The sequence below is a fragment of the Vibrio sp. Vb0667 genome (assembly GCF_033391095.1).
Window position 1 is genome coordinate 1 of record NZ_JAWPOL010000014.1, and the last position, 57,671, is coordinate 57,671.

Annotated in this window: 48 protein-coding genes (1 of these 48 running past the window's edge); 25 read left to right on the forward strand and 23 right to left on the reverse strand. The window is 44.2% G+C overall.

All coding sequences use genetic code 11. From position 1 onward, the window contains the following. Window positions 1-214: 214 nt before the first annotated feature. The gene (gene purT, locus R8269_RS14035; protein WP_318222569.1) at window positions 215-1,390 is read left to right on the forward strand and encodes a formate-dependent phosphoribosylglycinamide formyltransferase; all 1,176 of its coding nucleotides are present in this window, start codon (window positions 215-217) and stop codon (window positions 1,388-1,390) included. Between the two features lie 72 nt (window positions 1,391-1,462). On the opposite strand, the gene R8269_RS14040 is transcribed toward purT, so the two are convergent. Beyond that, window positions 1,463-2,113, reverse strand: a complete 651-nt coding sequence (locus tag R8269_RS14040) for a thiopurine S-methyltransferase (RefSeq protein ID WP_021707633.1) — start codon at window positions 2,111-2,113, stop codon at window positions 1,463-1,465. Window positions 2,114-2,428: 315 nt separating this feature from the next. On the opposite strand from R8269_RS14040, the gene R8269_RS14045 reads away from it, so the two are divergent. Continuing rightward, window positions 2,429-3,208, forward strand: coding sequence for a phosphoribosylglycinamide formyltransferase (locus R8269_RS14045; protein WP_025766820.1), 780 nt, complete (start codon window positions 2,429-2,431; stop codon window positions 3,206-3,208). Window positions 3,209-3,329: 121 nt separating this feature from the next. Here the strand turns inward: R8269_RS14045 and ihfA are convergent, their stop codons facing one another. Beyond that, on the reverse strand, window positions 3,330-3,626 hold the full coding sequence (gene ihfA, locus R8269_RS14050; RefSeq protein WP_005377899.1) for an integration host factor subunit alpha: 297 nt from the start codon (window positions 3,624-3,626) through the stop codon (window positions 3,330-3,332). A 534-nt stretch (window positions 3,627-4,160) separates the two neighbouring features. Between ihfA and R8269_RS14055 the strand changes: the two genes are divergently transcribed. Further along, complete coding sequence (locus tag R8269_RS14055; RefSeq protein WP_206969854.1) at window positions 4,161-5,042, forward strand: AEC family transporter; 882 nt, start codon at window positions 4,161-4,163, stop codon at window positions 5,040-5,042. Between the two features lie 213 nt (window positions 5,043-5,255). Here R8269_RS14055 and pheT read toward each other — a convergent pair whose 3' ends face one another. The 6 genes from pheT to R8269_RS14085 form a co-directional block, all read right to left on the reverse strand. Then, window positions 5,256-7,661: a phenylalanine--tRNA ligase subunit beta gene (gene pheT / locus R8269_RS14060; protein WP_149191888.1), complete on the reverse strand. Its 2,406-nt coding sequence runs from the start codon at window positions 7,659-7,661 to the stop codon at window positions 5,256-5,258. 18 nt (window positions 7,662-7,679) lie between these two features. Beyond that, the gene (pheS, locus tag R8269_RS14065) at window positions 7,680-8,663 is read right to left on the reverse strand and encodes a phenylalanine--tRNA ligase subunit alpha (protein WP_005385470.1); all 984 of its coding nucleotides are present in this window, start codon (window positions 8,661-8,663) and stop codon (window positions 7,680-7,682) included. Window positions 8,664-8,854: 191 nt separating this feature from the next. After that, window positions 8,855-10,030, reverse strand: a complete 1,176-nt coding sequence (locus tag R8269_RS14070; protein WP_005377906.1) for a hypothetical protein — start codon at window positions 10,028-10,030, stop codon at window positions 8,855-8,857. A 10-nt stretch (window positions 10,031-10,040) separates the two neighbouring features. After that, window positions 10,041-10,832, reverse strand: coding sequence for an outer membrane lipoprotein-sorting protein (locus tag R8269_RS14075; protein ID WP_215810612.1), 792 nt, complete (start codon window positions 10,830-10,832; stop codon window positions 10,041-10,043). Between the two features lie 18 nt (window positions 10,833-10,850). Further along, entirely contained in the window at window positions 10,851-13,229 is a 2,379-nt protein-coding gene (locus R8269_RS14080) for an efflux RND transporter permease subunit (protein ID WP_005377910.1), read from the reverse strand. A gap of 249 nt (window positions 13,230-13,478) precedes the next feature. Then, on the reverse strand, window positions 13,479-14,267 hold the full coding sequence (locus R8269_RS14085; RefSeq protein WP_005377913.1) for a TetR/AcrR family transcriptional regulator: 789 nt from the start codon (window positions 14,265-14,267) through the stop codon (window positions 13,479-13,481). Window positions 14,268-14,537: 270 nt separating this feature from the next. Here R8269_RS14085 and R8269_RS14090 point away from each other — a divergent pair, with 270 nt between their 5' ends. Next, complete coding sequence (locus R8269_RS14090; protein ID WP_005377915.1) at window positions 14,538-14,723, forward strand: hypothetical protein; 186 nt, start codon at window positions 14,538-14,540, stop codon at window positions 14,721-14,723. Here the strand turns inward: R8269_RS14090 and R8269_RS14095 are convergent. From R8269_RS14095 to thrS, 6 genes are all read right to left on the reverse strand, one after another. Further along, on the reverse strand, window positions 14,716-15,525 hold the full coding sequence (locus R8269_RS14095; protein WP_005377917.1) for a helix-turn-helix domain-containing protein: 810 nt from the start codon (window positions 15,523-15,525) through the stop codon (window positions 14,716-14,718). The two genes, R8269_RS14090 and R8269_RS14095, sit on opposite strands and share 8 nt — an antisense overlap. A gap of 366 nt (window positions 15,526-15,891) precedes the next feature. Beyond that, the gene (locus R8269_RS14100; protein WP_005377919.1) at window positions 15,892-16,209 is read right to left on the reverse strand and encodes a heavy metal-binding domain-containing protein; all 318 of its coding nucleotides are present in this window, start codon (window positions 16,207-16,209) and stop codon (window positions 15,892-15,894) included. Between the two features lie 189 nt (window positions 16,210-16,398). Then, the gene (gene rplT / locus R8269_RS14105) at window positions 16,399-16,752 is read right to left on the reverse strand and encodes a 50S ribosomal protein L20 (RefSeq protein WP_004727974.1); all 354 of its coding nucleotides are present in this window, start codon (window positions 16,750-16,752) and stop codon (window positions 16,399-16,401) included. A 40-nt stretch (window positions 16,753-16,792) separates the two neighbouring features. Continuing rightward, entirely contained in the window at window positions 16,793-16,987 is a 195-nt protein-coding gene (gene rpmI / locus R8269_RS14110) for a 50S ribosomal protein L35 (RefSeq protein ID WP_005377932.1), read from the reverse strand. Window positions 16,988-17,107: 120 nt separating this feature from the next. Continuing rightward, the gene (gene infC, locus R8269_RS14115) at window positions 17,108-17,659 is read right to left on the reverse strand and encodes a translation initiation factor IF-3 (protein WP_080276913.1); all 552 of its coding nucleotides are present in this window, start codon (window positions 17,657-17,659) and stop codon (window positions 17,108-17,110) included. 3 nt (window positions 17,660-17,662) lie between these two features. Further along, window positions 17,663-19,591 carry a threonine--tRNA ligase gene (gene thrS, locus R8269_RS14120; RefSeq protein ID WP_005395892.1) on the reverse strand — a complete coding sequence of 643 codons (1,929 nt, stop codon included), beginning with the start codon at window positions 19,589-19,591 and terminating at the stop codon, window positions 17,663-17,665. Window positions 19,592-19,980: 389 nt separating this feature from the next. Here thrS and R8269_RS14125 point away from each other — a divergent pair, with 389 nt between their 5' ends. Continuing rightward, on the forward strand, window positions 19,981-20,958 hold the full coding sequence (locus tag R8269_RS14125; RefSeq protein ID WP_005377942.1) for a DUF3187 family protein: 978 nt from the start codon (window positions 19,981-19,983) through the stop codon (window positions 20,956-20,958). A gap of 6 nt (window positions 20,959-20,964) precedes the next feature. Here R8269_RS14125 and R8269_RS14130 read toward each other — a convergent pair whose 3' ends face one another. After that, the gene (locus R8269_RS14130; RefSeq protein WP_213896030.1) at window positions 20,965-21,708 is read right to left on the reverse strand and encodes a sporulation protein; all 744 of its coding nucleotides are present in this window, start codon (window positions 21,706-21,708) and stop codon (window positions 20,965-20,967) included. Window positions 21,709-21,956: 248 nt separating this feature from the next. Between R8269_RS14130 and hutC the strand changes: the two genes are divergently transcribed. The 6 genes from hutC (at window position 21,957) to R8269_RS14160 (ending at window position 29,435) form a co-directional block, all read left to right on the forward strand. Then, entirely contained in the window at window positions 21,957-22,664 is a 708-nt protein-coding gene (gene hutC, locus R8269_RS14135; RefSeq protein WP_005385493.1) for a histidine utilization repressor, read from the forward strand. 129 nt (window positions 22,665-22,793) lie between these two features. Then, window positions 22,794-24,044 carry an imidazolonepropionase gene (gene hutI, locus R8269_RS14140; protein ID WP_158159626.1) on the forward strand — a complete coding sequence of 417 codons (1,251 nt, stop codon included), beginning with the start codon at window positions 22,794-22,796 and terminating at the stop codon, window positions 24,042-24,044. Between the two features lies 1 nt (window position 24,045). Further along, on the forward strand, window positions 24,046-25,056 hold the full coding sequence (hutG, locus tag R8269_RS14145) for a formimidoylglutamase (RefSeq protein WP_005377946.1): 1,011 nt from the start codon (window positions 24,046-24,048) through the stop codon (window positions 25,054-25,056). Window positions 25,057-25,129: 73 nt separating this feature from the next. Beyond that, a complete protein-coding gene (gene hutU / locus R8269_RS14150; RefSeq protein WP_054578031.1) occupies window positions 25,130-26,827 on the forward strand; it encodes a urocanate hydratase in 1,698 nt (565 codons plus the stop codon). An 11-nt stretch (window positions 26,828-26,838) separates the two neighbouring features. Continuing rightward, the gene (hutH, locus tag R8269_RS14155; protein WP_017821814.1) at window positions 26,839-28,374 is read left to right on the forward strand and encodes a histidine ammonia-lyase; all 1,536 of its coding nucleotides are present in this window, start codon (window positions 26,839-26,841) and stop codon (window positions 28,372-28,374) included. 335 nt (window positions 28,375-28,709) lie between these two features. After that, complete coding sequence (locus R8269_RS14160; RefSeq protein WP_017821813.1) at window positions 28,710-29,435, forward strand: DUF3581 domain-containing protein; 726 nt, start codon at window positions 28,710-28,712, stop codon at window positions 29,433-29,435. A gap of 110 nt (window positions 29,436-29,545) precedes the next feature. Here the strand turns inward: R8269_RS14160 and R8269_RS14165 are convergent, their stop codons facing one another. After that, window positions 29,546-30,007 carry a methyltransferase family protein gene (locus R8269_RS14165; protein WP_033905135.1) on the reverse strand — a complete coding sequence of 154 codons (462 nt, stop codon included), beginning with the start codon at window positions 30,005-30,007 and terminating at the stop codon, window positions 29,546-29,548. 73 nt (window positions 30,008-30,080) lie between these two features. After that, on the reverse strand, window positions 30,081-33,116 hold the full coding sequence (locus R8269_RS14170) for an FAD-binding and (Fe-S)-binding domain-containing protein (protein ID WP_213907085.1): 3,036 nt from the start codon (window positions 33,114-33,116) through the stop codon (window positions 30,081-30,083). Between the two features lie 263 nt (window positions 33,117-33,379). On the opposite strand from R8269_RS14170, the gene R8269_RS14175 reads away from it, so the two are divergent. The 7 genes from R8269_RS14175 to R8269_RS14205 all read left to right on the forward strand — a co-directional run bounded on the left by R8269_RS14175 (window position 33,380) and on the right by R8269_RS14205 (window position 39,364). Further along, entirely contained in the window at window positions 33,380-34,060 is a 681-nt protein-coding gene (locus tag R8269_RS14175) for a DUF3334 family protein (protein WP_005388843.1), read from the forward strand. Window positions 34,061-34,268: 208 nt separating this feature from the next. After that, entirely contained in the window at window positions 34,269-34,964 is a 696-nt protein-coding gene (locus R8269_RS14180; protein WP_005377954.1) for a DUF2786 domain-containing protein, read from the forward strand. 217 nt (window positions 34,965-35,181) lie between these two features. Then, on the forward strand, window positions 35,182-35,841 hold the full coding sequence (locus R8269_RS14185) for an OmpA family protein (RefSeq protein ID WP_005377956.1): 660 nt from the start codon (window positions 35,182-35,184) through the stop codon (window positions 35,839-35,841). Between the two features lie 76 nt (window positions 35,842-35,917). Continuing rightward, on the forward strand, window positions 35,918-36,892 hold the full coding sequence (locus R8269_RS14190; protein ID WP_005377958.1) for a hypothetical protein: 975 nt from the start codon (window positions 35,918-35,920) through the stop codon (window positions 36,890-36,892). A gap of 177 nt (window positions 36,893-37,069) precedes the next feature. Next, a complete protein-coding gene (locus tag R8269_RS14195; RefSeq protein WP_005377960.1) occupies window positions 37,070-37,252 on the forward strand; it encodes a hypothetical protein in 183 nt (60 codons plus the stop codon). 411 nt (window positions 37,253-37,663) lie between these two features. Beyond that, window positions 37,664-38,056, forward strand: a complete 393-nt coding sequence (locus R8269_RS14200; RefSeq protein WP_005377962.1) for a SulA-like leucine-rich domain-containing protein — start codon at window positions 37,664-37,666, stop codon at window positions 38,054-38,056. Between the two features lie 204 nt (window positions 38,057-38,260). Next, window positions 38,261-39,364: a phosphoribosylaminoimidazolesuccinocarboxamide synthase gene (locus R8269_RS14205; protein WP_258476554.1), complete on the forward strand. Its 1,104-nt coding sequence runs from the start codon at window positions 38,261-38,263 to the stop codon at window positions 39,362-39,364. Between the two features lie 78 nt (window positions 39,365-39,442). On the opposite strand, the gene R8269_RS14210 is transcribed toward R8269_RS14205, so the two are convergent. The 3 genes from R8269_RS14210 to R8269_RS14220 all read right to left on the reverse strand — a co-directional run bounded on the left by R8269_RS14210 (window position 39,443) and on the right by R8269_RS14220 (window position 44,467). Next, entirely contained in the window at window positions 39,443-41,116 is a 1,674-nt protein-coding gene (locus tag R8269_RS14210; RefSeq protein ID WP_258476555.1) for an alkaline phosphatase D family protein, read from the reverse strand. Between the two features lie 330 nt (window positions 41,117-41,446). Next, entirely contained in the window at window positions 41,447-41,824 is a 378-nt protein-coding gene (locus R8269_RS14215; protein ID WP_005377965.1) for a hypothetical protein, read from the reverse strand. Between the two features lie 288 nt (window positions 41,825-42,112). Further along, on the reverse strand, window positions 42,113-44,467 hold the full coding sequence (locus R8269_RS14220; RefSeq protein WP_258476556.1) for a helicase-related protein: 2,355 nt from the start codon (window positions 44,465-44,467) through the stop codon (window positions 42,113-42,115). Between the two features lie 213 nt (window positions 44,468-44,680). On the opposite strand from R8269_RS14220, the gene R8269_RS14225 reads away from it, so the two are divergent. The 3 genes from R8269_RS14225 to R8269_RS14235 all read left to right on the forward strand — a co-directional run bounded on the left by R8269_RS14225 (window position 44,681) and on the right by R8269_RS14235 (window position 48,848). Next, window positions 44,681-46,369, forward strand: a complete 1,689-nt coding sequence (locus R8269_RS14225; RefSeq protein WP_005377977.1) for an NAD-dependent malic enzyme — start codon at window positions 44,681-44,683, stop codon at window positions 46,367-46,369. A 154-nt stretch (window positions 46,370-46,523) separates the two neighbouring features. Then, window positions 46,524-47,258, forward strand: a complete 735-nt coding sequence (locus tag R8269_RS14230; RefSeq protein ID WP_205390822.1) for a vancomycin high temperature exclusion protein — start codon at window positions 46,524-46,526, stop codon at window positions 47,256-47,258. Between the two features lie 219 nt (window positions 47,259-47,477). Further along, window positions 47,478-48,848: an SLC13 family permease gene (locus tag R8269_RS14235; RefSeq protein ID WP_130546003.1), complete on the forward strand. Its 1,371-nt coding sequence runs from the start codon at window positions 47,478-47,480 to the stop codon at window positions 48,846-48,848. Between the two features lie 141 nt (window positions 48,849-48,989). Here R8269_RS14235 and R8269_RS14240 read toward each other — a convergent pair whose 3' ends face one another. Further along, on the reverse strand, window positions 48,990-50,327 hold the full coding sequence (locus R8269_RS14240) for a GGDEF domain-containing protein (RefSeq protein ID WP_205390821.1): 1,338 nt from the start codon (window positions 50,325-50,327) through the stop codon (window positions 48,990-48,992). Between the two features lie 336 nt (window positions 50,328-50,663). On the opposite strand from R8269_RS14240, the gene R8269_RS14245 reads away from it, so the two are divergent. Beyond that, complete coding sequence (locus R8269_RS14245) at window positions 50,664-51,488, forward strand: DUF2797 domain-containing protein (protein ID WP_005377984.1); 825 nt, start codon at window positions 50,664-50,666, stop codon at window positions 51,486-51,488. Between the two features lie 90 nt (window positions 51,489-51,578). Here the strand turns inward: R8269_RS14245 and R8269_RS14250 are convergent, their stop codons facing one another. Together R8269_RS14250 and R8269_RS14255 are read right to left on the reverse strand one after the other, a co-directional pair. Beyond that, window positions 51,579-52,814 (reverse strand): cysteine desulfurase-like protein, encoded by a 1,236-nt coding sequence (locus R8269_RS14250; RefSeq protein ID WP_085569570.1) that lies wholly within the window; start codon window positions 52,812-52,814, stop codon window positions 51,579-51,581. Next, window positions 52,798-53,454 carry a 2OG-Fe dioxygenase family protein gene (locus R8269_RS14255; protein WP_005377989.1) on the reverse strand — a complete coding sequence of 219 codons (657 nt, stop codon included), beginning with the start codon at window positions 53,452-53,454 and terminating at the stop codon, window positions 52,798-52,800. Before R8269_RS14255 ends, R8269_RS14250 begins: the two co-directional genes overlap by 17 nt. Window positions 53,455-53,813: 359 nt before the next feature. Between R8269_RS14255 and trxB the strand changes: the two genes are divergently transcribed. The 3 genes from trxB to cydC form a co-directional block, all read left to right on the forward strand. Next, a complete protein-coding gene (trxB, locus tag R8269_RS14260) occupies window positions 53,814-54,773 on the forward strand; it encodes a thioredoxin-disulfide reductase (RefSeq protein WP_258476557.1) in 960 nt (319 codons plus the stop codon). Window positions 54,774-54,876: 103 nt separating this feature from the next. Next, window positions 54,877-56,664 carry a heme ABC transporter permease/ATP-binding protein CydD gene (cydD, locus tag R8269_RS14265; protein WP_064353826.1) on the forward strand — a complete coding sequence of 596 codons (1,788 nt, stop codon included), beginning with the start codon at window positions 54,877-54,879 and terminating at the stop codon, window positions 56,662-56,664. Further along, window positions 56,657-57,671, forward strand: the 5' portion of a protein-coding gene (gene cydC, locus R8269_RS14270; RefSeq protein WP_318222570.1) for a heme ABC transporter ATP-binding protein/permease CydC. The gene runs 707 nt beyond the window's last position; 1,015 of the gene's 1,722 nt are visible here — the first part of the coding sequence; the start codon lies at window positions 56,657-56,659; its stop codon lies off the right edge, out of view. The genes cydD and cydC overlap by 8 nt, the downstream gene beginning before the upstream one ends.

A 57,671-nucleotide genomic window follows, 5' to 3' on the forward strand; every position in this document is an offset into this window, starting at 1 on the left:
TCTTTTAGTTGTTGATTTCATAACACTCTCCAATTTTGGGGGGTGGAAAGTGTCAACCTTATTTAGGACGGCACACAAATTCAACAAAAAGCTCTACAACATGTAGAGCTTTTTTATTACCTAAAAACCAAAAGCAAACGTTTGCTTTGTCATAAAACTTCAGTATGATCTCCTGCAATTTCTGTCTCATCACTCTATTTTGTAAGGGAACACTATGTTTGGCACTGCAACTAGCGCAAATGCTACCCGTGTATTACTTTTAGGCTCTGGCGAACTCGGTAAAGAAGTCGCCATTGAATGCCAGAGACTTGGTTTAGAAGTGATTGCTTGTGATCGCTATGCCAATGCTCCAGCGATGCAAGTTGCTCACCGTAGTTATGTTATCGACATGTTAGATGGGAACGCCTTAGAAGAAGTTATTACGAAGGAACAACCTACTTACGTCGTACCAGAAATTGAAGCCATCGCAACCGGCAAACTGGTAGAGCTTGAAGAAAAAGGACTGAATGTTGTTCCAACCGCTAAGGCAACCAGGCTAACAATGAATCGTGAAGGTATCCGACGTTTGACAGCAGAAGAACTGGAATTGACGACTTCACCTTATCGTTTTGCAGATAATTTTGAAGACTTCAAAGCCGCGGTTGAGCATGTGGGTATTCCGTGCGTGGTGAAGCCTGTGATGAGCTCTTCAGGTAAAGGGCAAAGTGTTATCAAGACCGAAGACGACGTTACAAAAGCATGGGATTACGCTCAGGAAGGCGGGCGTACGGGTGCAGGTCGCGTTATCGTGGAAGGTTTTATCGACTTCGATTACGAAATCACTTTATTGACCATCAGAGCCGTTGACGGTGTGCATTTCTGTGCTCCAATTGGTCATCGTCAGGAAGATGGCGACTACCGCGAATCATGGCAACCGCAAGCTATGTCAGAAAACGCAGTAAAAGCAGCTGAATACACGGCTGAGAAAGTGGTAAACGCGCTCGGTGGCTACGGCATCTTTGGTGTAGAGCTGTTTGTCAAAGGCGATAAAGTCATTTTCAATGAGGTCTCTCCTCGCCCTCACGATACGGGTATGGTTACAATGATTTCGCAGGAAATGTCTGAGTTTGCTCTCCACGTGCGCGCGTTTACCGGAATGCCAATTAATAATATTGTGCAATATGGCCCATCTGCGTCTGCTGTTATTCTTGGACAAGGGACTTCCACAAACATTCGCTTTGAAAACCTAAGCAAAGCTTTAGCTCAACCTCAAACACAAGTTCGTCTATTCGGTAAGCCAGAAATCGATGGTCGCCGCCGTTTAGGTGTTGTCCTTACGCGACGAAAAACCACCGAAGAAGCCGTTCAAGATGCTGTTGAAAGTGCTTCAAAAGTGAATATCATTTATTAAATACGAACCACTCATACAAAAATAGCGCAGCTCAAATTGCTGCGCTATTTCGTGTTCCAAACCGAAGAGAGCCTATTCACTCTCGATTAAGTACACTTCTTCAGAGAAGCGACTTAAGCCTTTTTTCGCAATTTTAGGATGATTCTCGTCAGCTTCATCTACGTTCAAACAAGTAACTTTGTAACCTGAAAATAACTGCTCAATCTCTTCGACCGGCACGCTAAATGGAGGCCCCGCCATCTCTTCTTGAGGATAGTTGAGTGTAACAAGCAAAATACGACCGCCTGGGTTCAAAAGTTGCTTGAGACGCTCTACATACTCCTCTCGCATATCTTGCGGTAAAGCAACCAACGCGGCGCGATCATAAATGATATCGGCTTGAGATACTGGTGCAGTGAAAAAGTCCCCAGTATAAATAGAGAGCTCATCAAATTGATAAAGCTCGTGCATGCCATTAAGAGGCGTTACCGTTGGCGTGTAAAAATGTTCAGCAAAAAAGGCACGCACAGCAATATGGCTTAGCTCAACACCTTCAACCGAATCATGCTTCATCGCTAGCCAAATCAAGTCTTCTGACTTTCCACATAAAGGAACTAACACTTTATCTTCACGCTTTGGATTAGTGTGTTTCCAATATACTGGTAATAGCGGGTTTACATCTTCCAAGTGAAATCCGATCTGATTGCTGGCCCATTTGTTATGCCAAAATTCTTGGTCTCTCATTTTACTTTCTACTTGTCGGCTGTTTTCATTTTGAGAGGTAAGACTAACGTTTTTTTTCAATTTGTCTATGCCGTTCATCTTTGGTTAATACTGCGGTGATAGGATGTAATCGGTCTCATAGGAGACGCGCCTTTATCTGATAATCAGAATAAAGAAAAGAGAAATGGTGATCTAACGCACGATTCTACTTCAAGATAAAACTGAAACCTTGGAATCTTTCGTAATGGCCCCATTTATAAGTTAGTACCTGATTTGCCGAACTTAGCGACCTTTATGTTCCCTATTTTCTAAGTACAAGCAAGTTAAGGAGAGTGAATGAGCTTATTTCTTCGTACTACAGCATTGATGCTTTTGGTACTAAGCCGTGCACCGGCATTTGCCGCACTTCCAATTACCCCTGCGCCTAGTGGCGAACAAAATCGTTCAACCAGCCAAAACGAAGTTTGTTCGAAACTTTTTAAACACAGCCTTAGCGGTTTATATGGCATTCAGTCAATCGACACCACACCAACTCAGCCATATTCTGACTTCGACATTCTTTACAGCAAAGCTCACCAAGCACAATTTGAGCTTGAAACTATCTGTAAGAGTACCGCACTTCTTAATGACGCTCAGCCATACTTCGCAGGCGTGAAATCCAAACAACGAGCAGAAGAAAAGATAGCTTTAGAGTTAGATGGGAAAGTTGAACGTATTACTGACCTAGCACGTGCAACGATTGTAGCTGAAGACGTCGCGAGCTTAGTCTCCATTTATGAAACGTTAGAGCGTGAAACAACGATTGTGAAAGTAAAAAATCGATTCAAAAAACCTGGCCCTTCAGGATATAGAGACTTGAACTTGCTCGTTCGTTTACCAAAAACAAACCTAGTAGCCGAAGTTCAACTGCACTTGAAAGCAATCGCAGATGTAAAAAGCGGTCCCGAACACGACCTATACGAAAAAATCCAGAAACTAGAACGTCAAGCGATGTTGGAAAAACGTGAGCTAAGCGAAATAGAGCTTGCCTCTATTCGCAACATGCGTACACAGTCTAAGAACTTGTACCAACAAGCATGGCAACCATACTTAACAACGCATCTAGAAGCGGCGTAACCGATATCATTAAGCGTCTCTCATAAACAGAAAAACCACCGCATTGCGGTGGTTTTCATTTGTATGCACACGAATTTTACGCAAAAAAAGACCACGCCTTAGCGTGATCCATTTATTCGGCTTACTGTACTTTCTTCAGGTTTTCTACACGAGCTTTTAACTTCTGACCCGGGCGAAAAGTCACTACACGTCGAGCAGTAATTGGAATATCTTCACCAGTTTTCGGGTTACGACCAGGTCGTTCATTCTTGTCACGAAGATCAAAGTTACCAAAACCTGACAGTTTTACCTGTTCGCCACTTTCCAGTGCCTTACGAATCTCTTCAAAGAACACTTCCACCGTTTCCTTGGCGTCCCGCTTACTAAATCCTAATTTATCAAACAGGTTTTCTGCCAGTTCGGCTTTTGTGAGCGCCATAAAACTTTCCTCAAAGCTATGTTAAACAATGCTACGTTAGTGTAGCGCCAGAGCAGTTTTACCCTACCAATTCAACAACATATCGGGGTTACATCAGGAAGTGTATGACAAGCTTATGATTTTCGCCAACTTTTTTCTTGGCGAACAAAAGGAATAGCACTACGTAAATTATTGTTAAACGCCAGAAATTTGATATTTTTGTTTTTGTTTCATCTTTATCAGGAAAAACACCCAGATTATAAAACTAAAATTAGTTTAAAAATCAACATTAAACACTATTTAATAAAAATATCAGATATTGGTTATTTAACAGACACTTGACATAGAACTTGTCGTAAATTCAGTGATTTGTATGTAACTCGATACGTAACAATTAGATTAAAAGGTATGACCACCTGTACTTTGCAACTGTGCTTAGAAAGCTTGATTAAACCCACGCTTCTCGCTGTTTAACGATGACGCCATATATAAAGATTGATAATGTGGAAGTTCGTGTATTTCCTCATTAGCTTCTTACACTGCTTCTAGGCGACCATGATTAATCAAATCATAAATATTCTTTTCCCTGTTTTTGCTCTTGTCGGAGTTGGCTATTTGGTCGATCGTTACATCAAGCCTGACTTTCGCCCAATAAACCGCATTAATATTGAGGTATTTACGCCAGCACTGGTATTTTCGTCACTCGTTAGCATGCCGCTCGATTCAAATCAGGGGCCGCTTCTTTTGGCGGCAATTGTCGCGGTTTTAATTCCCGCACTACTCATGATCCCGGTATGTCGATGGACGTCACTCTCGTTTAAAACCTGGGCGCCACCACATATGTTTCGCAATAGCGGAAATCTAGCTATTCCTTTGTTTACCTATACGTTTGGAGAAATTGCGCTGTCGTCAGCAGTGCTTTTATTTGTCGTGTCAGCATGCTTGCATATCAGCTTAGGCGTAATGCTGCTTAGTCATGGCAACCCTTTTAAGCAAATAGTCAAGATGCCAATCTTTTTAGCAGCGTCGTTGGCTCTGTTTCTCAACGTGTCAAATGTGGGTGCATGGGCGCCTTTATACGAAGCCACGGCTCTACTTGGGCAAGCGGCCGTACCCGTGATGCTTTTATCTCTGGGGGCACAAATGTGTCATTTAAGGTTGGACGGTTTAAAGATTGGTGTGTTGTGTACCGTGCAGTCACTGGCAACTGGTGCTGTCGCTTTTGCACTTATTTATTGGTTAATTCCCCTTCCAACGATGCAATTGCAAATGATGGTGCTCTTCACAATGCTGCCGCCAGCCGTCATGAATTACCTATTTGCGGAAAGGCTGAATATAGAACCCATGAAAGTGGCGTCAATGGTACTATTTGGCAACTTTTTCAGCATTCTTACGCTACCTCTTCTGCTTAGCTATACCCTCTCACTCGCTGCCTAACCGCCAATAAGCTATCGTTAGCGTGTATTAGCTGAAAAACAATATGTTCCTAATCTCGGGTAAGGGCCATCCCTAGTTTGGTCTAGTATTTTAAAGTAATGAGGGGTGGTGCGAGCAGTAAGGAACTTGAACAACGATAAGGTAATCCTAAAAATAAAAAACCCTGCCGAGCTGGCAGGGTTTTCATTTCTTAAGAAGATGCGTTACGCGAGATTAGTCACGTAGAGACGCACCAAACTTCTCAGAAACGTGAGCAACGATAGCGTCAACCGCACCCGCGATATCTGCATCTTCAAGCGTACGCTCAAGTGACTGTAGAGTCAGAGCGATTGCTAGGCTCTTCTTACCATCTTCAACGCCTTTACCTACGTAAACGTCGAACAGTTTCGCATCTTTAAGGAACTCGCCACCTTGCTCTAGACAAGCGTTAACGATGTCACCAGATGCAACAGCTTCATCCACTACTACCGCGATATCACGACGGTTTGAAGGGAATTTAGAAAGTGCTACCGCTTCTGGGATCACTTTGCTGTTAATTGCAGACCATTCGATTTCGAATACGATAGTACGACCATTTAGACCGAACTTACGCTCAAGCTCAGGGTGAACGGTACCGATCACGCCCACTTCTTTGCCATCTACGATGATTGCCGCAGATTGACCTGGGTGAAGTGCTGGGTTAGCTTTTTTGCTTTCAGGTGACAGTGCAGCGAAAGAGTACGCTTTTTCGTTCGCAGATAGCTCTAGAATCGCTTCTAGATCGCCCTTAAGGTCGAAGAAATCAACCGTGTTAGTTTCGATATCCCAATGTTCTTCACCGCGAGTACCAGCAATAACACCTGCAAGCATAGGCTCTTGGCGCATGCCGTTTTCTGCAGTTTCACATGGGATGAAACGTAGGCCGTATTCGAATAGACGAACGCGTGGCTGTTGACGCTTCTGGTTGTGAACAACCGTGTTCAGCAGACCTTGGATAAGACCAAGACGCATTGCTGACATGTCTGCAGAAATTGGGTTTGGAAGCACTAGAGGCTCAACACCAGGTACAACTAGCTTTTGTTGCTCAGGCTCAACGAAGCTGTATGTAATTGCTTCGTGGTAACCACGGTCAACAAGAAGATCACGAACGCGTTTCAGTGGAAGATCCGCTTCAACGTGGTTGTGCATCTTAAGTGCTGCTGCTGGGTGTTGGTTAGGAATGTTGTCATAACCGTAGATACGGCCAACTTCTTCAATCAGGTCTTGCTCGATAGCGATATCGAAACGCCATGTTGGCGCTACTGCCATCCAACCTTCTTCTGAAGCTTCAACAGTCAAACCTAGACGCTCTAGGATTTCTACTACGTCGCTATCTGCAATGTGGTGACCTAGCAGGTTGTCTAGCTTAGTACGACGTAGAGCAACTTTGTTTGGCTTAGGTAAGTCTGCTTCAGACTCTACTGCAACAACAGGTGCTACTTCACCGCCACAAATTTCAACAAGAAGCTGTGTTGCACGCTCCATTGCGCTTACTTGCAGTGCGTAATCTACACCACGCTCGAAACGCATTGAAGAGTCAGTGTGCAGACCGTAGCTGCGTGCGCGACCACGGATGTGGTCAGGTGCAAAGAATGCACACTCTAGTAGAACGTCTTTAGTCTCAGTTGTTACACCAGACTCTTCACCACCAAAGATACCTGCGATTGCAAGTGCTTTGTTGTGGTCAGCAACTACTAGTGTATCTGCGTTTAGTTCTGCTTCGTTGCCGTCAAGAAGCGTTAGCTTCTCACCTTGCTCTGCCATACGAACTACGATGCCACCTTCGATCTTCGCTAGATCGAATGCGTGCATTGGTTGGCCTTGCTCTAGAAGAACGTAGTTAGTGATGTCTACTACAGGGTCGATAGAGCGAATACCACAACGACGCAGTTTCTCTTGCATCCATAGTGGCGTTTCAGCTTGAACGTTTACGTTCTTAATAACACGACCTAGGTAACGAGGACACGCAGCTGGCGCTTTCACTTCGATAGACACTTTATCGTCGATTGAAGGAGCAACTGCTTCTACTGATGGCTCAGTCACGTCAGCACGGTTTAGTACGCCAACTTCACGAGCTAGACCACGAATGCTGAAACAGTCAGCGCGGTTTGCTGTTAGATCTACGTCTACTGTTACGTCGTCTAGACCTAGGAATTCACGGAAATCAGTACCGATTACTGCGTCTTCTGCTAGTTCCATGATGCCGTCTGACTCAACGTCGATACCTAGTTCGGTGAATGAACAAAGCATGCCGTGAGAAGGCTGGCCGCGTAGTTTCGCTTTTTTGATTTTGAAATCGCCTGGAAGAACAGCACCAACTGTTGCTACTGCTACTTTCAGACCTTGGCGACAGTTAGGTGCGCCACAAACAATGTCTAGAAGCTCTTCTTCACCCACGTCAACTTTAGTTACGCGCAGTTTGTCTGCATCTGGGTGTTGACCACATTCAACAACGTGACCGACTTTAACGCCAGTAAAAGAACCAGCAACAGGAAGAACGTCGTCTACCTCTAGACCGGCCATTGTAATTTGGTGAGTTAGCTCGTCAGTAGTAACCGCAGGGTTTACCCACTCACGAAGCCATGATTCGCTGAATTTCATGTTGATGAACCCTCTGGATTACTTGAACTGTTTTAGGAAACGAAGATCGTTCTCGAAGAACGCACGTAGGTCGTTCACGCCGTAACGAAGCATTGTTAGACGCTCAACACCCATACCGAATGCGAAACCAGAGTATTTTTCAGGATCGATACCTACGCTACGTAGCACGTTCGGGTGAACCATACCGCAGCCTAGTACTTCTAACCATTTACCGTTTTTGCCTTTCACGTCTACTTCAGCTGAAGGCTCAGTGAATGGGAAGTAAGATGGACGGAAACGTACTTCTACTTCTTCTTCGAAGAAGTTACATAGGAAATCGTGCAGGATGCCTTTCAGCTGAGCAAAGTTTACGTTCTCATCAACCAGCATGCCTTCCACTTGGTGGAACATTGGCGTGTGCGTTTGGTCGTAGTCGTTACGGTATACACGGCCTGGTGCGATGAAACGGAATGGTGGTTTACCATTTTCCATCGTACGGATCTGTACGCCTGACGTATGAGTACGAAGCATCAAGTCTGGGTTGAAGAAGAAAGTATCGTGGTCAGTACGCGCTGGGTGATCAGCTGCGATGTTTAGCGCATCGAAGTTGTGGAATGCATCTTCGATCTCTGGGCCAGCCTCGGTGTTAAAACCAAGTTCGCCAAAGAACTTCTCAATACGCTCTACAGTACGAGTTACTGGGTGTAAACCACCGTTTTCAATACGACGACCTGGTAGTGTTACGTCGATTGTTTCTGCTGCTAGTTTCGCTTCAAGCTCAGCACGTTGTAGTGCATCTTTACGAGCTGCGATAGCTTGCTGAACTACGCCTTTCGCTTTATTTATCTCTTGACCAGCTTCACGGCGTTCTTCTGGTGGTAGTTTGCCTAGGCTTTGAAGTTGAGCAGTTAGCTCACCTTTTTTACCCAGATACTGAACACGCACTTCATCAAGTGCGACTAGCGATTCGGCAGCTTCAATTGCAGTGCTCGCGCTAGCAATGATCTCTTCTAGATGTTGCATCGTTTCCTCATCTACCTGTAGGTAGTGTCCATAAGGGAGTGATTGGTTTTTTGATAGCTGTACATAGTAGCCAAACCGGGCACCAATGCCAAATTGAATTACGAAAAGAAGAGGTTATTGAATAAAAAGAGCACAAAAACGTCAAAAATGTCATCTTTAGTTAATCTGCCGTTTAGTTGTGCCCTTTTGTTTTAGAAATAGTATTGAATAGATAGCTCGATAAAATCGTCATCTCTAGCGAAGTAGAGCAAATCATTTGGTGTTTCATTTTTAAACAACCAAGCATCAATTTGCCACTTAACGTGATTCGATATTCGGCTCGATGCTTCTAACTTAGCATTGTAAACATCATCGTTATCTAAATCCTTCGTAATTCCCGTCAATACTTCCGTTCCGTCCTCATCATTGAGCGCCCAACGAATACCTGCAAACACATCATTTTGACCGATAGTTTGTGCGTTGTTCCCACGACTGTCATAGAGGTACTCACCAATAACCCCCACATCCCAAACCGTGTCAAATGCACCGACGAAGGTATACTCAAAGCCCGTCACAAGACCGACATGATTATCAGCACTATCTCGATAAATACTTTCCAGTTTCCATAACCAATCGCCAACGATTCCTTGCACATCCAGACCGACATGACTCATCAGAGCGTAGTAAGGCTTTAATTCTCCGTACTCAAAACGAAAGTAAGGATCCCGGTTTGTTCCATATAAATAGCTCAGGCCTACGTCCCAATCGCCAAGCATTTTCGAATATCGAAAAGCCACATCTACGTGCTTCTCTTCTCTGCTTGATTCATAGATAGCATCATCAGAGACAACGGGGTCGGTTCGCAAGCGGCCATCTGTACCCGCAAACGTTCGTTCCCTAAAGTAAGGTAACAACATTGCGTGGACGGTGCCCCAGTCTTTGAAAGAGGTAAAATGTAACATCGGCTGACCGAGTTTATCTTCACCATCGACGGCTTCAATGGCATCTGTTTGGTTTACTACATCAACTAAATGGGCTGATTCAGTCACTCCCCAAAAGACCTTACTAATCCCAACTCGAAGCTCATAATCATCCCAATAAGTCAGATAAAGTGCCTCTCGTATGTCACCATGACTTCGCTCATCGTCTAGACCATCCAGACGATAGAAAGGTGTGAAAGTAAAGTTTGCATCACCATTTTGCATCTCCCAGTAAAATTCTGGCTGCAAAACCAATGACGTTTGCGCTTTGCTCTGACCCTGAGAGCCCGTTTTAAAAAACTGACGATGCTCAATATTGACTTGTCCTGCGAGCTCGACGGCAGTCAGAGGCATCGAGTAAAAAAAGGCTGCTGCACTAAGCAACAACCCAACATTTAATCGCTTCATTTTTCCTCCACTACCTCACTCGCTTCAACACATTCTTATGAAAGTCATTTTCTTGTAATCCAGTGTTAAAACGCATTTCGCTAGTCGTTAGCTCAGTACTTTTTCCTGTTTGATGGTTTGTCATCGCCATAGTGTGCGCTCGCCAATATTGGTTGAGATATTGCTTGTAATCGGAAAAAGAAAGCGTTTTTAACAAAGAGCCTTTGCGGTCGTAAAACTCAACTTTAAGTGGACGATAATGCGCTTTATCTAACCACACCGTTTGCTTGGTATAACCTGAGTTCTTATCGGTCGGAATTTGCTCTACGACGAAAACATCTTGCCCGTTTATGCTGTCATCTTTTAGGTAGTTGAAACGGTATTTTTCAATCTCAAAGGAACTGAGATCCTCATACGCGAATTCACTGCCCATAAAAGGACCTGATTTGTTACGCGAGGAAATACGTTTCACACGTTTCAGTGCAGGAAGGTAAAGCCATTGGTCATCGGCACCCATCGTATGAGAATGGTTGAGAAACGCCGTGCCTTTTACATCTCTCGGTTCATCAAATATCGTGAGCCCTTTGTCACCATCGCCATCAACTTCAAGTGATTGTAAGCGCATTAAACGTGTGCTGCTTTCTCCTTGCGCGTTTCGCAGAATCATTTGCATCGTAGCAACAGAATCCCCCCACCCTTCATCACGGGCTTTGCGCTCTTGGGCAATTTCTAGTCCTTTGGCTTCATCCGCCAACACCGCATGACTCATAATAAGCGAGACAGAAAGTACTGATACTTTTAAGGCATTTTTTACTAAATTCATGTTCAATCCTTTAATTCGTTATGACTGAGTAACAGTCTTGGTTTGAGAGTCAGTTGATTTAAGCTTATTTCGGCGCTCTACCTCGTCGTAAACGCCTTTGTCAAACAACATCAGTAGAGTCGGTAGAAAGATGAAATCCACAACAAGAGCAATGAAGATAACAATGGCACTCAACTGTCCCATATCGGCATTTAAGCGGAAGCTCGACATCGCCAGAACAGAGAAACCAGCAACAAGCACGACCGTCGTAATCCAAAGCGCGCGCCCCACGGTGCGAAAGGCGTAGCGAACCGCTTGCTCCGCACTGTGGCCATCTTTACGAGCGTGTTGATATTTAGAAAGAAAGTGAACGGCGTCATCGACAACAACACCAAGCGTTAATGTCACAACGACAGACAATCCCAAGTTAATCTCGCCAGAAACCAGCGCCCAAATACCAAAACCAATAAGCGCAGGAGCAATATTCGGGACAAGACTAATTAAGCCAAGCTTGAACGAACGCAAGGCAAAGATCAGTAATGCAGAGATTAAGACAAGAGTAATGGGCAAGGTTGACAGCATGCTGGCCATATTCGTTTCACCAATATGCGCAAACATCAATGAAGGACTAGACGCAACAACATCATATTGAGGCGCGTTTTCGTTAAACCATTGGTAAATGCGATTTTCCAAATCAACAAGCTCGACGCTGCCCAAGTTCTCCACGGTGAGAACCATCTTGATCGACGACTTATCTACATTGATTTGGTTGTTCAAATCTAAACCATACGGTAGTGACATTTCATAAAGCAGCAGATATTGAGCCGCTAATTCTCTGTCTTGAGGGAGCGAGTAATAAGCCTGCTCATCTCCATGCATGTTCTTGTTTAAGCGCTTATAAACATCGCTCAAGGTCGCAACATGGTCCGTTTCTGGCTGCAACCTTAGCCAGTCAGTAAATTTACCCACGGAATTGAGAAAATTAGGATCGGCAATGCCCTGCGATTCGTTAGTTTTTATCGCGATACTGATGTTCGCCATGCCACTGATTCGCTCTTCCATAAAATCAGCCGCTCGGCGAAATTCATTGCTATGGCCAAAGTACTCGACGGATTCATCATTGACTTTGTTCAGCGGAATCAAGCTCGCACTCGCGACAATAACAAGCACCGACAACGGCAATAACGCATGTCGCTTTGACACCACGAAATCTCCTAAATGATCCATAAAGTGCTTTCTTTCATCAGAAGTATCCGACTTCACCGTAACCGGAAGGATATTAAGCAAGGCGGGAAGTAACGTGATGGAAAGGAAACAAGCAACCATGACGCCAAGGGCTGATAGGTTGCCGAAATCTCTCAGGATTGGAGAATCCGACATATTCATCATTAAAAAGCCGATCGCGGTGGTAATGGAGGTAATCAAGATAGGCATGAAATTGAGCGCAATACTTCGCTCAATAGAGTGGGCTTTACTAAAGCCGTTTTGCATAGACTGACGCATTGTCGCGATGATGTGTACACAGTCTGCGACGGCAAGCGTCATCACCAAGGTAGGCACATTAACGGTCGCCGTGCTTAAGAACATACCAGCCCATCCTGACAAGCCCATTGTAACCATAACCGAGCCGATAATAACGATGAGCGTCGCGATGACGCTAAGCAATGAGCGCAACATGATGGTCAGAAACACCAATATCACTAGTAACATAGTAGGCACTAATGTTGCGCTATCATCTTGGGCTGCGGTCATAAACGCGTAGTTCATTGCAATAATACCAGCCTTGTGGAATTCCGTGTCTGGGTACACTTGCTGATAACGCTCAATCATTCCGTTTATGTAAGCAACCACCTCTTGTACTTCAGCAGTTTTATCTATTTCAGGAAGTTGGACCGTAATGTTTACGACCGTGACATCTCCTTTTTCAGAAATCAGTGAACTTTTCAAAACCGGCTCACTCAACGCAATACTTTTGACTTTCTCTATTCGTTGAGGTGTCAATTCATATTCGCTATACAGTAAATCTTCGACAAGAAGATCATCTTCAAACGCTTCGGTATGCTGGTAGTTGGCGAGGGAATCAACGCGGGTCGAGTATGGAACTTGCCACGCCTCGTCAGTGATCTGCTGAATAAGAGATAATGTGCTAGGAGTAAAAACAGTGCCGCTCTTTGGCGCTATAACCAAAGCAAGACTGTCAGATTTTGCAAAGGTGGTTTGAATTTCATCAAACGCAAGTAACTGCTCATTTGTTCCATCAAAGAAGATGTCGTAATCTCCTCTAAAGTAAAGATTTTTTCCTCCAATAGTTGCTATGACAATCAATAAAACGGTAGCAAGCATCACCAATACACTGTAATTCGTTGGTAGCTTACCCCACCCTGAACGGGCGTATTGTTGAACGTTGTGATGTGGCATCACACTCTCCTTTTGTGACGTTTCGTCAAATTTAAAAACTAAAAAAACAGCAAATGCTGTAAATAACCAGACAAACTCGACATGCAAACTTTAGATCGAATGAATTTGGCTACATAAGTTAGGTTTTTGTAACTTCCTATGCTTCTCGTGATCATTGGCTGAACGCCAACCTTCGAGATTTAATGACGACTCGTCACAATAGTGCGATAAAAAAGCCAACCATAACGTCAGATTGGCCTTTCCAGTTTATTAGCGATTCACTGACTCTAAATAAGCAAGCTCTTCACTAAATAATTCCTGCTCCACTCGACGCCAGGTTTTACGGTAGTCCCATTCTGTAGATAAAGGCGACCAACCTAAACCATCAAGTAACATATTCGCGTTGTGCAGTACTGAGAATGGGTCCTGAATTCTCTGAATACATCGACTGTTCGATGCATTTTGCGCCAAAGCGTTTGAACCGAATGCAATAGACCAGTTGGCGAATACAATAGCATCAGAACCAATTGCGGGAGAAAACTTAAGATCACCACATTCTACCGCATTGTTCACCAGCGCATCAGCACCATCTATTACTTGTTCTTCCAAGTTATTCAGTTCATTTACACGTTTAGGCGAAGCCTTCTCTAGAACCCAAGGCGTCTTTGCAACAATCGCACAGGTTGATAGTACTGGCTCCATACGAGCGTAAATACGATAACCTACATGCATCGCAATGATTTTTTCTCTGGTATTACCATTAAATTTGGCGGTACGTTCGAAAAATATTGCTTCGCTTTTCAGCGAATGAATACAAAGCGCAAGAATCACATCTTCTTTGCTGCAAAAATGATTGTAGATCGTCCCTTTAGAATAAGGGCTTGACGCTGTAAGCTTGTCCATCGTTAAGTTGGCAAAGCCTTGCTCTTGAACTAAAGACTTAGCCAATTGAATAAGCTCTATCTCACGATCAGCAATCGCCTGTTGCTTTTTTGTTAGCCCTGAAGACACACGACATCCGTCTTGCTTGCTATATTTTTTACAGCGAAAGTTAAACATAATCCTTTGATCCGTATACCAACACACTCCCAATAATTGTAACACGATTCTTTAATACGGGAACGCAACTAAAGTTGACGAACCGTCATAAATGACACTTCGTCATAATAGATCAAAAAACAAACATTTCAAGTATGAATTTATAATTAGAAGATAAATAGCTACCAATTATGCATACCCAAGTAGCTACAGGATGCTTGGTTCAACGAGAATGGTTTCTTTGTATAGGAAGCGAGAGAGGCTTTGGGAGGAACAACGAAGGAAATCAGCATGTTAAAAATAACGAAAGTAGATGCTGAACAGGTATTATTCGAAATAAGCCCAAAACACTTTAAATCTGAATTAAGAGCAAACACCGCTGAATGCCCTACTTACAAAGTATTTGCTGTCTTAGGCTTTTTCTTTTGCAACGCCCTTTCAGAAACTCTCTTCAAAAAAGGCTCAAAATCTATATAGATAGGCTTGGCTTATCACCTGCAGATGCGATGGCATAACGAATATCATCAATAAATCGCCCCTCTGTCTCAATAATGCCGTCAGAGAATGTGACTGGCTGATGTGGCCCAGCAAGTAGAACAATATTAGTAAAATCAGAGACATTAAAGTTCTCTGCTACAACATTTTTGGAATGAAAATCGATGACGGTCTTTGCGACTTGATCTTCCAGTAACAAAAGCTGTTCTTCGGTAATTTTCATACGCGCCAAAGCAACGCGAACACACTTATCGTGGGTAGTCGTCTGCTCTTTTATGATTTCGGTATATTTGTCGTTGAGCTTGGAGTTCTCTGCATAGCTATAATATAAAGGTCCGTGCAGCGTTATATTTTTATCTTCATCAACGTAAACGAGATCCAACAACTCTAATGCTTTTAAGTAATCAGACATGCTCTGCTCAGACAAGTCATACTTTTTCTTTAAAATAGAATAACCATCTTTACCTCGTAGCATTCTCAATTCACGATAAAAGTCGTAAAGGTGAGGGAATTGAAAGAATACCTCATCCTGCGTACGACTAAAGTAATCCTCGTCTTCACCTTGCAATTGATTTGCGAGCTTTTGTAGTTCATCTAACGTGCAATCAACCGCTCTACAATATTCCAGCAACTTATCTAAAGCGAGATTCGTGCTTGTAAGATGTCTCTTAAAGGTAGATAGTGGCATACCCATTTTCTCAGATAGCTCTCGATATGTTAGCCCTTTTGTTTTAATCGCTTGGCGTAATGCGGCTAGCAAGTATTCGGGAGTCAGATCTCTCATCTACAATTCCTTTTGGCAATGTTACAGCTGTATAGTATTTGTAACAATTTAGAACCGCTTGGCAAGGTATAAGTTCATATTTTTATAAGAAAAACATGAATTAATATACTGAAAGGAGAATTCACACAACAAATGAAAAATTCAATATGAATTCAATTTCATTATAGATATAAAATAATATGCAAAATAAAAGTAAAGCAATCACTCTAAATTGTCGTGATTAATTTTAATAGTAACGTAAAATTGAGAATATAAACCTATTCGCTCTGCAAAAATCTAGAATAATTAACCTAAAAGGAACAGAACGGTAAATGCATAATAATTCACCGCTCTCTATTAGCATTTTTGCAATGCTATTCAAGTAGACTAGTCCGCTAGTTTCACTGCAGTACCAAATGCCAAAATTTCCGAAGAACCATCTACGATTGAGCTTGTGGTAAATCGAATCCCTACAATTGCATCGGCACCTTTAGATTCAGCGTCCGCCACCATGCGCTGTATAGCAATATCACGCGCGTCGGTCATCATTTCCGTGTAACCACGAATTTCGCCGCCAACAATGCTCTTGATACCCGCCATGAGGTCACGGCCAATATGCTTTGATTGAACAACATTACCAGTTACAACCCCTCTGATTTCAGAGATCTGCTTGCCAGGAATGCTTTCGGTCGTTGTGTAGATCATTTTTAATCCCTTATAAACGTAAAAATTTATACCCAAGCTACCTTATAACTAACATAAGATGCTAACCAATAAATTGAGAAGACTGATAAACAATACTCTAAATAGCCAAGCTAAAAGTCATTTGGGTATAAATTTTAGCAATAAAAAAGGAGAGCTAATGCTCTCCTTCTCTTAATCCTAAACTGCTAATTAAAGAGCAGCTTTCGCTTTTTCAACTAGAACTGCAAATGCAGCTTTGTCGAATACTGCGATGTCCGCAAGGATCTTACGGTCGATCTCGATAGATGCTTTCTTAAGACCGTTGATGAAACGGCTGTAAGATAGACCATTTTGACGAGATGCCGCATTGATACGTGCAATCCATAGTTGACGGAATTGACGTTTCTTAGCGCGACGGTCACGGTAAGCGTATTGACCAGCTTTAGTAACTGCTTGGAAAGCTACGCGGTAAACGCGTGAACGCGCACCGTAGTAACCTTTAGCTTGTTTTAGAACTTTCTTATGACGTGCACGAGCTTGTACACCACGTTTTACGCGAGGCATTATGCTTCTCCTAAACTAAACGATTGATAACTAAAAAGAATTAAGCGTATGGCAACATACGGATTACTGCAGCCACTTCACATTTTGGAAGGATTGCATTCGGACGTAGTTGACGCTTGTTCTTAGTAGTACGCTTAGTCAGGATGTGACGTTTTGTAGCGTGCTTGTACTTAATACCACCAGCAGTTTTCTTAAAACGCTTAGCAGCACCTTTGTTGGTTTTCATCTTAGGCATGATGAATAACTCCGCATTGAGTAGGTTTAATAAACAACGTAATTAGGGCGAACAAAACCCAGCCATATGCCTTTATATAAAGGAAAGCGGCTAGGTTTTAATTACTTGATGAGCCGTTAATTACTTCTTTTTAGGGGCTAGCACCATGATCATCTGGCGACCTTCAATCTTCTTAGGGAAAGATTCAACTACAGCAATTTCTGCAGTATCTTCCTTAAGACGATTTAGAACGTCAACACCGATGTCTTGGTGTGCCATCTCTCGGCCACGGAAGCGAATTGTTACTTTCACTTTGTTGCCTTCTTCAAGGAAACGCGTCAGGTTGCGTAGTTTTACCTGATAGTCTCCAATATCAGTTCCAGGACGGAATTTTACTTCCTTGATCTGGACCTGCTTTTGCTTCTTCTTCTGCTCTTTAGCAGTTTTGCTCTTCTCGAAGAGGAACTTACCATAGTCCATCACACGACAAACAGGTGGCTCGGCGTTAGGACTGATCTCAACGAGATCCATACCAGCTTCTTCAGCAGCTGCAATGGCTTCTTGAATCGATACAACACCAACTGATTCACCGTCAGCGCCTGTTAGTCGAACTTCACGAATACCACGAATTTCACCGTTGATACGGTGCGGGTTTTGTTTTACCGGCTGTTGGCCACGTCTTCCGCCTTTAATAGCTTATTCCTCCAGATTGAGCTTACGGCTAGAGATCTCGTCTTGGATGTATGCAATAAAATCATCCACTTTAAATTTACCAAGATCTTTACCTTTACGAGTACGCACTGCAATTTCGCCAGCTTCCATTTCTTGGTCACCAACAACAAGCATATACGGTACACGCTTCAAAGTATGTTCGCGGATTTTAAAGCCAATCTTCTCATTTCTCAAGTCCGCTTTAGCTCTAATTCCACTTTTTTGTAGTTTTTGTACTATTTCTTGAACATAACCTGACTGTTTATCAGTAATGTTCATAAGAACTGCTTGTTCTGGCGCCAACCAAGTTGGGAAGAAACCAGCATATTCTTCGATAAGGATACCGATGAAGCGCTCTAGTGAACCTAGAATCGCACGGTGAATCATTACCGGTACAAGACGTTCATTGTTTTCACCTACATAAGTTGCACCTAAGCGACCTGGTAGGTTGAAGTCTAGCTGGACAGTACCACACTGCCACGCACGGTCTAGACAATCGTATAGTGTGAATTCAATCTTAGGACCGTAGAACGCACCCTCGCCTTCTTGAATTTCGTATGGGATATCCATCGATTCAAGAGACTGCTTCAATGCTTCTTCAGATTGATCCCAGATTTCATCTGAACCTACACGTTTCTCTGGACGAGTAGACAGTTTCACTACGATGTTGTCGAAACCAAATGTTTGGTACGTATCGTACACCATCTTGATACAGTTTGTTACTTCTTCTTGAATTTGGCTCTCAGTACAGAAAATGTGAGCGTCATCCTGAGTAAAGCCACGTACACGCATAATACCGTGTAGTGCACCAGATGGTTCGTTACGGTGACATGAGCCAAACTCAGCCATACGTAGCGGTAGGTCGCGGTACGATTTTAGACCTTGGTTGAAGATCTGTACGTGACCTGGACAGTTCATTGGCTTAATCGCGTATTCACGGTTCTCAGAAGAAGTTGTGAACATTGCATCAGCGTATTTGTCCCAGTGCCCAGAGCGTTCCCAAAGAACACGGTCCATCATAAGTGGACCTTTCACTTCTTGGTAACCGTACTCATCTAGCTTAGCGCGGATGAATACTTCTAGATCACGGAAGATAGACCAACCATTGTGATGCCAGAACACCATACCCGGTGCTTCTTGCTGCATGTGGAATAGGTCTAGTTGCTTACCAATCTTACGGTGATCACGCTTCGCCGCTTCTTCTAGGCGAGTTAGGTGCGCTTTCAGTGCTTTCTTGTCGTGGAAAGCCGTACCGTAGATACGTTGAAGCATTTTGTTGTCGCTGTTACCACGCCAGTAAGCACCTGCAACATTCAGCAAAGTGAAGTGTTGACAGAAGCTCATGTTAGGAACGTGAGGACCACGACACATGTCGATGTATTCTTCATGGTGGTAAAGGCCTGGACGATCATCACGAGATACGTTTTCGTCTAGGATTTCCACTTTGTATGGTTCGCCACGTGATTCAAACGTATCACGCGCTTCCTGCCAGCTTACTTTTTTCTTAACCACTTCGTACTTGGTTTTCGCTAGCTCTTTCATACGCTTTTCAATCTTTTCAAGATCTTCTTGCGTTAGAGATTCGTCTAGGTCGATATCGTAGTAGAAGCCATTGTCGATGGTTGGACCGATCGCCATTTTAGCTTGAGGGTAAAGCTGCTTAAGAGCGTGACCAAGAAGGTGAGCACAAGAGTGACGAACGATTTCTAGACCGTCTACTTCATCTTTAACTGTGATGATTTCAAGGCTTGCGTCTTCTTCAATTAGATCACACGCATCAACGCGGTTACCGTTTACACGACCAGCGATAGTTGCTTTTGCAAGACCAGGACCGATCGATTGCGCAACTTCCATAGTAGAAACTGGGTTGTCAAATTGACGCTGACTGCCGTCAGGAAGAGTAATAATAGGCATGCTATGTCCTTTACAGTGGTGTTGCACACCAAGCAACACATGTTATTCAAATTAGAAGCTATTTGTTGAAAATAGTTGAGAGTCAATAAAGGCCTCTCGGTAACACGAATACCGGACCGTTATCGAAAATGGGATTGTACCTAGCTCACATTTAGAATGCAAAGCGCGATTTTGTTTTGTCATAAGAACTTAACCGCAGACCCGTCACGACAATCTGATCATGCTTTTAAGGGACCAACGGAATTGCCCCTCAATGAACTTACACAACAAATTACAATATCGCCTATTACGTGTGAACCGATACAAAGCCTAACACGCTGGGCGAGAGCTCAACGTGCGATTTAGGTATATAGTTGTTTTATAGAGTAGTTTGCATGTAGGTATTCATCATGGTCTATTTCAAATCGCGCTTTATGGTGCTTCTAAGCACCTCGATATGTTCTTTGCAAGCCTTCGCATCAAATGACTTGTATGGCCCGCTGCGTTCTTACGCACAATCCCCAATGCAAGTGGTTAGTCACACCAACATACTACGTTCAGGGCACAGTCTGCCCTCTGGTTTTGTCGAAGCCTATGGTTCGGGAACCGTGGCAAGTGTTTGGGCTCATACTGATGAATACGCACTGGATTATTACCACAATCAAATCGAATTAGGCAGCAAATGGCAAGTCAGCAACCGTTGGCAGTGGGAGCTCAACTATCGATGGGTCTTTGCCGCTGACAACCATTTAGATGGACTGACGAAAAGCTTCCATAAACTTTTCGGTATCGGACAAAATGGGCGGGATAAAGTAGACAGAGATCGTTTTTACATTTCAATGCCGCAATATGATGTGCTTGAAGATGATTTCGAAGGACAAACACTGGCCAATAACCTATCTACTTACTTACAGTATCAAGTGTTCCAAAATGAACATCACGGCCTATCGATTGGCGGCAGTTTGTATTTTAACGATGTGGCTCACGGCACTTTTCAAGGTAGCAGTTTCGAGCAAGGCTTCCAATTAAACTACAGCTACTTAAGTGATGCTCATGCATTTTATTCGATGATTGGCATGACTTTTCGCTCGGATGACCGTGCCTTGCTCGATCTGCCCTATCGACATAATACGATTGCCATTGCGGGTGGGTACCGTTATGCCTTAGAAGATAACCATCACCTGATGTTGGAATATCATTGGTATCAAGGCTCAACAGAAGGGCCCACAGAGTTTGCTGATGCCTCTAATGAACTGGTATTGGGCTATCGATATCTAATGGAAAATTCAGCGCTTGAGTTTTTAGCCGTAGAGAACGCAAGAAACATGGATAACAGTACCGATATCGCTTTCACAATAGGATATCGGTACATATTTTCATCAAGTTGATGAGAGCTATAGATTTAGCGTTGGTGTAACTGCGGCAGCGACTTGAGCATCGGTTGCATTGATCGGCAACGTAAACGAGCGATATTGGTCACCAGCCAAGCTGAGCGAACGGTCAATCTCTGCCAAACAATGCATGACCTGCCCTTCCAGAATAAAAGAGAGCTCAATTTCTTTTGATGAGATAAAGCCGCTGTTACGGAACTCTAGCTCTTGATAAATACCAGAGCGAGAGGCAAACGAGCCACCGCGCAAAAAGCCTTTTTCAACATCGGCTTTAACCATAGTGAAGCCAGCTTGCTCGATCGCTTGAATAACCCGAGATGCTACTGGTAGTGGTTTCACTTCAATATAGTCACGGTCACGCGGGTCAATCGCAAAATCAATATCTAACGTCGTCTCGACCCAAACATGACATTGATTCTTAAGTGCGCTAACCGCAGTAATTGGCGTTTCATCATGCAGTTTTAGCTCAAACGGAACCTGCTTTTCTTCATTAGGTTGAATCACAAAAGGGTCAACTGCTTTCAATTGATCAATAGTGAAGGTTTGGTAACTTACGCTATCATCCACTTCGACTTTCATTTCCGTGTTCAATTTAATCGTAATAGCATCAATTTGTTGTTCGACGTCTCCGCCTTTGATATGAACATGCCCTTTCAGCGTCGCTCCTTGAAACACGCTCATTTCGTCCAAAGTGGTATCTACTTTTGCAGAGCCGATCCCCAGTGATGCTTTCAATTTTTTAAACATACTTTTCCTTTTTTAGCGATTTTTCTTCTAATAATCGTTTGTTTACACAATTGTTTTCTGCTGTGCAAGCAATAGACCACAAGAAAATGTTTGAATTCAATCATCAATCCAAATAATGCTCAGCAGCAAGAGTCATTCAGCTCTGCAATAGGATTGCTCGGTCACTAAGCGGTACATTCGTCGAGAAATGTTTGCAATTTGTACCTAAATTAAGCAGTATTTGTATAGTCAAATAAAGGAAAATGATTATGTCTGCACCACTCTACATTCAAATTAAACAATTTATCCTGGATAAAATTGATGCCGGAGAGTGGGTAGTTGGTCATCGCATCGCCACCGAGATTGAGCTTACCGAGCAATTTGGTGTCAGTAGAATGACAGTGAACAAAGCAATTCGGGATTTAGTAAATGAGGGCCGATTACAACGTCGCCCACGCTTAGGCACGTTCGTGTGTGATCCTGGTGAAAAGTCAGAATCTCCCCTGCTAGACATTCGAAACATTGCCGAAGAAGTCAGCGATAGAGGGCGAAAGTATGGCAGTAAAGTGCTCAAACAGATTGCTATAAAAGCAGATGACAACATTGCGACAAAACTCGGCGTTATGTTAGGCACGACAGTGTTTTACAGTGAAATTATTCACTATGAAGACCAAACGCCGATTCAATTGGAGCTCCGCTGGGTGAATAGCCAATATGCGCCGAGTTATTTAAATCAAGACTTCACACAAATCACTCCAAATCAATACCTGTCAGATAATTGCCCACTCAGCGCGATAGAACATACTGTAGAGGCAATTGTGCCTGAAAGCCGTATTAAGCAAGACTTAAAAATGCAAGCCAATGAACCTTGCCTTCTCTTGAATCGCAGAACGTGGAGCCAAGATAAGTTAGTCAGTACCGCCCTACTTTATCACCCTGGTAACAAATATAAGCTGAGCTCAAAAGTGCTCATTTAAGGACAAGATTTATCCTCTAGATCTACGTTTTGATCACATTTTAGCAACATCAATCTTGTCAGTGTTCTTATTTTACCCTATTTATTTGTATATACATTTAATGATACAAATAAACACAGGGACACAAACATGGATTTGCTGATTGAAAACGCACGTCTAGTTACCATGCAATCGGGAGAATGCGGATACCTTCCAACGCCTCCAGCGCGCATTGGTATTCAATCTGGAAAAATCGTTGCGATCAGTACCTGTGCCATTGGTGAAGACGCACCGCAAACCGAGTCTCTGTTGTCTGCCCAACATTACCCTCAGAGTATCGATCTTCAAGGCCAGTTAGTTCTGCCAGGTTTGATCGACTGCCACACTCATCTTATTTACGCGGGCAATCGTGCCAACGAATTTGAAATGCGCTTAAACGGCGTGCCATATCAAGAAATTTCCAAACAAGGCGGCGGGATTCTCTCAACGGTACATGCGACACGCTCTGCAACCGAAGCACAACTAGTTGAGTTAGCGTTACCACGTTTAGATGGGTTACTCGCGAGTGGCGTCACTTCTGTCGAGGTGAAATCTGGCTATGGATTGACACTGAATGATGAAATAAAAATGCTCCGTGCCGCCAAAATGCTAGAGCAAGAGCGCAAAGTTAAAATCACGACTACACTTCTCGCCGCTCACGCTATTCCGCCAGAGTTTCAAGGTCGTGCAGATGATTATATTGAGCACATTTGTCAGGACATAATCCCTGTTGTCGCAAAGGAAGAATTAGCTACGAGTGTCGATATTTTTTGTGAATCGATTGGTTTCAATCTTGAACAAACAGAAAAAGTGTTTGTAGCTGCAAAACGCCACGGCTTAAAGGTTAAAGGGCATACTGAGCAACTTTCTAATCTCGGTGGTACAGCCCTCACTGCGCAATACAACGGTCTGTCAGCGGATCACATCGAGTTTTTAGATGAGCAAGGTGTTAAAGCACTTGCTCGATCAAACACCGTCGCCACTCTATTGCCTGGCGCTTTTTATTTTCTAAGAGAAACTCAGTTACCACCGATTGAGTTGTTGAGAGAGCATAACGTGCCGATGGCAATTGCTACGGACGTCAACCCAGGTACATCACCATTTTCTGATCTCACACTCATGCTGAATATGGCGTGCACGCTATTTCGCCTTACACCGCAAGAAGCACTGCGTGGTGTAACGCAACATGCAGCCAAAGCTCTGGGTTATCAAAACTCACGTGGCGAAATCAAAGTAGGGTTTGATGCGGACTTCTCTATATGGGATATCGAAAGCCCTGCGGATTTAAGCTATCAAGTCGGAGCAAAACGTCTGGTAGGTCGTATAGTAAATGGTGAATACATTTCACACGGAGGCCAATAATATGTCTCAATTCGACCTACACTCTCCCCTATTTCATTGGCAAGGCCGTCATGATGCCGAGGACGGCAAGCTTGGTCAGCGAATTCATCACGTTGTTCAACGCCAAAAAGCAGATGAGTTGAGTGCCGTTGCGCATGGCGTCTCATTACTCGGTTTTGCTACCGACGCTGGCGTTGCGCGAAACAAAGGACGCATTGGCGCGAAAAAAGCGCCAGACTTAATCCGACGAGCACTCGCTAATTTAGCATGGCACCAAGACGCCCCACTATATGACTTAGGTACTGTGGTGTGTGAAGACGACTTACTGGAAGAGAGCCAAGCTCTATGTGCAGCAACCATTTCAAGCGCACTGCCCCATACGCCAGTCATCGTGCTGGGTGGTGGGCATGAGATTGCGTGGGCCTCCTTTTCCGGCTTAGCGGGGTATTTTAAAGAGCACTATCCAGAGAAGAAACCTAAAATCGGCATTATCAATTTCGATGCGCATTTCGATTTGCGCGCATTTGAGAGTAACCTCGCCGACATAAGACCAAGCTCTGGTACACCCTTCAACCAAATTCATCATTTTTGTCAACGTAACGATTGGGACTTTCATTACGCTTGTATTGGTGTAAGCCGTAGTAGCAACACTAAAGCGCTATTTGAAAAAGCAGATGCGTTAAATGTTTGGTATGTAGAGGACAATCAGCTCTGCTACTTAAACCACAGTTATCACTTAACTCAGCTTCAGCATTTTATTGACGACTGTGACTACCTCTATTTGACCATTGATCTAGATGTATTTCCTGCCGCAACCGCACCTGGAGTCAGCGCACCAGCAGCTCGGGGAGTGAGTTACGACACTATTGCACCCTTTTTAGAGCGAATTCTTCATTACAAAAATAAGCTAATGCTGGCTGATATCGCCGAATACAACCCAAATTATGACGTCGATAGTCAAACTGCACGATTAGCTGCCCGTTTGTGTTGGGATATCGCCAACGCAATGGCGGAAAAACAGCACAAACCATAATGCATCCCAGATGCCACTGATTATTACGACCAAGCAAGTACTTGGTCATCACGAGAAACTAAAGGAGTCTGAAATGACACAGCGCCAGGGACAAGATCCACGACTTGATACAAGCAGAACAATTCGTGCACCTCACGGAGATAAACTGCGCGCAAAATCTTGGCTAACCGAAGCCCCTCTTCGTATGCTGATGAACAACCTTGATCCTGATGTTGCAGAACATCCACATTCACTGGTTGTATATGGCGGCATTGGCCGAGCAGCGCGAAACTGGGAATGTTACGACAAGATTGTTGAAGTACTTGAAAGACTCGAAGATGACCAAACGCTTTTAGTTCAATCAGGCAAGCCTGTTGGTGTTTTCCCTACTCATAAAAATGCTCCACGCGTGCTTATCGCAAACTCAAACCTTGTTCCGCATTGGGCAAACTGGGAACACTTCAACGAGCTCGATAAACAAGGCTTGATGATGTACGGCCAAATGACCGCTGGCAGCTGGATATACATTGGCTCGCAAGGTATCGTACAAGGCACATACGAAACGTTCGTATCTGTTGCAAAAAAACACTTTGACGGTGAAGCAAAGGGCCGTTGGATTCTAACAGGTGGTCTCGGTGGCATGGGTGGTGCTCAACCTCTCGCTGGTACAATGGCGGGCTTCTCCATGATTGCAGTAGAGTGTGATGAGTCACGTATCGATTACCGCCTACGTACAGGCTATGTCGATAAGAAAGCGACTTCTTTAGATGAAGCGCTAGCTATCATTAAAGAGTCAGACACACCAGTATCGGTTGGTCTACTAGGTAATGCAGCAGACGTTTTCTCTGAGCTGGTAGAACGTAATATCACGCCTGATGTAGTAACAGACCAAACGTCTGCACACGACCCGCTCAATGGCTATTTACCACAAGGCTGGAGCATGTCTCACGCAGCAGAAATGCGTTTGCAAGATGAAGCAATGGTCGTAAAAGCAGCGAAAAAATCCATGGCTGTGCAAGTTCAAGCGATGTTAGAGCTGCAAAATCGCGGCGCCGCAACACTCGACTACGGTAACAACATCCGCCAGATGGCCTTGGAAGAAGGCGTAGAAAACGCATTTGATTTCCCTGGCTTCGTTCCAGCCTACATTCGTCCTCTATTCTGTGAAGGTATCGGTCCTTTCCGTTGGGCTGCTCTCTCTGGCGATCCTGAGGACATTTATAAAACCGACCAAAAAGTAAAAGAGCTAATTCCAGATAATCCGCACTTACATAACTGGCTAGATATGGCTCGCGAACGCATCCAGTTCCAAGGTTTACCTGCGCGTATTTGCTGGGTTGGTCTTAAAGATCGTGAGCGTCTTGGTCAAGCATTCAACGAAATGGTGAAAAATGGCGAACTTAAAGCGCCCGTTGTCATTGGTCGAGATCACTTAGATTCTGGCTCTGTAGCAAGCCCGAACCGTGAAACCGAAGGTATGATGGACGGTTCTGACGCCGTATCAGACTGGCCATTATTAAACGCGCTACTCAACACGGCGGGCGGCGCAACTTGGGTTTCACTGCACCACGGTGGTGGCGTAGGTATGGGCTTCTCGCAACACTCAGGTATGGTTATCTGCTGTGACGGCAGTGAAGATGCCTCACAACGTATTGCCCGCGTGCTGCATAACGACCCAGCAACAGGCGTGATGCGTCATGCTGATGCGGGATACGATATCGCTAAACAATGTGCAGCAGAGCAAGGGCTAGATTTGCCAATGCTCAACGAAGAACTGAAGAAGCTCAAGTAAGGATGAAAGAGATGTTAAATTTAACGCTAAAGCCGGGTCATATTAGCTTAAACGAACTACGCCAAGTGAGCCGTTCACCAGTCAACCTTACTTTGGATCCTGAAGCCATTCCGGCCATTGAAGAAAGCACACAGGTCGTAGACCGAGTCATCGCGGAAGATAGAACGGTTTACGGAATTAACACTGGTTTTGGGCTATTGGCTAACACACGAATAGCACCAGAAGATTTAGAAACACTGCAACGCAGTATCGTTCTTTCTCATGCGGCAGGTATCGGTGAGTTTATGTCAGATGAAACGGTTCGTCTGATGATGGTATTAAAAATCAATAGTCTGTCTCGTGGCTTTTCTGGGATTCGCCTAAAAGTCATTAATATGCTGACCGACCTAGTCAACGCACAAGTTTACCCTTGTGTACCTAAAAAGGGCTCTGTTGGCGCATCAGGTGACTTAGCTCCTCTAGCCCATATGAGCACTGTATTACTGGGAGAAGGACAAGCTCGCCACAACGGTAAAATCATTTCCGGGCAAGAAGCATTAAAAATCGCAGGTCTAGAGCCTATCACTCTGGCGCCAAAAGAAGGCTTAGCGCTACTAAATGGGACTCAGGCATCCACAGCGTTCGCATTGGAAGGCCTGTTTATCGCGGAAGACCTTTTCGCGTCAGCAACCGTTTGTGGTGCAATGTCTGTTGAAGCCGCTCTCGGCAGCCGACGTCCATTCGATCCGCGCATTCACCGTGTACGTGGTCATCGCAGCCAAATGGACGCAGCACTCGCATACCGTCATTTGTTAGACACATCGAGTGAAATAGGTGATTCGCACACTAACTGTGAAAAAGTACAAGACCCGTATTCTTTGCGCTGTCAGCCTCAAGTGATGGGTGCGTGTTTACAGCAAATCCGCAATGCGGCGGAAGTATTACAAGTAGAAGCGAACTCCGTATCAGATAATCCGTTGGTGTTTGCTGAAGATGGTGACATCATCTCTGGCGGTAACTTCCACGCGGAGCCTGTTGCAATGGCAGCCGACAACCTAGCACTTGCGATTGCCGAGATCGGCAGCTTGTCTGAACGTCGTATGGCATTACTTATCGATAGCGCGCTATCAAAACTGCCACCGTTCTTAGTCGACAATGGTGGTGTGAACTCTGGTTTCATGATCGCTCAGGTGACCTCTGCTGCGTTAGCAAGTGAAAACAAAACGCTCGCTCACCCAGCGTCAGTAGACAGCTTGCCAACATCTGCAAACCAAGAAGATCACGTGTCAATGGCAACATTCGCGGCTCGCAGATTGAAAGAAATGGGCGAAAACACTCGCGGTATTCTGGCTGTCGAGTACCTCTCAGCAGCACAAGGCCTAGACTTTAGAGCGCCAAACAAGTCCTCTGAGCGTATTGAGATTGCGAAACAAATGTTGCGTGAAAAAGTATCGTTCTACGATAAAGATCGCTACTTTGCTCCAGACATTGAACAGGCAAACACTCTGCTTAAGCTGGCTATCCACAACACGCTCATGCCAGAGAGCTTGTTACCCAGTGTTCAATAATTAAGCATAACTGGCATTTCACCGAATAAAAAGATGATGAATTGAAGGCTCTACGTTCTGCGTGGAGCCTTTTTATATACGATTAAACATATTGATGGCACTATTTATGAACACCTGTCTACTTTGATGGCTATACTTTACAAGATAGGCGAGCGAAAAGGTCGTTGTTTATTGTTTTAACAAATAAAAGCGTTGCTAAAGTATGCGTTTTTAACGGTTTATCCGCCGAAATAGTGTCTTATTGTTAGGATACGGTGAAGTTTTCACTGGATGGACCATTGCTACGCAGATATTCGCATATAATCCCACACAGTTTTGGTTACTACGTAAAAATTATGTTTCTAACACCTTATTTTTCAAACACTAATCACCAGTTTCAGTTCACTCGCGAACAAGCAAGCCACTTTGCAAAACGTGTCGCAGGTGACTACAACCCAATTCATGATGAAGACAACAAACGCTTTTGTGTCCCTGGGGATTTACTTTTCGCTGTGCTTCTTAGTAAAGAAGGCGTTAGCCAAAAGATGCGTTTTAACTTCTCTGGCATGGTAAACGATGGTGTAGCACTTCATATTGAAAATAAGTGTGACAAAGAAAGCGCTGTTGTTGACGAGGCAGGTAAAGAATACTTACACATGTCCCGTGAAGGTGAAACTAACCACGATCCGGCATTTATTGAGCATGTAGTGACAAATTACGTGCAATTTTCTGGTATGAACTTCCCCCACATCATGGTTCCTCTTATGGAAGAGAAGCAAATGATGATTAACTGCCAGCGTCCATTAGTTATTTATGAAAGCATGGAAGTCGAATTTTCACGCTTAGACCTTACGCATCCAGAGGTGGATTTCACTGGCGCAACATTCGACGTAGAAGGAAAACGAGGTGTAGTCACCTTAAACTTTGCGTTCAAAGAAGACGGTGAAGTCGTTGGTAAAGGTATTAAGCGCATGGTTGCAAGTGGCTTGAAGCCATATGACCAAGAAGCGGTTGACGACCTTGTACGCCGCTTTAATGAACGTAAGGATGCATTCCTAGCAAAGTTCGTTAAGGCAGCCTAGTCGACTGCCCTATCAGAAGCGCACAAAAAACGTGTTTACTAAAAGAAAGCCCAACGTCGACCGTTGGGCTTTCTTTTTATGTCTCATCCAAACAAAACTAAACGCAATGCTTAGAGCCAACGACGAACATGGTTTTTATAATCCACATACTCTTCACCAAACAATCGCTCTAAAACGCGTTCCTCAGGCTTGATTTGAAACCGATTCATATAACTGACAAATATCACGCCACAAAGCACCACACTCAAGTGCTGCCACCACAAACCAGTTGCTATGATTAGAAGCAATAATGCCGTGTACATAGGGTTGCGTGAAAAGGCAAACACACCAGTTCTTACAACAGAAGATGCCGCTTCAGGTTTTACTGGGTTCACTGTGGTTTTTACTTTGCGAAATTCATACACGCCAGCAATGCCCATGTAGCCAGACAACAAAGTTAATACACCTACTACAAATTCAACAAAGGGGACTCGAATGTTCATGCTCGGCGTCAAAACTTTAAGTCCGTACATCAAAAGTATGACTAGCAAAAACACTGCAACAGGTGGGACTTTGAGTTCAAGTTTTCTCAAGATTCATATCCTTTGAAAGGGTCTAAGTACGGTTTCTAAAAAGCCCAGTAAAACTGGGCTTGATTTAGTCCGATTACAACAAAGTTAACAATGCCTGAACGGGATGCTTGGGCTTCGTTCCTTCAAAGCGTTTCACTTGGCTGCGGCAAGAATAGCCTGTAATCAAACATCTCTCGCTATCCAACTTATCTAAGCTTGGCTTCCAGCTTAAATTGTAAATGTCTTTCGACATCGACAACTTATCAACCTCATGACCAAACGTACCCGCCATACCACAACAACCAACAGGTACCGTATTCAAAACTGCACCAAAGTGAGCAAAAATAGCGCCCCACTCTTTTTCCGCATTTGGCATTTTGGTTTTTTCAGTACAGTGCGCAAACAGATACCAAGGTTCCTGCGCCTTATGCTCTCCGCTTTCAAACGCTTCTAGTCTTGGGTAAAGCCATTCGTGGGCTGTTAGTACATCGAAATTACCTCGCTTACTGCCAAGCACTTCAGCGTATTCATCTCGATAACACAGCACCAAAGCAGGATCGACGCCAACTAATGGAATATCCAGATCCGCTACCATCGCCAAGAACTTCGCTGTGTCGGCTGCTGTGTCCTTAAACTGACGTAAAAACCCTTTAATGTGTTGTGCTTTACCATTCGGCTTAAACGGCAGAAGCACCGGATTCATACCCAGCTTTTTCAATAACTTAACGAAGTCTTCAACGACATCAGCGTCGTAGTAACTAGTGAATGGGTCTTGAACAATTAAAACATGCTTGCTCTTTTCAGACGAAGACAAACCACTGAGCGCTTGCAGATCATAAGGCGTTGTCAGCGACTCTACTCGTTGTTTCAAGGTGGGTACTGATAACAACGGCGCATCGACATACCCGACCGTAGATGCCGTTAAACTTTTCACCCACGACTGCTTCAAAACACCATTTACGACACCTGGCGCTTTCGCCATCATCGGCAGCATAGTCTCAATGTTCGCAACCAGATAGTCTTTTGCAGGACGTTGGTAACGAGAGTGATAGATGTTTAAAAAGCGCGAGCGAAAGCTCGGAACATCGACTTTAATCGGACACTGACTCGCACACGCTTTACACGCCAAACAACCATTCATCGCTTCATACACTTCGTGAGAGAAGTCATACTCGTGACGACGATTGATAGAATGACGTACGCGGTCAATCATGGTTTTGATTGATGTTTTGTTTTCTAGTGTTTGTTTTTCTAAGTCAAGAATATCAATGCCTTGCTCAGTAAGCTGACGCAACCACTCACGAACCAAACCTGCACGACCTTTTGGTGAATGACGACGATCGGCTGTTACTTTCATCGATGGACACATTGGCGAGCTGGTATCATAGTTAAAACACAAACCGTTACCGTTACATTCCATCGCTTGTTTAAAGCTGTCACGTACTTGAACGTCAATCTGACGGTCATAGTAACCACGTTTGGTATCGGTAACTTTGACAAGCTCTGCATCACTATCCAGCGGTGTACAGATTTTGCCCGGGTTCATTTTGTTGTGTGGATCGAATGCCGCTTTCACACGTCTCAGTTCAGTAAACAACTCGTCGCCGAAAAACTCAGGGCCATATTCTGAACGGAAACCTTTGCCGTGTTCACCCCACATCAAACCACCGTATTTCGCCACCAGCTTGACCACTTCATCAGACACTTCGTGCATCAATGCTTCTTGGTGCGGGTCACACAAATCCAACGCAGGACGTACGTGAAGCACCCCAGCATCGACGTGACCAAACATGCCGTAATTCAGAGACTTGCTGTCTAACAGTTCTCGAAACTCTACAATAAAGTCCGCCAGGTTTTCTGGTGGCACACAGGTATCTTCAGCGAATGCGACCGGTTTAGCACGACCTTTTGCTGCGCCTAACAAACCCACCGCTTTTTTACGCATGTTGTAAATACGCCCAATGCTCGCTACATCGTTACAAACTTGGTAGCCGATAATGCCCGCTTCTTCTGTTTCCAACATGGTATCGAGCTTGGCGGTCAACGCTGCAACCTGAGCAGCAACTTCCTCTTCGTCCTGACCTGCGTATTCCACCATATTGATGCCAAGCATCTCTTTATTTGGAACATCGGTAAGTAAATCGCTCACGGTGTGCCAAACGATATCTTGCTTCGCGAGATTAAGCACTTTTGAGTCAACGGTTTCTACAGACAGCGCTTTCGCTTCTACCATAAACGGTGCATTACGCAGTGCAGAATCAAAGCTGTTGTATTTAACGTTAACCAACGTACGCGCTTTCGGAATTGGCGTCAGGTTCAGCTTTGCTTCGGTAATAAATGCCAATGAACCTTCCGCGCCGCAAAGTACTCGTGTGATATCGAAACGGTCACCGTCTTCATTCAAGGCATTTTTTAAATCGTAGCCCGTTAAAAAGCGGTTAAGAGGAGGAAACTTATCTACGATCTGCTGGCGTTTTTCACGACATACGAATTCCGTTACACGTAGCGCCTTGGCAGCAAACTCGTCTTCTTTTGGGTAGCCGTTGGACAGGTCTGATTCTAAAACTGAGCCATCAGCAAACACCGCTTGTAGCGACAAAACATGATCGGATGTTTTTCCGTATTTCAGAGAACCTTGACCAGAAGCATCGGTGTTGACCATGCCGCCAATCGTTGCACGGTTACTGGTAGATAAGTCTGGAGAGAAGAAGTAGCCATAAGGGCGAACTGCGTCATTTAACTGGTCTTTCACTACACCAGTTTGTACACGAACCCAGCCTTCTTTCTCATTAATCTCAAGCACTTTGTTCATGTGGCGAGACATATCCACCACAATACCTTTGGTTAGCGACTGACCATTGGTCCCCGTGCCGCCACCACGAGGTGAAAAGGTAATTCGTTCGTACTTTTCTTTATTGCTCAGTTTCCCGAGGAGAGAAACATCTTCTGTCGTTTTGGGATGAACGACAGACTGAGGAAGTTGCTGGTAAACACTGTTGTCAGTGGCAACCGCTAGTCGACTTGAATATTGGCTTTCGATATCACCAGTGAATCCGGCGTGCTCAAGCTCTTTCAGAAAACTAAGAACAAGAGGATCGACATCAGTTTGCGAGTGTAATCTTGGTAACATTTGCTTCCTGCCCCTACGACGCTGATCCGATCAGCTGCGGGTTGTGTAATTATTTGCTCACTTCTCATACAAATTGGCGCTAAGCGAAAAAAAACACCACAAAAGAGTTAGTGAAGTAATATTCTTTGAATTTCGTCACTTTACAACATTTAAAAAGACGAGCAAATCAGAATCTCGATACAATAATTAAACTTATGCTTTATTTTTTCACGCTTGATGCCTTACATTGGGGAACGAATCGCGTTTCTAGATGAGTTTTCAGAATGAAAAAAAATAAAATTGTGACCACTGAAGATATCCTTCTCAAACTTTGCCAGTCTGTTTCTGGCGTACTTACTTCGGCGACATCTTCTCAAGTAAATTATTCAGCAATGGTGCAAAAAATCCACAAGACTAGCCTCAAACCAGATTTTGGCTGTTTTGTTCTGTTTGATGGCGGATTTACCGGGCTAGTTGTGATTAATTTTACGGCAAAAGCCGCACTGGAGATCTACACCAACTACATGCGTAATATGGGCATGCCAGAAGAAGAACTGGCAATATCTCATACTTCTGACGAGGTAGGCGATGTTCTGGGTGAACTCATGAATCAACTGGTCGGAGACTTCACTAATAAAATTCGTAAAGACCTGCAAACGAACATCACACAAAACCAACCAAAAATGCTGGCGCTGAATAAGCAAGTTATCTTACAAGTTGATACCAACCTTGACCGCCCTCAAGCGCGCAGAGTGACGTTCTCCACCGAAAACAACAATATTTTCTATCTCGAACTAGCAATGGATAAAACTGAGTTCATCCAACTGGAAGAGTTTGAAGTTGCTGAAGACGAAAACCCAGACGACATTTTAGAGGCAACACGTAAACAGTTGGCTGAGAAAGAATCTAAATCGTCGGGATCAAACGATGATGCCGATGACTTGCTCAACCAGCTCGGGTTGTAATTCTAACGAATCTTAATGAAGAATGGCTTCTTAGACACAAGTACGACTTCATACTGATTACGACGAACTAAAACGCCAGCCTCGCTTAATGCGAGGCTTCTTTTTATGTGCTGAAATTATCTTCAGTCCCACCTTGTATTTCGTTTTTATGTCAAAAAAGGTAATATGTCTGACTTCATAAATTTTCTGCTTTCGTTACTGGTTGTCGATGGATAAACAAAAAGCTCTGAAAAAAATCGCCAAGTGCTTAGAACTGGGCAATTCCGCTAATGTTAATGAGGCTGCCAATGCTATCAAAATGGCACATCGCCTCATGCTTAAATATGGTCTCGATAAAGACGATATTGAGTTCATCAGAATGGGAAAAACACAATCTTCTCATCTGCTACCAGCGAACATCAGTTCTACCATATTGCGAGTGATTCGCGGCATTAACACAAAATTCGGTGTCGAAGCAGTATTGTTGAATCACAAAGGGCTCAAACGTGTCGAATTTATCGGTGAAGCAGATCGCGCTATTTTTGCTGCATTTGCTTTCGATATTGTTTATCGCGAGATGAACGAAAGTACCGGACAATTCCGAAACAGCTTTGCTGGCACCGGCACCTCTTCTCAGGAAGTGACTCGCCGTGTGAACTCATTTGTATCTGGCTGGGTGGAAGGCGCGATTGAAAAATTGCCAATTATTTCTCCAGATGAAGAGTCGGCCAATAAAATTAATGACTATATTGATAAAGAATTCCAAAACATTGACCGCGAAACGTTCAAGAAGCAATTGAAAGAAGCGATGAAAAACCTAACTGAAGACTACGAAGTGGGCTTAAAGAAAGGTAGAAAGGTTTCAGTTAACCGTGGAGTGGGCGGCGAACAAGCACGCAAAATGTTGGGCGATTCATCGAAATAGCCAGGATAGTAAAGGATTCACATAAGCAGCAATGACTTCGATGTCTATGGGGCTTACTTTGAGAGCTTTGGCAGTATTGATAGGAATTTTCTTACAGAAACTCTTATCAATCTTACTTTCTCATAACAAATATTAATGCTTGTTTATTCATAATTCGCATCCCATTATGAGGCATGGTTTCGCCTCAGTTTTATACGGAGATTTTCCCTTGAAAAAGATGCCTATTGCACTAGCTCTAGTGCTAGCTCTTACTGGCTGTCAAGCCACTCAACGCCAAAATGCAACAACGGGTGAATACGAAACTAACTCCACCACGCAAGGCGCGCTTATTGGTGCGATCGCTGGCGCAGCAATCGGCCTAGCAACGGGTGATGATGCTAAAGAACGTCGTCAGCATGCACTCATTGGTGCAGCCGCAGGCGGAGCGACTGGCGCTGGCGTTGGTTACTACTTTGACCAACAAGAAGCGGAGTTACGTCGCGCTTTGCTAAACTCTGGCGTACAAGTTCAGCGTGTTGGTGAAAATCAGCTTTTACTGCGTATGGAAAACGGTATCGGCTTCTCTTCAAGCTCTTACCAGCTTGATGCTAGCATCCATAATACTCTACGTGGTGTTGCTCGCATCCTAGTTGAGTACCCAGATACCAGTCTCGTTATTGACGGTTACACGGATAGCACAGGTAGTGAGTCATACAACCAAACGTTGTCAGAGCGCCGTGCAGAGTCCGTACGTCAATTCCTAGTATCTCAAAACGTTGCACCTGGTCGTGCAATTGCACGCGGCTACGGCGAACGTAACCCAATTTGCTCAAACCAAACTTCTGAAGGTCGTGCGTGCAACCGTCGTGTTGAAATCCAGATCTTGCCACTGAAGTAATTTGGTTGCACCATAACGGTAATAATAAAAAATTACCGGAGCAGGCCTAACCATTATCGTTAGGCCTGACATATTAATGTCTGTCAAAACGTCTGCCCTACTCTGCTTATTTAGCCTCAGCTTTTCTGGCTACTCACTTGCCTCTCAAGCTCCAAATGACCCCATCGAACAATACGAGTACGCACAACAATTATTGGCATCAAACGAAGCTGAAGCCTCACCAGAAACGCGCTACTGGCTAGAGCAATCCGCCAACCAAGGTTACCTCCCTGCGCAAAAACACCTCGCGAACGACTTTGCTAAAGGGATAAATGGCGAAAAAAATGAAACACAAGCGTTATATTGGCTAACCTCTATCGCACTCAATGACCCAACCGATCGTGGCTTTCTTCTCGCCGATTTTATTCAGCGCAATCCAGATAAGGTCACAACTTCTCAATTGACTGAAGCCTTGTATCAAATGGCTTCTCAGCATAATCCAGCAGCAGAACAAGCTTATAATCAACTGTTAGAGCTGCGCTTCAACCAGCTACGAGCTAAACAAGTCTCGCAAATAAAGTCGCTCGATAAAAAAGCAGAGCAAACACAAGAAGAGAAAAGCACAGTTGCAAACCCCAAAGTAAAACACTCGCAGTTTCTATGGCTGATTTGGCTAGCGGCGATCCTCATCATCAGCGGCTTAAGTTTCCTCGTGATCAAAAAACTCAAGCAGAATAGAAAAGCGCGTGAAGCCAAAGAGGAAAGCCAAAATCAACGAATGGCGGAAAAAATAAAAGAGCTAGAGTTTACGAACAAGCAACTGAAGCGTCAGTTAGAGAAACTATTCAGAGAATTTAAGAAATCCAAAACTCAGGCAGAAAACCATAAGCTAAGCGTCGCGTGTGCTATGTTTGGCTACACACCACAAACCATCCCTGATTTACAGGCAATCAAGCTACGCTATAGACAGTTATCAAAGCTTTATCATCCTGACACAAGGGGCAGTGAAGAAGAAATGAAGCGACTCAATCATGCCTTTAAGCTCGTTTCACAAAATGTTACAAAACAGTAAAAATAGGTCAGGATACTTTGGCTGCCATGCTTTTATTCCCATATAATCAAACACCGCAATCGATCTCCCTCTCAAAGAAATTAACAGACATTTAACTTAAGTCTCGCTTTTATGCCATAATGCCCGGCGCAAAATAACACCTAACGACTCAAATTAATCTAGGTGGGGAGAAAATCAATGTTCACTGAAGAAGGCACCTGTGATTGGTGTAAAAAACCTAGTCTTGTAACTCGTCACGATTATTTAGATGGCAAGCACCATTACTCATGTAAAGCTTGTTACGACATGGCAAAAATCGACGTGCGCCTATTTAACCAAGGCGAATTGCAAATGCGCGAACGCTTGCAACGAGCGAGCTAAGCAAGACGGAATCAATGGAACTGATTTTCAAAGGCGCCTTTTAAGGCGCTTTTTTGATCGGCCAAGCCTATTTCCAATTTCTATCTCGTATTCCCTCCTATCCTACATAGCACGTCGCATCGGTTATCAGCCCTCTCTTACTGTATACAAACCACTGTCCATGAAACAACACCTGTATATACAGTAGTAAACCCCTGTATGTATCTCGTCCAGTTTTCTACTCACCTCACATTTTTAAATTGATGTTAGACATATCAAAAATGAAAAACAACCACATAAATTCAATTACTTAGAATCAAATCCTTTTATTTCCTTCTCAAAAAACCGCAAATAACTTTTGAGAAACTGGTTGATCAGGTCACCAAAACAAACTACTGTATACACATACAGCATGTATAAAGGAACAGTAAGATGCAGTTACAAAGTCAATCTCATACATACTCTCGTTACAACGTATTGGCACAAGCAACTAAGCCCATGGCCGTTTCGGATCAGCTTCTATCTAAGCTGGCTGTTTTATCGCAGCAGAAACAATGGATTTTGTTTACAGCAGACTGCCCTCGTCCAGACTTTGAACAACTCACTGCTTCTAATATTTGCTGTAAAAACGTTATTCAAATGAAGCCCTCTCAACAGCTTTCAGAAGTCGAGATCGTGATAAAAGCCATCCGCTCAGGCAATGCCAGTGCTGTTGTCGCATCCAATAAAATTGCACTTATGAATCAATCTATGTTGCGCGACATGGCGCAGCGCTATCAGTGTGAAGTCTTTTTCGTCGAAGGCAGAGTTAATAAGTACCACTAATAAGTTCGACGTTATCCATCCTGCATCTCGCCTCCTTTTTAAGGGGGCATTTTTTTGTATTAAAGAAAACAAGCAAACGTTTGCTTTTTCTCTGGCGAGTTAAAATAGTTCTGGTATGATGCCCACATTCGATTTATTCAGCGCCCACATTTTGCTGAATATCTTCTCTTTCTGACGTTTGATTAAGATGATAGGAATGTCGCAATGAGCCTTGCTAATCAAGTACTTGCCGTCAATGACGACCTGCCAATTCGCACCCATAAACCCGTTCATAGTGGAAAAGTTCGTTCAGTTTACTGGTTAACTGAAGAAGACAGCGCCCGACTGATCAAAGAAAAAGGATACGATGTCGCTCCAGATGCGCCTTTGGCTATCATGGTGATTAGCGACCGAATCTCTGCATTCGATTGTATTTGGCATGCTGAAGGTGGTCTTAATGGTGTCCCGGGTAAAGGGGCTGCGCTTAATGCGATTTCTAATCACTGGTTCAAACTGTTCAAAGAAAATGGCTTAGCAGATAGCCATATTCTAGACATTCCTCACCCTTTTGTTTGGATTGTACAAAAAGCCAAACCGGTAAAAATCGAAGCCATCTGCCGCAAATACATCACGGGTTCGATGTGGCGCGCTTACGCAAATGGCGAGCGCGAGTTTTGTGGAATCCAACTTCCTGAAGGGTTAGGAAAAGACAAAGCACTGCCAGAGTTGCTAATGACCCCATCCACAAAAGGCATTCTAAAAGGCATTCCCGGTGTGCCAGAAGCGGATGACGTAAATATTACTCGTCAAAACATCGTAGACAACTACGAAGCATTTAACTTCTCAAGCGCTGACGATATCGCACTCTACGAAAAATTGCTGAAAGAAGGCTTTAACGTTATCAGCCAAGTGTTAGAAGAAATCGACCAAATCTTTGTCGATACCAAATTCGAATTTGGTTATGTTCATGATGCTGCTGGCAATGAAAAGCTGATTTACATGGATGAAGTGGGTACACCAGACTCGTCTCGTATATGGGATGCTAAAGAGTACCAAGCAGGTCACATCGTAGAGAACTCAAAAGAAGGTTTCCGCCAGTTCCTACTTAACCACTTCCCTGACCCAGATATCTTGCTAAACAAAGAACGTATGCCAGAGCGTGAAGCACTCGCTCGTGATAATGCTTTACCCGTCGAATCTTTGATGGCGATTTCGAGCACCTACATTGGTATTGCCGAGAAGATTACAGGCAAGCCGATTCATTTGAGTGAGAATCCGAAAGCGGAAATCATCGAAGTTCTGAGCAAAGAATACGGATTGATTGACTAGCACTGTCGCTAGATTGCTAAACGCTTTCCAATAAAAAGTCCGCACTAGCTTGCGGACTTTTTTCATATTAGGTTCAGTTTAGCTGATGTTTAACGTAGTGCCATCTGTTGTAAAGGCTGACTTAGTCGTCACCTGATATGTTTTGTCTTTAATCGTTGATACGAAATACCAGGTCGACTCTGCCTTGTCGGGCGTAAAAGTAACGCGCATAAAGCCACGCTGTTTGATGTCTGCCCACTGTAATTCTGACACTAAGTGCGGCAGCGTGTATTCCATTTGAGCGATCGCGACAGGGTCTAACGCGAGGTAGGCCTCTAACCCAGGGGAACTCACCGAGCTAGTCGCAAACTCTACCCCGATAGGATGCTTAGATACGTCTTTAAGCTCACTTGCCCATGCGTTGTGCGTATCTCCTGCCAAGCAGACAAAGTTACCACTGCTGGCTTTGGCCAGTTGATAAACTTTCTCTCGCTCAACGTAGTAACCATCCCATGCATCTAGGTTATATGGCAAAGCAATGGTATCTAAACTTGGGTCAGAGAGATAACCCGTAATCGCAGAGTTTACCGCTAATAACGCCTCTGTTTTTTGTTCTTCAGTGGCAGTAAACAATTGAAACATCGCGGTCATAACCGAACTTGGCAACTCCATACGAGACATTAACACTTGTTGCCCTAGCACATTCCAAGTTGCGTCGTGCGTACTGAACGCATCCATCAGCCAAGCGAGTTGGTCACCGCCTAACAGCTCTCGGTCTTGACTGCGCGACTGAGCAACTAAACCGCCAATAGCTTCCATCGTTGGTGAGCTGAGCGAGAAATAATCCAACGGTTTATCACGCCCCACAAGTCGCGTGTCGAGCATCATCAAATTGACTAAACTTCCAAACGAAAACTGACGGTAAATCAGCATGTTTGAGAAAGTGTTTTCACGAACGGGCAACCATTCTGTCCACGCGGCAGCCGCAGCTGCACGACGATCATTAAAACTGCCTTCCTCTTCTTGATGGTTTTCCGCACCATTTTTCCAACTATCATTTGCAAGCTCATGGTCATCCCAGACAGCAATCATTGGTAGGCTCGCATGTAACGCTTGCAGATCAGCATCTTGGCGATATTGCGCATACCGTTTTCGGTAATCATCTAAGGTAATACATTCAGTGCCTTTGCTTGGCTCTCGCCCTAGTGCCTCAGCATCTTCACTAGCGTAGCCACCAGCACCATACTCATAAATGTAATCACCGAGATGAAGCACCACATCAAACGGGTCTTGCTCATGTTGATTTAAAATCTCTCGATACACATGGAAATAGCCAGCAGGATAGTTTGCACAAGAAACAACCGCCATGGATGCCTTTTCTACACCATCCTCTGGTAATGTTTGAGTTTGCCCGACTTCGCTAGTGACATCTCCAACCATGAATCGATAGTAGTAGCGAGAATTTGCGTTGAGATTTTGAACATCGACTTTTACCGTGAAATCTCGGCTCGTGTCTGTGGCAAAAGTGCCACTTTGCACGATATCAGTAAAATTTTCGTTAGATGAAACTTGCCAGCTTACATCTGCGTAGCTTGCTGAGGTCGTAACACGAGTCCAAATGATTACTTGTGTTTGAGTAGGATCTCCACTCGCCACTCCGTGCTCAAAGGTAACCGCAACAGATTCACTAGCATCGCTACCACAGCCCACCAGCCCGGTAACAATCGCCGTTGAAGAGGCAGCTTTCATAAAGTCTCGACGAGACAAAGACATATTGACTTCCTTTCTTATTGTGTTTGTTTTTATGCCCAAATGACGTGGTGACTCAATCATCCTTGTATGCCAATAAGGGACGTTAATTCGAACTTACAGTACCAACCACTTAGTCGGTAATTTGTCCTAAAAACACAAAGTTAGAAGCTAGTTATGACAATTGCATTTCCAAACGTTACATTTTTGTTAATTTAAGTGCAAATACTCTATATTCATCACACTTCCTAAGACCTGTGACAAAAACCTCAAAATAAAAAAGCGACCTACTTTGAGGTCGCTTTTCATTGCACTATTGTTAAGTAGTACATCGATGAAGTGGAAATACTCAGCCTAAAACTTGATGTTAAGAACATCTTGTTCTGACGTGTCCACTTTCAACTGACTGCGAGATTCTATGTACTCGATTTGCTGAACATCGAGCGAATATGGCATAACGACTCGCAATTCATTGATCCCTTCATGTTTAGCTAGCTGGGTTAAGCGGACCAAATTGGATTCATCACTTTTACGAGAAGACATCGATTTTAATGCGGCATCCCACAACCGATCTTCAGGCTTGCTCAATTCCGCAATGTTCTGTTTCCACATCAAACCGAAAATAGGCGCGATGGTGGCAAATGCCTCTAAAAAGGTCCATTTCTTACTACCTGTCGCTCCTAAAAAGCTAGTGTAGTCGAATTCAATGCACGTCTTTCCTTGTTGATCCATTCTATGCCCCCGACACTCGAAAATGAGATATACCAAATATCGTTCAACTGTTTTGATATAGCAATGGGATATAAAACATTCGTCTTTTATGCCCTAATTTACATACAAAAGGAAATATTAAAACCAGCTTTGTAACAACTGATGTACAGCTTCGCCATATATAAGCATTCAATTGATTAATATTTCAATTAAGAAACTAAAAACAACACGCAAGTAACGCTATCAATATGAAATCATTATAGGTTCACCAAGAAAATATCAATTCTTGTCACAACGTCATCCGCCGACCTACTTCACATCAATCACTCGACTGGCCTTTTTATACTGTATCTTCCAACCCGCCCAACGTGGCAGCTCCCAACGCTTCGGGTCTCCCTTTCGGTTTCCCTCTCGATAAACGACCTGTACCAGCTTGCGAGACGCGTAATACTCGACATCTAGTTGGAGTTCTGGCAGCGAAAGTTCTAAAGGGTACTGCTCCGTGAAATCGTCGTATTCCCATTCTGGGACACCATTAAATGTTAAGTCTTCTGGTTCAAACAACGCCATATCATCGACATTTTCAACGCCTAATGTTTCCAACTGATCCTTTAACCAGCTAGAAAATGTCAAGGAGGCCAAGTCGTTAACCTCTTCTCCTTCGACATTAAGGCCCAATGCGTTGTAGAGTTTCCAGTGTTGGATTTGTTGTTTTCTTTGAGAAGCAAATCCTGGTAACAGTGTCTCGTCTTCTATCATTTCGACAATAGACTGAACAGCAACATCACCTTTTAACGCTTGATGTTCAGTACAGATTGTTCGTCCGGCGTAGACCAAATGCATCGTTGCTCTTGGGGTCTCCTCTTCATAATTCGTCTCACCTTGTTGCCACTCCCCTAGCTCAAGTTCGCGTAATAATGTCAGCGGGATAGGCATCATAACCGATGCGAGGTTCAGTGTTTGCTTAACGCCTCGTCCTGGCACGCTATGGCTATCTAGCACGATGGCCGCTTCTTCTTTATCAGGAAAGCGGCTGTTACGCCCAACCAGCATCTCGACTACGCCATTTCCTAGAGCATCTCTTCGACGAGCTCGTCGGACAAACACAAGCTCAGGGTGCAATGAGGCGATGGAGAAAAAGAGCGCTTCACGTTTATATCGAGAGGCAACGTCAAGTTCCGGTAATTCAAATACTTCTCGCATTTGTTTCGCTAAACCTTGCGCCTCTTCGAGTGCGCTGGCATCAATGACAATGCCCGGAAGTCGCTCCCCCCGAACCAAACGGATCAGTAAAGAGGCATCACACCCGTATGGCTCCTCTTGAGATAGAAGCTCAGCAACTTCACCACTTTGTCGCTGATAGAGCTGCGCAGGCACAGATAAGGCGGCAGCCAAATCAATCATTGCTTCCTTCTCTGGCTTCGCTTGAATTCTGGTAACAAGATCGGCAAACAGTGCATCAATGGGTAGTGGATATACTTTTCTCCCATGCTGCGTGACATTGCCATCCTCATCAATCGCTTCCATAGATAACAACGTCGAATGAGATGCCTCTAGCGACTTTGGGGGAATTGAGTCGAGAAAATCGAGTGTTGAGAGACGGTACCCACAACAAGCCGCTGCCAGCATGGGCTCGACGAGCTCTTCTCTGTGTAATTCTGGAGGTGTCACCAACTCTAAAGGCGCGTGCTCACCATATAGACGAATACAAGCCCCTTCGGTAACGCGACCTGCTCGCCCCATTCGCTGCGCGGCACTGGCCTTAGAAATGTTGGTTAATGTCAGTGCTGTACGTCCATTTCGTTGTACAGTTCTGCGCTCTAAACCACTATCGATTACCACACGGATATTAGGAATGGTCAGAGAGGTTTCCGCGACGTTGGTTGCCAATACGACTTTCCGTTGCTTTTGTACCGTCAGCGCACGATGTCGTTCTTCATCACTGACCGAGGCATGAAGTTTAACCACCATGACATCACTGCTGCTTTGTAGCATCTGCGCGCATTGGGCGATCTCTTTGCGTCCTGGGAGAAAAACAAGAATATCGCCATCTTCATCTTCCAGTGCTTCTTTTACCGCTCCGACAACTTCCTGTTCACATCCCTTTTTGTTCGGTAAATAGCGGCTGTCTGTGGAACGATGTGTCACCGTGACTGGAAAGCAACGTCCCTCCGAACTCAGGCGCTTAGCATTCAGGTAACGAGCAAGCTTTTCGCCTTCTAAGGTAGCGGAAGTGACGATCAATCGATGTTGATTTTCTTGCTTCAAAATGGCGGTTAATAGATCAATATCCCAGCGTCGCTCGTGAAATTCGTCCACTATCACGACATCAAAGTCTGCTAGCTTGTTTTCCGAAAACCAACGCAGTGCAACCCCCGGAGTCACAAATACAACTTCGGTTTTTTCATCAAAGTAGGTATGAAGCTTGATCGCGTAACCGACTTTGCGACCTATTGGCCCTCCAGATTGCTCCGCAAGAAATTCAGCCAGCGAGGTACAAGCAATTCGACGTGGTTCAATAACCAGAACGCGTCCGTGTTTTGCCGCCCACATGGGCAAGCGGGTAGATTTACCCGACCCGGTTTCGGCTTCCACCACAAGATGGTTAAGGCTTACATGATGGTCAAACTCGGCTTGCAGGCTGTCGATAGGTAGTTGAAACATAGAAATTGGATTTGATTTGATGATGCAAAACATTATACCCAAGTAAAAAAATCATGCTTTAGGTATCTCTAAACAACCAACATTGCCGATATTTTCGTCGGTATCTGAATTTTTTTGCGACATTACATTGATGTGCATCAACGCATGTTTACAACTAAATAGTGAACCCGTTAAAATTTGGTGCGCATCCTTCAACCCTACATAAGGCACCCAATGAACAACGATAAACGCCCACTATATATTCCATATGCGGGTCCGGCTCTTTTAGCAACCCCTCTTTTGAACAAAGGCAGTGCATTCTCTGCTGAAGAACGTAGTTCATTCAACTTAGAAGGTCTGCTTCCAGAGTCGACCGAAACTATCCAAGAGCAGGTGGAACGTGCCTACCAGCAATACAAAAGTTTCGAAAGCGATATGGATAAGCACATTTATCTGCGTAATATCCAAGACACCAACGAAACATTGTATTACCGCCTCGTGCAAAATCACATTTCTGAGATGATGCCTATCATCTACACGCCGACTGTTGGCGCAGCATGTGAAAACTTCTCTAACATTTACCGTCGTGGTCGTGGTCTGTTCATTTCATACCCGAACCGTGACCGTATTGACGACTTGCTGAACAACGCAGCAAACCACAACGTTAAAGTGATTGTTGTGACAGATGGCGAACGTATCCTTGGCTTGGGTGACCAAGGTATCGGCGGCATGGGTATTCCTATCGGTAAACTGTCACTATATACCGCGTGTGGTGGTATCAGCCCTGCTTACACGCTACCAATCGTGCTTGATGTGGGTACCAATAACCCGCAACGCTTAGCTGATCCGATGTACATGGGTTGGCGTCATCCTCGTATTACGGGTGCAGAATACGATGCATTTGTAGAAGAGTTTATCCAAGCGGTACAGCGCCGTTGGCCTGATGCTTTGATCCAGTTCGAAGACTTTGCTCAGAAAAATGCGATGCCTCTTCTTGAGCGTTACAAAGACCGCGTGTGTTGCTTCAATGATGATATTCAGGGTACTGCTGCTGTTACTGTTGGCTCTCTACTTGCAGCTTGTAAAGCAGCAGGAACTCAGCTTTCTAAACAACGTATTACCTTCCTAGGCGCAGGGTCTGCTGGTTGTGGTATCGCAGAAGCGATCATCGCACAAATGGTATCGGAAGGAATTTCTGACGAGCAAGCTCGCTCACAAGTTTACATGGTTGACCGTTGGGGTCTGTTACAAGAAGGCATGCCTAACCTTCTTGATTTCCAACAACGCTTGGTGCAAAAGCATACCAATACGAAAGAGTGGGAAAATGAAGGAAATGGCTTCTCACTACTCGATGTTATGCGTAACGCCAAGCCAACGGTACTAATTGGTGTTTCTGGTGCGCCTGGCCTATTTAGCCAAGAAGTCATCGAAGAAATGCATAAACACTGTAAGCGTCCGATTGTCTTCCCACTGTCGAACCCAACAAGCCGCGTGGAAGCGACACCGAACGACATCATTCGTTGGACAAATGGTGAAGCACTGGTTGCAACAGGTAGCCCATTTGAGCCAGTGGTTCATGAAGGTCGCACTTACCCTATTGCACAATGTAACAACAGCTACATCTTCCCAGGCATTGGCCTTGGTGTACTTGCTGTCAATGCAAAACGTGTCACTGACGAGATGCTAATGGAATCAAGCCGCGCGCTCGCAACATGTTCTCCTCTAGCAATCAACGGTCGTGGGGCTCTACTTCCACCACTAGAAGAGATCCACTTAGTATCGAAAAAAATCGCATTTGCCGTTGGTAAAAAGGCAATTGAACAAGGTGTCGCATTAGAAATTACTGATGAAGCATTGAACGTGGCGATTGAACAGTCGTTCTGGCAACCTGTTTACCGCCGTTACAAACGCACTGCGTTCTAAGCTTGAGACAATTCGTTTAATAATTAGCCCCTACCATGTAGGGGCTTTTATTTTTTTATCATCCTAACCAGATTTTGGCATAAATGGGCTTCTCTCTTTTTGTTTCTATCAGATATGATGAGAACTACATTTTTAGTTAAGGATATAAAACGTTTTGTTGTTTTCTCGCATAAGATCAAAGTGGAAGCTGAAATTTTCCTGGAAGCGATTTGCTTTGATTTTGTCGATCTCTGCACTTAGTCTGCTTGTTTCTGTTATTGCCATCGACCGGTGGGTGGTTTTACAAGCCAAAGAGAGCATTTTCACTGAATACGAGCAAATCCCTCAACATGAGGTTGCCGTAGTTCTTGGTACCAGTAAATACATCGGAAAGATCCTCAACACTTACTACACTCATCGCATTAATGCGGCGATTGAGCTTTACAACCAAGGCAAAGTAAAACAGTTTTTATTGAGTGGTGATAACGCCCACCGTTCATACAACGAACCGTGGACAATGAAACGCGACTTACTTAAAGCAGGCGTGCCTGAAGAAGTGATTCACCTTGATTATGCTGGCTTTCGTACCTTAGATTCGATTGTACGAGCGAAAAAAATTTTTGCTTCGGAGCGATTTCTGATTGTGACTCAGCGCTTTCACTGTGAACGCGCACTGTTCATCGCTGATGCTTACAGCATTGATGCCCAGTGTCTCGCGGTAGCAGGGCCGACGGCCAACAAGCAAAAAACATCGATGCGTGTTCGAGAACTGCTAGCCCGTGTGAAAGCGTTTTTAGACCTGTACATTATCAATACGCAGCCTAAGTTCCTTGGCCCTCAAGAACCTATCGTTGCAGTAAAAGAGCCAAATAAAGCAGATAACGAGCCTCTTCAAGTCCCCGTCGAATAGAGGAATAACGTGGCTCACAAGCCTAGTAACATTTCTATAAAACAAATGGGTAGTTTTCTACCCATTTCCAATTCTCAACATCACACTTTCTAATTTGCTCTACGATTCAGGCAAAACTCTTTTTCGCATTCAAAGTAACATTTCATCAATAAATAACTACAAGTCAGTTACTTTGCCATAAAAAAACCGACAAAAGGCAATGCAAAAGGAGCACTACCCATGACCGCACTCGCTGTGACATTGAAGAATTGGTTCTTCACTCGCAACAGCATGATTTTGAACGCGAATATCCTATTGTTCATTATCTTGTTTAATACCTTACCCTTTGAACCACAAGTAGTAACCGGCCTGAGCATCTTAGTTTTTGTTGCTATTTTGTGGCTAACCGAAGCGATTCACGTCAGCATTACTGCGCTGCTCATACCACTACTTGCGGTATTTTTGGGTGTGTTCAACACTCAAGCCGCACTGAATAACTTTTCCAACTCCATCATTTTTCTATTTTTGGGTGGTTTTGCACTAGCTGCGGCTCTACATAAACAAAAGCTAGATCAAGCTATTGCAGATAAAGTACTATTGCTCGCAAGAGGAAAAATGTCTGTCGCTGTATTCATGCTATTTGGTGTGAGTGCTGGCCTGTCAATGTGGATTTCAAACACCGCCACCGCCGCGATGATGTTACCGCTTGTGCTGGGTGTGATGACAAAGCTAGACGCCAAGAAAAACCACAACACCTTTTTGTTTGTTCTACTCGGTATCGCTTACAGTGCTTCAATTGGTGGTATTGCAACACTGGTTGGTAGCCCACCAAACGCAATTGCAGCAGCTGAAGTTGGCCTTAGCTTCACTGAATGGATGAAGTTTGGTGTACCTATTTCCCTAGTATTAATGCCAATCGCTATCCTCGTATTGTACACGATGACTAAGCCTGACCTTAGCCACAAGTTTGACCTTGACCATCAACCAGTCGAATGGACAAACGGCAAAATGATTACGTTGGCGATTTTCTTACTGACCGTGACGTTGTGGATATTCAGTAAGCCTATTAACGCTATGCTGGGTGGCTTCGCGAAGTTCGATACTCTTGTAGCTATTGGCGCCATCCTTCTACTTGGTGCTTCTCGCGCCGTCGAGTGGAAAGATATCGAGAAAACAACCGACTGGGGTGTGTTAATCCTATTTGGTGGTGGTATCTGTTTGAGTAACGTCCTAAAAACAACCGGAACAAGCGTATTTTTGGCTCATAGCTTGTCAGGCTTCCTTGAGCAAGCTGGTATTCTCTTAACGATTCTTGCAGTGGTTGCTTTTGTTGTCTTCTTAACTGAGTTTGCGAGTAACACCGCCAGTGCTGCACTACTTGTCCCTGTATTTGCGACCATTGCAGAAGCCTTAGGCATGTCTCCGGTTATTCTTTCTGCACTGATTGCCGTCGCTGCATCTTGTGCATTTATGTTACCAGTTGCAACACCTCCAAACGCGATTGTGTTCGGTACGGGTCATATCAAGCAAAAAGAAATGATGCGAATTGGTTTCGTATTAAACATTGCCTGTATTGCTGCACTAACGCTTTTCGCTTGGTTGTTCTGGTAAAAATAGCAAGTTCGATTAGCACTACACTGCTGCTCACGGTAATCGTATCGATAACCCAAACTCCCCCCCAAGTGGTGTTCAGCAGTTTCCCTCTTGGTGGCCAGTTGGCCACCTTTTTTCTTTCCTTTAAGTGAACGGCTATCAGGCTTGCTTCTTTTCGCAAGCAAGTAAACCATAATGAGCTTCCACTCGGTTGCGACCATTGCGCTTCGCCTGATACAACACTTCGTCAGCTCTCGCCATGGTTTCTGAGACGCGTTCATTCTGCATTTGGGCAACGCCAATACTGCAAGTTAATGATTCACCGTGCACCCACAAATGATCCTCCACATTTTTGCGAATCATTTCTGCCTTCTCTAACGCTTGTTCAATATTGGTATCAGGGCAAAATACGACAAACTCTTCGCCGCCCCAACGAACGAGTCGATCGTCTGAGTAAATAGAAGTCGCTACCACCATGACAAATTCGCGCAATATGTCATCCCCCATTTGGTGCCCAAATTTGTCGTTCACCTTTTTAAACTTATCCAAGTCCAAATAGAGAATACTGAAGGTGTTATGCCCCCAGCGAACCTGACGAGATTGTTGTTCCAGCCAGTGTTGCACAGCATATCGGTTCATCGTGCCCGTCAAAGCATCTCGATGCGCTAACTCTGCAAACTCATAGTTTTGAGCTCGCAAAGTATCATTCACCTTTTCCAAATGACGGTGACGCTTTTGCGCTTTTTCATAAGCCACTCTATTTTTTCGTAACTCATGCAGTGAAAAAGCCAGTCCAAGCGCCATCCAAGAGAGTAATAATGCATACAACAATGTTTCTTGCGCAAGGTAAGCGCCTTCAAACTCAATTTTATCAATCACAATTCTATGTTTACCAAGTGCCGCACCAGACCCAGTTGCAATATCAATACGTGTGATGTTTGAAAATTCAGGTGCAGAGTGCTCAATCGCGACTCCGTTATCTGCTAACCACCAGGTCATCACCTGAAGATTTTTAATCGGAATTTCGACAATATCGATCGAACCCGACGGAGAAAACTGCATGCCATTATATTTAATGGTGTACTCGTCGTCCGGCTTGGAATACTCAGAATTATAATTGCGAAGATACAAACGTAGGTCGTGGCTAGGGTTAGCCCCTATTCCTGCCTCTTCATATCGCACCTTCAATCGAATCGTATGGTAGTTGGAAAGGTCAATACCCTGTGTTGGCGTTGCTGAATCGGTATAAACCGAGATTCCGCAGTAAGGCCAAGCATACGAGCTCTGCTTTAGTTCACAGCTAAGAACTAGGCTTTGCCGATCGTATGTGATATCAGCCTCACTCACACCTCCTTCACTGGCATCTTTAGTTGCATAGATATTGAAATGCTCAGGTGTAATGGTCAGCTTTCGCGTATCGCCAAGCACACTATAAAGGGCAACCAAACTGATAGTGCAAATAGAAAGAGCAAAGATAAAGTTATGGATCCACTTCATGGGCAAGTGACCTGCTGAGATTATATGCAATACGTGAGGTTCAATAATTTCAAAAAATGAAATCAAGGTGATTTATCAAGAAATAAAATCACTTTCTCATTCAATTCTTAGTTTCGACACATAGTAACGGATTTTGAACCGTTATCACGTTTTAAAATTTCTAAAAAGTGCAGCTCAACTTCTATTTGCGAAGCATTTCACAGCCATAATTTTTAGAAAATAAAACACGATGCATAATAATTTAGTGCAAGACATTTACTTTAAAGCTCCTGTCAACCCTGCATCTCTTCTCCACTTCAGTATATACTGTGCAAAAACACAATAATGAGTAATGTCATGTCATTAATTGCAACTGGCACGCTAAACAAAATGCGTGCTTCTCTGGACGGTGCCGTCAACTACCGTCTTCCTGTCGGTGAGGAAGAAATCGACTTAACTCCGTTTCTGGGTAAAACGCTCACACTGACTCACACTGGCAATATTTTTTGTTGCTCATGTGGAAAGAAAACGAAAAAGAGTTATTCGCAAGGCCACTGTTTTGTATGCATGAAAAAGCTAGCAAGCTGCGACATGTGTATCATGAAGCCAGAGACCTGCCACTACGATCAAGGGACTTGTCGCGAACCACAATGGGGTGAAGAGAATTGCATGGTGGATCACTTTGTCTACCTGTCCAACACATCCAGCTTAAAAGTTGGTATTACTCGTCATACTCAAATCCCGACTCGTTGGATTGACCAAGGCGCGACTCAGGGCTTGCCAATTTTTAAAGTAAAAACTCGCCATATCTCCGGTTTAATTGAAGTTGAACTGGCGAAACATATCGCAGACAAGACCAATTGGCGCACACTGCTTAAAGGTGACGGTGAACCTATGGCATTGCAGGACCGTTTTGCTGAGCTATTGCCTTTAGTCGAAGAGAAAATTGCCGAGATAAAACAGCAATTCGGCGAAGATGCCATTGAAGTATTAAACGAAAGCATTACCGACCTTAGCTACCCGGTACAACAGCACCCAACGAAGATCACTTCGCATAACTTCGATAAAAACCCGGTTGTTACTGGCACTTTGCAAGGCATTAAAGGTCAATACCTCATCTTTGATACTGGCGTTATTAATGTAAGAAAATTCACTTCCTATGAAGTTGAAGTTAGTGAGTAATCGCTTGTAAAACGCGTTGATTCAAATAAAAACGAAAAAAGCTCGAGTTTGACTCGAGCTTTTGTTTTTCTATTAGGAAGAAATCGTTAGTTATGCGTCAAGGATGCTTTCTAGCACATCGAATAACATATCGACTTCTTCTATTGTATTGTAATGCATACAACCAATTCGCACTACACCACCCGATTCTTCTAAACCAAGTTGACGAACTAAGCCCAACGCATAAAAGTGACCATTCCATACACAAATGTTATGTTCACCCAGTGTTTTCGCGATGAACTCTGGAGAATATCGGTCAAACGTTAGCGCAAAAGTTGGCGTGCGGAGTTGGCTATCTTCCTTTGCGATACCGAATAGATTGACACCATCTAATGCATTCAAACGCTGTAAGAAACGCTCACTCAAGCGCTGCTCATGTTGTTCATACAGTTGGTAGCTTTGCTCCAACCGTTGGCGAAGAGGTAAACCGACTTCACCAAATTGAGCCAGATACTCAACCGCAGAAACGACACCAGCAAGACCTTCAAAACTTTGCGTTCCTGTTTCAAATCGACCAGGGCCTATATTAGTGGCAGGCTCGACTTTGTAAGGGCGAATACTGTGGAGCCACTGATCGGCTATGTAAGCAATACCAACGTGCGGTCCGAAAAACTTGTAAGCTGAGCAAGCTAAAAAGTCACAACCTAACGCTTGAACATCAACCAAATGATGAGGCGCATAATGGACGGCATCCACATAAACTTGTGCCCCAACATTGTGCGCCATGCTGACTACTTGCTGTACATCCACAATAGAACCCGTCGTGTTCGATGCATAAGTCACAGCGACAAGGCGCGTTTTATCAGAAAGAAGGCGGCTTAAATGCTCCATATCCAGCGTACAATCTTCTTCGTTGATACGAACTTGATGAACCGTAACGCCTTTATCTTCTGCCGCTTGCTGCCAGCTGGATACATTTGAATAGTGATCCAAAGCGGAAACAATGATCTCATCTCCTGCTTGCCAATCTCGACTAATCGCGCGACTAAGCTGAAAGGTTAGTGAGGTCATATTGGCACCGAAGACAATATTGCCAGATGAAGGGGCATTAAGTAGAGCCTGAGCCGACTCACGCGCATTTTGCATTACGTCAACAGTCACTTGGCTAGAAAAATAATGCCCGCCTAAGTTAGCGTTGAAACGACCTAAATACCCTACCATGCTGTCTAGTACTGATTGAGGCACTTGTGAGCCGCCTGGACCATCAAAAAACGTCACGGGCTTGTCGTTGTGGTATTGAGCCAACGCCGGAAATTGCTCTCTGATCTGATTAAGATTGAAGTTCATTACGCTTATCCGTAGCCGTGAGTACAAATACATCCATATGGCCCGCTTCGTCATCAATAACAGAGCGGATTGGGCACGCGTTATGCCACAGCTTGCTATCAGCCAAGATTGCGACCTCTCCGGTTTCTAGCACTTTACGGAAAAATGGGGCTTGGTTATGGCTGCTGTACAGCATGATGTCGCCACCGATGATGTTATGGCGTCCCACACCAACCATTGCAATGTGATCAAAACCGTCTTGGTGCACACCTTCAGGTGCTACTTGGGTTTCTTCTTCCAGTGCCCTGATACGGATTTGGTGAATTTCTATTTCTTGACCGTTTGGCAGATGATTCGCATTGACAAACAATTCACACATTTCTCGAAAGCCATCGCTGGTAAGAATATCCTTCTCAATTGGCTCGAATTGTCTTACTACATCACCTTGAAATCGGTTGATATCAGAGGATTGAACAAAGCTATTTTTATTTAAGTCGATGACTTTGCCGTTATCAAAACCAACCACAGAATAACGTCGTAGTCGATACTGACCATCTGCATGTTCGGTACGAGGCAGTTCTTCAAACGATGGGGAAAGCTGCTCAATTGCTGCCATGCTGAGCTGTGTTAAATGTAGAGTATTCTCACGTGAATGTAACATCATTTGCTCCTTTAATGAGGCACATTAATTAACATTTAATTTACACGCTAGGTTACGCAAATATTCTGCAATTACCAGCTTTTAACGTTGATAGCTTCAACAAAACAACAAAAACAACACATCAAACCAAATGAAGCCAAAAAAATAGAGCCATGTTTCAGTTTTACGCTTTGACAATATTTGAAACTAGACTTCTCTACTACGAATAGAATTTTATGCTAGAAGTCAACGTTCTCTATCAATATTTAGTGGGTTCTAATCTATAACCAATTATTCGATCACAATCGTTGTTTATGCTTTTAAAGCACTAAGAATTTCCATACAATCGAGGGAAATGTTACGCCCTTTTTGGAGCCATAATGAGCGACGTAAAACACTGTAAATTATTAATTCTTGGTTCTGGTCCTGCAGGATACACAGCTGCCGTCTACGCAGCGCGTGCAAACTTAAACCCTGTGCTTGTGACGGGAATGCAACAAGGTGGTCAGCTAACCACCACAACTGAAGTTGAAAACTGGCCAGGCGATGCTGAGGGACTGACAGGTCCAGCATTGATGGATCGCATGAAAGAACACGCCGAGCGTTTCGAAACTGAAATCGTATTTGATCACATCAATGACGTAGAGCTATCACAACGCCCATTTCGTTTAAAAGGCGACTCAGGTGAGTACACTTGTGATGCCTTAATCATATCTACCGGCGCATCAGCAAAATACCTTGGCCTTGAGTCTGAAGAAGCATTTAAAGGTCGCGGCGTTTCTGCTTGTGCAACCTGTGACGGTTTCTTCTACCGTAATCAGAAAGTTGCAGTTGTGGGCGGTGGTAACACGGCTGTTGAAGAAGCGCTATACCTATCTAACATTGCGTCAGAAGTTCACCTGATCCACCGCCGCGATTCATTCCGCGCAGAGAAGATCCTTGTGAAACGTCTGATGGATAAAGTTGAAAGCGGTAATATCGTTCTTCATACCGATCGCACTCTCGATGAAGTACTGGGTGACGATATGGGCGTAACGGGCGTCCGCATTAAAGACGTGAACAGCGGTGCGACAGAAGATATCGATGTAATGGGTGCATTCATCGCAATTGGTCACCAGCCAAACACACAAATCTTTGAAGGCCAAGTAGACATGAAAGATGGCTACATCATCGTTCAATCAGGTCTTGAAGGCAACGCAACACAAACTAGTATCGAAGGTGTATTTGCAGCTGGCGACGTAATGGACCACAACTACCGTCAAGCGATCACCTCTGCAGGTACAGGTTGTATGGCTGCATTAGATGCTGAACGTTTCTTAGACTCACTTGGTGACAAATAACTTTTCACATTTGTGTCATATCCTTAAAGCCCAGCGGTATTCCCGCTGGGTTTTCTTTTGTATACTACCGCCTCATTAAAACAATTATCATTAAGCCTTCACGATGGATAAGAAAAAGCAAAGCAGCTTGAATAAGTGGCTGAAGCAACAAAGTAAGTTAGCCAAGCGCTGGCTTATGATTGCGATAGGCCTAGGCGTACTTTCAAGCGTGTTTTTATTGGCTCAAGCAGCCCTGCTCGCCTCCATTCTGCACCAGTTAATTATTGACCAAGTCGACAAAGCCGACCTCATTTGGCATTTTGTTGGGCTCGGTGGCACGGTTATCGGTCGAGCTGCTTGTACCTGGGGTCGAGAGCTTGCCGGTTACCGTTGCGGGGAGCAAATTCGAGTTTATATTCGCCAACTCATTTTAGATAAAGTTCATAAACTTGGGCCAGCTTACATCAAAAGCAAACCTGCTGGCAGTTGGGCAACGCTCATCTTAGAGCAGGTAGAAGATATGCAAGATTTCTTCTCACGCTACTTGCCTCAAATGTCATTATCGGTACTAGTGCCTTTCATCATTTTGGTTGTCGTATTCCCAGTAAACTGGGCAGCAGGCTTGATCTTCCTGGTCACTGCACCACTAGTGCCTATTTTCATGGCACTGGTTGGGATGAAAGCCGCAGAAGCAAACCGTAAAAACTTTAAAGCAATGCAGCGTTTGTCGGGTCACTTTTATGACCGCTTGCAAGCAATGACGACTATTCGCTTATTCGATAGAACAAAATCTGAAACTGAAACTCTTAAGGGTGCTTCGGAAGTCTTTCGTACTCGTACCATGGACGTTCTGAAAATCGCGTTTCTGTCTTCTGCGGTGTTAGAGTTTTTCACTTCTATTTCTATCGCAATTACCGCTGTCTACTTTGGCTTTAGTTATATCGGGGAGCTCGATTTCGGCTACTACGGCGCAGGTGTTACGCTCTTTGCTGGTTTGTTCATTCTGATTCTTGCGCCAGAGTTTTATCAGCCATTACGTGATTTGGGCACGTTCTATCATGCGAAACAGCAAGCGGTTGGCGCAGCAGAAAGCATTGTCGAGTTTCTGGATTTGGAAGTCGATCAAATCAAAGATGGTACCCAAGCGTTAGATAAAAACAGCCCTATCCATATTGAAGCGAACCAGTTAACCATTTTTAGTCCGGAAGGTAAGCAGCTCGCAGGTCCCCTATCCTTCTCTCTTGAAGCCAACAAAAGTACGGCTTTAGTTGGACCAAGTGGCGCAGGTAAAACAAGCTTGGTAAACACCATCCTCGGTTTCATGCCTTATCAAGGTAGCTTGAAGATTAATGGTTGTGAATTGTCGCAACTGGATCTAGCCACATGGCGAGAGGCAGTAAGCTGGATTGGTCAAAACCCGATGCTATTACACGGTAGCATTCGAGATAACATCACACTAGGTAAGCACAATATTCAGGATGCAGACGTACATTCTGTGTTGAATGACTCTCACGCTGCTGAATTTGTTGAAATGCATGGGTTGGATTATCCGATATCTGATCGTTCTGGTGGTTTATCTGTCGGCCAAGCGCAGCGTTTAGCACTGGCTCGCGCCATGCTACAAAATGGTCGTTTTTGGTTATTAGATGAACCAACCGCAAGCTTAGATGCTCGCAGTGAAAAACTCGTGATGGAAGGCATTAACAAGTATGCGCATGCCACAACGAATTTGATGATTACTCACCAACTTGCGCCTTTACAAAACGTATCGCAAATTCTTGTTATGCAGGACGGCCAGATTGTTCAACGTGGTGATTACGCCACACTGTCGACAGAAGATGGCTTATTTAAAGACATGTTGGAAGCGAACCTCGCACAACGTGAAACAGACAAGGGGAACTTAGATGCGTGATTTACTCCCTTATCTAAAACTCTATAAGAAACACTGGTTTGGTCTTTCGCTAGGTATGCTACTGGCATTTCTGACCTTAGCGGCGTCTATTGGCTTATTAACGCTATCAGGTTGGTTTATTTCAGCCGCAGCGGTGGCAGGCTTGACGGTTGCTCGTGAGACCTTCAACTACATGTTACCAGGTGCCGGGGTACGCGGCGCTGCAATGGCTCGAACCGCAGGTCGATGGGGAGAACGTGTCGTTAGCCACAATGCAACGTTCAAGCTGCTTACCGATCTACGTATCTTCTTCTTTAAGAAACTTGCACCACTGATTCCGGGTCGTGTTTCTACGATGCGTGATGCCGATCTGCTCAACCGCCTAGTAGCGGACGTAGATGCGATGGATCACGTTTACCTTCGACTTATCAGCCCTGTCGTGATTGGTATTTTTGGCATATTGAGTTTAACGGCTGTCCTGGCGTTCTTTGATTGGCATCTCGCCTTACTGCTTGGTTCGATTCTTACCGTCATGTTGTTTGTATGGCCAGTGTTGTTCTATAAACTTGGTAAAAGTAATGGCGAGAATCTCACTCATCATAAAGCGCAATTGCGAGTGGCGACACTGGACTGGCTTCAAGGCTACAGTGAACTGAGTATCTTTGGAGCAGAAGAACGTTATCGTAATCTCATTCTAGAGAAGCAGAAGCAGTTGCTGTCTAACCAATTTGTGAACGCGAATTTAACGGGCATGGCTTCAGGCCTGCTTATGCTGGTGAACGGCCTTACACTGGTTGTGATGCTTTGGTTTGCTGCAGACGGCGTAGGTGGTCGTGCTCCTGATCCTTGGATTGCGCTGTTTGCGTTTGCAACCATGGCGAGCTTTGAGATTCTGATGCCTATCGCGGGCGCATTCCAGTATCTCGGTCAAACGTTGACTTCTGCTCGTCGTTTAAATGAAGTAATTTTAGCTGAACCTGACGTTGTCTTCCCTGAGCAGTCGAAACATAAAGACACAACGTTAGACA

Bases quoted from the DNA above. Each gene is read 5' to 3' on its own strand.
- hutU (WP_054578031.1), top strand. From the start codon at position 25,130: ATGACACAGCGCCAGGGACAAGATCCACGACTTGATACAAGCAGAACA.
- R8269_RS14210 (WP_258476555.1), bottom strand. From the start codon at position 41,116: ATGTCTTTGTCTCGTCGAGACTTTATGAAAGCTGCCTCTTCAACGGCG.
- R8269_RS14195 (WP_005377960.1), top strand. From the start codon at position 37,070: ATGTTCACTGAAGAAGGCACCTGTGATTGGTGTAAAAAACCTAGTCTT.
- R8269_RS14125 (WP_005377942.1), top strand. From the start codon at position 19,981: ATGGTCTATTTCAAATCGCGCTTTATGGTGCTTCTAAGCACCTCGATA.
- R8269_RS14245 (WP_005377984.1), top strand. From the start codon at position 50,664: ATGTCATTAATTGCAACTGGCACGCTAAACAAAATGCGTGCTTCTCTG.
- rplT (WP_004727974.1), bottom strand. From the start codon at position 16,752: ATGCCTCGCGTAAAACGTGGTGTACAAGCTCGTGCACGTCATAAGAAA.
- R8269_RS14240 (WP_205390821.1), bottom strand. From the start codon at position 50,327: ATGAAGTGGATCCATAACTTTATCTTTGCTCTTTCTATTTGCACTATC.
- R8269_RS14090 (WP_005377915.1), top strand. From the start codon at position 14,538: ATGTTAAAAATAACGAAAGTAGATGCTGAACAGGTATTATTCGAAATA.
- R8269_RS14215 (WP_005377965.1), bottom strand. From the start codon at position 41,824: ATGGATCAACAAGGAAAGACGTGCATTGAATTCGACTACACTAGCTTT.
- R8269_RS14130 (WP_213896030.1), bottom strand. From the start codon at position 21,708: ATGTTTAAAAAATTGAAAGCATCACTGGGGATCGGCTCTGCAAAAGTA.
- R8269_RS14100 (WP_005377919.1), bottom strand. From the start codon at position 16,209: ATGATCTACACAACGACCGAAAGCATTCCTGGCAAGCAGATCTCTGAA.
- R8269_RS14255 (WP_005377989.1), bottom strand. From the start codon at position 53,454: ATGTTACATTCACGTGAGAATACTCTACATTTAACACAGCTCAGCATG.
- cydD (WP_064353826.1), top strand. From the start codon at position 54,877: ATGGATAAGAAAAAGCAAAGCAGCTTGAATAAGTGGCTGAAGCAACAA.
- R8269_RS14220 (WP_258476556.1), bottom strand. From the start codon at position 44,467: ATGTTTCAACTACCTATCGACAGCCTGCAAGCCGAGTTTGACCATCAT.
- R8269_RS14055 (WP_206969854.1), top strand. From the start codon at position 4,161: ATGATTAATCAAATCATAAATATTCTTTTCCCTGTTTTTGCTCTTGTC.
- trxB (WP_258476557.1), top strand. From the start codon at position 53,814: ATGAGCGACGTAAAACACTGTAAATTATTAATTCTTGGTTCTGGTCCT.
- R8269_RS14040 (WP_021707633.1), bottom strand. From the start codon at position 2,113: ATGAGAGACCAAGAATTTTGGCATAACAAATGGGCCAGCAATCAGATC.
- rpmI (WP_005377932.1), bottom strand. From the start codon at position 16,987: ATGCCTAAGATGAAAACCAACAAAGGTGCTGCTAAGCGTTTTAAGAAA.
- hutG (WP_005377946.1), top strand. From the start codon at position 24,046: ATGTCTCAATTCGACCTACACTCTCCCCTATTTCATTGGCAAGGCCGT.
- pheT (WP_149191888.1), bottom strand. From the start codon at position 7,661: ATGAAATTCAGCGAATCATGGCTTCGTGAGTGGGTAAACCCTGCGGTT.
- R8269_RS14180 (WP_005377954.1), top strand. From the start codon at position 34,269: ATGGATAAACAAAAAGCTCTGAAAAAAATCGCCAAGTGCTTAGAACTG.
- R8269_RS14075 (WP_215810612.1), bottom strand. From the start codon at position 10,832: ATGAATTTAGTAAAAAATGCCTTAAAAGTATCAGTACTTTCTGTCTCG.
- R8269_RS14160 (WP_017821813.1), top strand. From the start codon at position 28,710: ATGTTTCTAACACCTTATTTTTCAAACACTAATCACCAGTTTCAGTTC.
- R8269_RS14190 (WP_005377958.1), top strand. From the start codon at position 35,918: ATGTCTGTCAAAACGTCTGCCCTACTCTGCTTATTTAGCCTCAGCTTT.
- purT (WP_318222569.1), top strand. From the start codon at position 215: ATGTTTGGCACTGCAACTAGCGCAAATGCTACCCGTGTATTACTTTTA.
- ihfA (WP_005377899.1), bottom strand. From the start codon at position 3,626: ATGGCGCTCACAAAAGCCGAACTGGCAGAAAACCTGTTTGATAAATTA.
- R8269_RS14045 (WP_025766820.1), top strand. From the start codon at position 2,429: ATGAGCTTATTTCTTCGTACTACAGCATTGATGCTTTTGGTACTAAGC.
- R8269_RS14235 (WP_130546003.1), top strand. From the start codon at position 47,478: ATGACCGCACTCGCTGTGACATTGAAGAATTGGTTCTTCACTCGCAAC.
- R8269_RS14185 (WP_005377956.1), top strand. From the start codon at position 35,182: ATGCCTATTGCACTAGCTCTAGTGCTAGCTCTTACTGGCTGTCAAGCC.
- R8269_RS14070 (WP_005377906.1), bottom strand. From the start codon at position 10,030: ATGAAGCGATTAAATGTTGGGTTGTTGCTTAGTGCAGCAGCCTTTTTT.
- R8269_RS14085 (WP_005377913.1), bottom strand. From the start codon at position 14,267: ATGTTTAACTTTCGCTGTAAAAAATATAGCAAGCAAGACGGATGTCGT.
- R8269_RS14175 (WP_005388843.1), top strand. From the start codon at position 33,380: ATGAAAAAAAATAAAATTGTGACCACTGAAGATATCCTTCTCAAACTT.
- hutC (WP_005385493.1), top strand. From the start codon at position 21,957: ATGTCTGCACCACTCTACATTCAAATTAAACAATTTATCCTGGATAAA.
- hutI (WP_158159626.1), top strand. From the start codon at position 22,794: ATGGATTTGCTGATTGAAAACGCACGTCTAGTTACCATGCAATCGGGA.
- hutH (WP_017821814.1), top strand. From the start codon at position 26,839: ATGTTAAATTTAACGCTAAAGCCGGGTCATATTAGCTTAAACGAACTA.
- R8269_RS14200 (WP_005377962.1), top strand. From the start codon at position 37,664: ATGCAGTTACAAAGTCAATCTCATACATACTCTCGTTACAACGTATTG.
- thrS (WP_005395892.1), bottom strand. From the start codon at position 19,591: ATGCCTATTATTACTCTTCCTGACGGCAGTCAGCGTCAATTTGACAAC.
- R8269_RS14080 (WP_005377910.1), bottom strand. From the start codon at position 13,229: ATGCCACATCACAACGTTCAACAATACGCCCGTTCAGGGTGGGGTAAG.
- R8269_RS14205 (WP_258476554.1), top strand. From the start codon at position 38,261: ATGAGCCTTGCTAATCAAGTACTTGCCGTCAATGACGACCTGCCAATT.
- R8269_RS14095 (WP_005377917.1), bottom strand. From the start codon at position 15,525: ATGAGAGATCTGACTCCCGAATACTTGCTAGCCGCATTACGCCAAGCG.
- pheS (WP_005385470.1), bottom strand. From the start codon at position 8,663: ATGCAACATCTAGAAGAGATCATTGCTAGCGCGAGCACTGCAATTGAA.
- R8269_RS14250 (WP_085569570.1), bottom strand. From the start codon at position 52,814: ATGAACTTCAATCTTAATCAGATCAGAGAGCAATTTCCGGCGTTGGCT.
- R8269_RS14170 (WP_213907085.1), bottom strand. From the start codon at position 33,116: ATGTTACCAAGATTACACTCGCAAACTGATGTCGATCCTCTTGTTCTT.
- R8269_RS14225 (WP_005377977.1), top strand. From the start codon at position 44,681: ATGAACAACGATAAACGCCCACTATATATTCCATATGCGGGTCCGGCT.